At 69.4% G+C, this 57,671-nt stretch carries 45 protein-coding genes and 5 pseudogenes (1 of these 50 running past the window's edge); 38 read left to right on the top strand and 12 right to left on the bottom strand.

Annotated elements, in window-relative coordinates:
• From Ae717Ps2_RS29855 to Ae717Ps2_RS29825, 7 genes are all read left to right on the top strand, one after another.
• A protein-coding gene (locus tag Ae717Ps2_RS29855; RefSeq protein WP_143510635.1) for a hypothetical protein crosses the window boundary here: on the top strand, positions 1-40 show its 3' portion. Its footprint begins 401 nt before the window's first position; the window shows 40 of its 441 coding nt (coding positions 402-441); its start codon lies off the left edge, out of view; its stop codon occupies positions 38-40.
• Positions 40-498, top strand: a complete 459-nt coding sequence (locus Ae717Ps2_RS29850) for a hypothetical protein (protein WP_075334458.1) — start codon at positions 40-42, stop codon at positions 496-498. The genes Ae717Ps2_RS29855 and Ae717Ps2_RS29850 overlap by 1 nt, the downstream gene beginning before the upstream one ends.
• 61 nt (positions 499-559) lie before the next feature.
• Positions 560-1,501: a hypothetical protein gene (locus Ae717Ps2_RS29845; RefSeq protein ID WP_075334457.1), complete on the top strand. Its 942-nt coding sequence runs from the start codon at positions 560-562 to the stop codon at positions 1,499-1,501.
• Between the two features lie 44 nt (positions 1,502-1,545).
• On the top strand, positions 1,546-1,845 hold the full coding sequence (locus tag Ae717Ps2_RS29840; protein WP_143510633.1) for a hypothetical protein: 300 nt from the start codon (positions 1,546-1,548) through the stop codon (positions 1,843-1,845).
• An 89-nt stretch (positions 1,846-1,934) separates the two neighbouring features.
• Complete coding sequence (locus Ae717Ps2_RS29835; RefSeq protein ID WP_075334455.1) at positions 1,935-4,157, top strand: hypothetical protein; 2,223 nt, start codon at positions 1,935-1,937, stop codon at positions 4,155-4,157.
• 691 nt (positions 4,158-4,848) lie between these two features.
• Complete coding sequence (locus Ae717Ps2_RS29830) at positions 4,849-6,240, top strand: hypothetical protein (RefSeq protein WP_143510630.1); 1,392 nt, start codon at positions 4,849-4,851, stop codon at positions 6,238-6,240.
• Between the two features lie 347 nt (positions 6,241-6,587).
• Positions 6,588-7,442: a hypothetical protein gene (locus Ae717Ps2_RS29825; protein WP_075334453.1), complete on the top strand. Its 855-nt coding sequence runs from the start codon at positions 6,588-6,590 to the stop codon at positions 7,440-7,442.
• Between the two features lie 51 nt (positions 7,443-7,493).
• Here Ae717Ps2_RS29825 and Ae717Ps2_RS40615 read toward each other — a convergent pair.
• Positions 7,494-7,865, bottom strand: a pseudogene (locus Ae717Ps2_RS40615) (transposase); the annotation flags it as partial.
• On the opposite strand from Ae717Ps2_RS40615, the gene Ae717Ps2_RS35615 reads away from it, so the two are divergent.
• Positions 7,779-8,150: a transposase family protein gene (locus Ae717Ps2_RS35615; RefSeq protein WP_158071569.1), complete on the top strand. Its 372-nt coding sequence runs from the start codon at positions 7,779-7,781 to the stop codon at positions 8,148-8,150. The pseudogene Ae717Ps2_RS40615 and the gene Ae717Ps2_RS35615 sit on opposite strands and share 87 nt — an antisense overlap.
• 117 nt (positions 8,151-8,267) lie before the next feature.
• Here the strand turns inward: Ae717Ps2_RS35615 and Ae717Ps2_RS29810 are convergent, their stop codons facing one another.
• On the bottom strand, positions 8,268-8,729 hold the full coding sequence (locus Ae717Ps2_RS29810; protein WP_075334452.1) for a hypothetical protein: 462 nt from the start codon (positions 8,727-8,729) through the stop codon (positions 8,268-8,270).
• Positions 8,730-9,390: 661 nt separating this feature from the next.
• Here Ae717Ps2_RS29810 and mobF (Ae717Ps2_RS29805) point away from each other — a divergent pair.
• Positions 9,391-13,578: a MobF family relaxase gene (gene mobF, locus Ae717Ps2_RS29805; RefSeq protein WP_075334473.1), complete on the top strand. Its 4,188-nt coding sequence runs from the start codon at positions 9,391-9,393 to the stop codon at positions 13,576-13,578.
• Positions 13,579-13,627: 49 nt separating this feature from the next.
• The gene (locus Ae717Ps2_RS36615) at positions 13,628-14,263 is read left to right on the top strand and encodes a hypothetical protein (protein ID WP_143510655.1); all 636 of its coding nucleotides are present in this window, start codon (positions 13,628-13,630) and stop codon (positions 14,261-14,263) included.
• Between the two features lie 74 nt (positions 14,264-14,337).
• Here Ae717Ps2_RS36615 and Ae717Ps2_RS29800 read toward each other — a convergent pair whose 3' ends face one another.
• The 3 genes from Ae717Ps2_RS29800 to Ae717Ps2_RS36610 all read right to left on the bottom strand — a co-directional run bounded on the left by Ae717Ps2_RS29800 (position 14,338) and on the right by Ae717Ps2_RS36610 (position 16,787).
• On the bottom strand, positions 14,338-14,859 hold the full coding sequence (locus tag Ae717Ps2_RS29800) for a hypothetical protein (protein WP_369804889.1): 522 nt from the start codon (positions 14,857-14,859) through the stop codon (positions 14,338-14,340).
• A gap of 114 nt (positions 14,860-14,973) precedes the next feature.
• Positions 14,974-16,131 carry a DUF6545 domain-containing protein gene (locus Ae717Ps2_RS29795; protein WP_143510653.1) on the bottom strand — a complete coding sequence of 386 codons (1,158 nt, stop codon included), beginning with the start codon at positions 16,129-16,131 and terminating at the stop codon, positions 14,974-14,976.
• A 209-nt stretch (positions 16,132-16,340) separates the two neighbouring features.
• Positions 16,341-16,787 (bottom strand): hypothetical protein, encoded by a 447-nt coding sequence (locus Ae717Ps2_RS36610; RefSeq protein ID WP_075334481.1) that lies wholly within the window; start codon positions 16,785-16,787, stop codon positions 16,341-16,343.
• Positions 16,788-18,559: 1,772 nt separating this feature from the next.
• Between Ae717Ps2_RS36610 and Ae717Ps2_RS29785 the strand changes: the two genes are divergently transcribed.
• The 15 genes and pseudogenes from Ae717Ps2_RS29785 to Ae717Ps2_RS29720 all read left to right on the top strand — a co-directional run bounded on the left by Ae717Ps2_RS29785 (position 18,560) and on the right by Ae717Ps2_RS29720 (position 36,263).
• Positions 18,560-19,045 (top strand): hypothetical protein, encoded by a 486-nt coding sequence (locus Ae717Ps2_RS29785; RefSeq protein ID WP_158071572.1) that lies wholly within the window; start codon positions 18,560-18,562, stop codon positions 19,043-19,045.
• A 23-nt stretch (positions 19,046-19,068) separates the two neighbouring features.
• Positions 19,069-20,397 (top strand): MinD/ParA family protein, encoded by a 1,329-nt coding sequence (locus Ae717Ps2_RS29780; protein ID WP_233147836.1) that lies wholly within the window; start codon positions 19,069-19,071, stop codon positions 20,395-20,397.
• A 35-nt stretch (positions 20,398-20,432) separates the two neighbouring features.
• Positions 20,433-21,551, top strand: a complete 1,119-nt coding sequence (locus Ae717Ps2_RS35610; protein ID WP_143510649.1) for a glycoside hydrolase family 16 protein — start codon at positions 20,433-20,435, stop codon at positions 21,549-21,551.
• A gap of 1,903 nt (positions 21,552-23,454) precedes the next feature.
• Positions 23,455-23,736: pseudogene (locus Ae717Ps2_RS29770) on the top strand (transglycosylase family protein); the annotation flags it as partial.
• 8 nt (positions 23,737-23,744) lie between these two features.
• Positions 23,745-24,770 carry a hypothetical protein gene (locus Ae717Ps2_RS29765; RefSeq protein WP_083702635.1) on the top strand — a complete coding sequence of 342 codons (1,026 nt, stop codon included), beginning with the start codon at positions 23,745-23,747 and terminating at the stop codon, positions 24,768-24,770.
• Positions 24,771-24,807: 37 nt separating this feature from the next.
• Positions 24,808-25,164: a hypothetical protein gene (locus tag Ae717Ps2_RS29760; protein WP_083702634.1), complete on the top strand. Its 357-nt coding sequence runs from the start codon at positions 24,808-24,810 to the stop codon at positions 25,162-25,164.
• A complete protein-coding gene (locus Ae717Ps2_RS29755) occupies positions 25,161-26,000 on the top strand; it encodes a hypothetical protein (RefSeq protein ID WP_083702633.1) in 840 nt (279 codons plus the stop codon). The genes Ae717Ps2_RS29760 and Ae717Ps2_RS29755 overlap by 4 nt, the downstream gene beginning before the upstream one ends.
• The gene (locus Ae717Ps2_RS29750; protein ID WP_143510647.1) at positions 25,997-27,724 is read left to right on the top strand and encodes a type IV secretion system protein; all 1,728 of its coding nucleotides are present in this window, start codon (positions 25,997-25,999) and stop codon (positions 27,722-27,724) included. The genes Ae717Ps2_RS29755 and Ae717Ps2_RS29750 overlap by 4 nt, the downstream gene beginning before the upstream one ends.
• Complete coding sequence (locus tag Ae717Ps2_RS29745) at positions 27,724-29,277, top strand: SCO6880 family protein (RefSeq protein WP_075334467.1); 1,554 nt, start codon at positions 27,724-27,726, stop codon at positions 29,275-29,277. The genes Ae717Ps2_RS29750 and Ae717Ps2_RS29745 overlap by 1 nt, the downstream gene beginning before the upstream one ends.
• The gene (locus tag Ae717Ps2_RS29740; protein ID WP_233147835.1) at positions 29,274-31,025 is read left to right on the top strand and encodes an ATP-binding protein; all 1,752 of its coding nucleotides are present in this window, start codon (positions 29,274-29,276) and stop codon (positions 31,023-31,025) included. Before Ae717Ps2_RS29745 ends, Ae717Ps2_RS29740 begins: the two co-directional genes overlap by 4 nt.
• Positions 31,026-32,231 (top strand): C40 family peptidase, encoded by a 1,206-nt coding sequence (locus tag Ae717Ps2_RS29735; protein WP_233147834.1) that lies wholly within the window; start codon positions 31,026-31,028, stop codon positions 32,229-32,231.
• The gene (locus Ae717Ps2_RS29730) at positions 32,228-33,466 is read left to right on the top strand and encodes a hypothetical protein (RefSeq protein ID WP_075334466.1); all 1,239 of its coding nucleotides are present in this window, start codon (positions 32,228-32,230) and stop codon (positions 33,464-33,466) included. The genes Ae717Ps2_RS29735 and Ae717Ps2_RS29730 overlap by 4 nt, the downstream gene beginning before the upstream one ends.
• Positions 33,460-33,771: a hypothetical protein gene (locus tag Ae717Ps2_RS36605; protein WP_143510645.1), complete on the top strand. Its 312-nt coding sequence runs from the start codon at positions 33,460-33,462 to the stop codon at positions 33,769-33,771. Before Ae717Ps2_RS29730 ends, Ae717Ps2_RS36605 begins: the two co-directional genes overlap by 7 nt.
• Positions 33,768-35,723 (top strand): type IV secretory system conjugative DNA transfer family protein, encoded by a 1,956-nt coding sequence (locus Ae717Ps2_RS29725; protein WP_075334465.1) that lies wholly within the window; start codon positions 33,768-33,770, stop codon positions 35,721-35,723. Before Ae717Ps2_RS36605 ends, Ae717Ps2_RS29725 begins: the two co-directional genes overlap by 4 nt.
• Positions 35,724-35,807: 84 nt before the next feature.
• On the top strand, positions 35,808-36,263 hold the full coding sequence (locus Ae717Ps2_RS29720) for a hypothetical protein (protein WP_143510643.1): 456 nt from the start codon (positions 35,808-35,810) through the stop codon (positions 36,261-36,263).
• 12 nt (positions 36,264-36,275) lie between these two features.
• Here Ae717Ps2_RS29720 and Ae717Ps2_RS29715 read toward each other — a convergent pair whose 3' ends face one another.
• The 4 genes from Ae717Ps2_RS29715 to Ae717Ps2_RS29705 form a co-directional block, all read right to left on the bottom strand.
• Positions 36,276-36,776, bottom strand: a complete 501-nt coding sequence (locus Ae717Ps2_RS29715; protein ID WP_158071571.1) for a nuclear transport factor 2 family protein — start codon at positions 36,774-36,776, stop codon at positions 36,276-36,278.
• Between the two features lie 118 nt (positions 36,777-36,894).
• A complete protein-coding gene (locus tag Ae717Ps2_RS37555; protein ID WP_158071570.1) occupies positions 36,895-37,506 on the bottom strand; it encodes a hypothetical protein in 612 nt (203 codons plus the stop codon).
• 332 nt (positions 37,507-37,838) lie between these two features.
• Positions 37,839-38,756, bottom strand: a complete 918-nt coding sequence (locus Ae717Ps2_RS29710; protein WP_143510641.1) for a hypothetical protein — start codon at positions 38,754-38,756, stop codon at positions 37,839-37,841.
• 173 nt (positions 38,757-38,929) lie between these two features.
• The gene (locus Ae717Ps2_RS29705) at positions 38,930-40,261 is read right to left on the bottom strand and encodes a hypothetical protein (RefSeq protein ID WP_143510639.1); all 1,332 of its coding nucleotides are present in this window, start codon (positions 40,259-40,261) and stop codon (positions 38,930-38,932) included.
• Positions 40,262-40,558: 297 nt separating this feature from the next.
• Between Ae717Ps2_RS29705 and Ae717Ps2_RS40610 the strand changes: the two are divergent.
• Positions 40,559-40,693, top strand: a pseudogene (locus tag Ae717Ps2_RS40610) (IS256 family transposase); the annotation flags it as partial.
• 2,141 nt (positions 40,694-42,834) lie between these two features.
• Here the strand turns inward: Ae717Ps2_RS40610 and Ae717Ps2_RS29700 are convergent.
• Complete coding sequence (locus Ae717Ps2_RS29700) at positions 42,835-43,689, bottom strand: Scr1 family TA system antitoxin-like transcriptional regulator (RefSeq protein ID WP_083702630.1); 855 nt, start codon at positions 43,687-43,689, stop codon at positions 42,835-42,837.
• 567 nt (positions 43,690-44,256) lie between these two features.
• Between Ae717Ps2_RS29700 and Ae717Ps2_RS29695 the strand changes: the two genes are divergently transcribed.
• From Ae717Ps2_RS29695 to Ae717Ps2_RS29655, 9 genes are all read left to right on the top strand, one after another.
• On the top strand, positions 44,257-44,583 hold the full coding sequence (locus Ae717Ps2_RS29695; RefSeq protein ID WP_083702629.1) for a WhiB family transcriptional regulator: 327 nt from the start codon (positions 44,257-44,259) through the stop codon (positions 44,581-44,583).
• Positions 44,580-44,987, top strand: coding sequence for a hypothetical protein (locus Ae717Ps2_RS29690; protein ID WP_143510637.1), 408 nt, complete (start codon positions 44,580-44,582; stop codon positions 44,985-44,987). The genes Ae717Ps2_RS29695 and Ae717Ps2_RS29690 overlap by 4 nt, the downstream gene beginning before the upstream one ends.
• A 120-nt stretch (positions 44,988-45,107) precedes the next feature.
• Positions 45,108-45,548 (top strand): hypothetical protein, encoded by a 441-nt coding sequence (locus Ae717Ps2_RS29685; protein ID WP_143510635.1) that lies wholly within the window; start codon positions 45,108-45,110, stop codon positions 45,546-45,548.
• Positions 45,548-46,006 (top strand): hypothetical protein, encoded by a 459-nt coding sequence (locus Ae717Ps2_RS29680; RefSeq protein WP_075334458.1) that lies wholly within the window; start codon positions 45,548-45,550, stop codon positions 46,004-46,006. Before Ae717Ps2_RS29685 ends, Ae717Ps2_RS29680 begins: the two co-directional genes overlap by 1 nt.
• A 61-nt stretch (positions 46,007-46,067) precedes the next feature.
• Positions 46,068-47,009 (top strand): hypothetical protein, encoded by a 942-nt coding sequence (locus Ae717Ps2_RS29675; RefSeq protein ID WP_075334457.1) that lies wholly within the window; start codon positions 46,068-46,070, stop codon positions 47,007-47,009.
• A 44-nt stretch (positions 47,010-47,053) separates the two neighbouring features.
• Positions 47,054-47,353, top strand: a complete 300-nt coding sequence (locus Ae717Ps2_RS29670) for a hypothetical protein (RefSeq protein ID WP_143510633.1) — start codon at positions 47,054-47,056, stop codon at positions 47,351-47,353.
• 89 nt (positions 47,354-47,442) lie between these two features.
• The gene (locus Ae717Ps2_RS29665; RefSeq protein ID WP_075334455.1) at positions 47,443-49,665 is read left to right on the top strand and encodes a hypothetical protein; all 2,223 of its coding nucleotides are present in this window, start codon (positions 47,443-47,445) and stop codon (positions 49,663-49,665) included.
• Between the two features lie 691 nt (positions 49,666-50,356).
• Positions 50,357-51,748 (top strand): hypothetical protein, encoded by a 1,392-nt coding sequence (locus Ae717Ps2_RS29660; protein WP_143510630.1) that lies wholly within the window; start codon positions 50,357-50,359, stop codon positions 51,746-51,748.
• A 347-nt stretch (positions 51,749-52,095) separates the two neighbouring features.
• The gene (locus Ae717Ps2_RS29655; protein ID WP_075334453.1) at positions 52,096-52,950 is read left to right on the top strand and encodes a hypothetical protein; all 855 of its coding nucleotides are present in this window, start codon (positions 52,096-52,098) and stop codon (positions 52,948-52,950) included.
• Positions 52,951-53,001: 51 nt separating this feature from the next.
• On the opposite strand, the pseudogene Ae717Ps2_RS40605 reads toward Ae717Ps2_RS29655, so the two are convergent.
• Positions 53,002-53,373, bottom strand: a pseudogene (locus Ae717Ps2_RS40605) (transposase); the annotation flags it as partial.
• Here Ae717Ps2_RS40605 and Ae717Ps2_RS35600 point away from each other — a divergent pair.
• Entirely contained in the window at positions 53,287-53,658 is a 372-nt protein-coding gene (locus Ae717Ps2_RS35600; protein WP_158071569.1) for a transposase family protein, read from the top strand. The pseudogene Ae717Ps2_RS40605 and the gene Ae717Ps2_RS35600 sit on opposite strands and share 87 nt — an antisense overlap.
• Before the next feature lie 117 nt (positions 53,659-53,775).
• Here Ae717Ps2_RS35600 and Ae717Ps2_RS29640 read toward each other — a convergent pair whose 3' ends face one another.
• Positions 53,776-54,237, bottom strand: coding sequence for a hypothetical protein (locus Ae717Ps2_RS29640; RefSeq protein WP_075334452.1), 462 nt, complete (start codon positions 54,235-54,237; stop codon positions 53,776-53,778).
• Positions 54,238-54,898: 661 nt separating this feature from the next.
• Between Ae717Ps2_RS29640 and mobF (Ae717Ps2_RS29635) the strand changes: the two genes are divergently transcribed.
• Both mobF (Ae717Ps2_RS29635) and Ae717Ps2_RS40600 read left to right on the top strand, forming a co-directional pair.
• Positions 54,899-55,858 carry a MobF family relaxase gene (gene mobF, locus Ae717Ps2_RS29635; protein WP_075334451.1) on the top strand — a complete coding sequence of 320 codons (960 nt, stop codon included), beginning with the start codon at positions 54,899-54,901 and terminating at the stop codon, positions 55,856-55,858.
• Between the two features lie 105 nt (positions 55,859-55,963).
• Positions 55,964-57,671, top strand: a pseudogene (locus Ae717Ps2_RS40600) (ATP-dependent RecD-like DNA helicase); the annotation flags it as partial.

Genomic DNA, 57,671 nt, shown 5'->3' with positions numbered 1-57,671 from the left:
CATCGCTCTACTCGTCCTCGGCTTCCTGGGCGGTGGGTGATGTCGTGGTCGATGTTCATCCCGTCGTCGATGCCCGCGCTCGGCGCCCTCGCACTCATCCTCGCGGTGCTGCTGGTTTTCCTGGATGTGCCCGGTAAGGGCGTGGATTGGGAGAAGGTCGCCGCCGTCCTGGCGGTGGTCGGCGGGTTCGGTGTCGGCGGCGCCTCCGCCGGCTGGTTCGGCGCCCTGTTCCAGAACTTGTCCGGCGGGGCGCTGGCCGGTGCTGGGCAGGCCACCGCCCAGCTGGTCGGAGTCAGTGCGGTCGGTGCGGTCGCGGCCGCCGCCGGGCTGTGGGCCTACAGCCGTCTGCGGGGGTCGGGGATCACCGCCGCGACCCGGTCGAAGTCACTGATAGTCGTCGCCGCCCTGGCCCTGGTCGGGACCGTCCTGGCCGGTGTCCCGCGCCTGTACCCGGCAGCGGATGCGTTCATCGCCGCCCTCGCCGCATCCCTCACCTGATGACACCGCAAGTTCTAGCTGTGTGCCGATACGGCGCTAGAGAAGGAAGGAGGTGGGTCGGGTGGAGGCGTTTTTCCTGACCTGTGTCGTGGTGGCGTTCTTCGTGACCAAGGGCCGCACCGACACCGCCGCCTACACCGCGGGCAAAGAACCACCCGGCCTCGCGCGGGCCCGGATGCGCCACGACGCCGGCGGCGGCGCCCGCACCCCGTCGGGTCGTCCGGTCGGGCGGGGCGCGTTCGGGCTCCTGGTCGCCTCTCGTTGGACCGAGGCGTGTCGGGCCGCGCAGCACCGGGCCGAGCATCGTGCGGCGCGGCGGCGGGCCTGGTACGACGCCACCGCCCCCGGCCGGGATGAGCGGTGGCGCGCCACCCAGCGGCGGCGGCTGGAGCGGGCGGATCGAGCGCGGGCCCGCTGGGCCCAGGCCCGCGGCCTCACCACCGGTGTCGGCTCGAGTGGCCGGACTGATCGGGCGGGCAGGGCGGTGCCGGAGCCGTGGGGACGACGACGGCCCGGGACGGGCCCGGCGGCCGTCGCAGGTGGTGCAGCGGTGACCGCAACAGACGATCCCGGCCCGCCCACCTCGGCCGGGGACACACCGGTTCCCGGCCCGGCCCCGGACGGTGTCGACAACACCGGCACCGACACCGACGACACCGATCCGACCACCTCGCCGGGTCCGGCCGCGCCGATCCTGGCGACGACCAGCACGACTACTGCTTCTGGAGGTCACGGAATGTATGAGACCGCTGTCGCCCGGCTGACCGCCGCGGCGGAGGCCTGCGGCCTGTATCAGTCCCAGCTGTCGGGTTTCGTCGACCGGCTCGCCGGTCAGGGCTGGGGCGGCCAGGTCACCGGCCCGCTCACGGACTCGCTGACGGGGCTGGCCGCGGCTGAGGCGTCGTATCGGGACCTGGCCGGGCAGATGCGCGCCCAGGGCGACCAGGGCCGGGACGCCTACGAGGCGGCGCCCTATGTGCCGGGCCCACACGCCGTCCTCTAACCCGCTGACAAGCGCACACGCCAGAAGGAACGGAGCAGAAGCCCATGACGGCAGTACTGGATGGTGACGGGAACCACGAATACATCGCGGCGGCGTTGCGGGACGCCGCCACCGATCTGGAACAGCTCATCGCCGGCCACCGGGTGATCGCCGACGAGTTCGAATCCCACGGCTGGGTCGGCCTCGACGCCCTCGAGGTCGCAGGCACCCAGCTCGCCGCGGTCATCGACTCGTTGTCGACCGTGGCCGAGCGGGTCGGTGTGGGTGGGCAGATCGTCGCCGACGCCCACACCACCCACCACATGATCGGTCGGGCGTCGAAGACATCCCTCGGCCACACCTGACCTGGCGGGTGCTCCGGCCCCATCAGCCTCTCTCAACACCTGTCCTGGAACACCGTCCTGACCAGCGGAAAGATCAAGGAGGGATCCTCATGGCCCGGTCGTCGGTGGTGACGCGGCGGACGCGGTTCGAGCACGCCGCCCGGCTCGCCGCCGAGCGGGCGGCAGCCCGGGAGAAGGACCGCGGTGACGTCGCCGGCGAGACGGCGTCGTCAGGTGCCCATGCGGCGGCGTTCTGGTCGCGGTTGAAGGCCGCCGTCGTCCCGACCGGTGACCGGGGCGCCCCGCTGGAGGTCGGTGGTGATGATCGGTGCGAGAACGCGCGGCGGGTGTTGGTCGCGGATCGGAACAGTCGTCGGCGCTGGCCCTGGATCCCGGCCGCCGCTGGTGGTGGTGTCGGGATGGGCGGGCACTGGATCGGCGCCGCCGCCGCCGCGCTCGGCGCCACGACAGACCCGGGAGTGTTCGCCGGCCCGGCTGCCGCGCTCCCGGTCGCTGCGGCCGTGCTGGGCGCAGCCCGTTACCGATCCCATGTCGGTCGGTGGTGGCCTGAGTTGTGTGTGAGTGGTGCGGGTGCATCAGTTCTGGCCCACGCACTCGCCACGACGGGCCCGTCGCCGCTGCTCGGCGCCGCCGCAGTCCTCGGCACGACCGTGCTGGGCACCCGTTGGTGGCGGGCCCATCCGCTCGGCCCACAGGTCGTGCCGTTGACGTCATCCGAGCTGCCGGCGCTCGCCCCGCCGGACCCCGAACACGACCGGTACTGCCTGGCGTGGGCGCAGACCAACGGCTCCAAAACCGGGAAGGTCCCCGGGTCGAGGCTGACGAACCGTGTCGACGGGCCCTACACGACGACGTTCGACGTCGTCCTGGCTCGTGGTGTGCACACCGTCGCCGATCTGCTCACCCACCGGGTCCGCCTCGCCGGTGGCCTCGGGGAGCCCGCCGACCGAGTCCTGTTCGCCCCGGCCGCAGCCGGGGAGAGCGCCGCGCGGGCGCGGTTGACGGTCATCCACACCGACCCGGTCGCCGACACCCGCTATTTCACCGTGCCGCGCGTGCACGACGGACTCATCCAGGGTGTGGGGCGGTCGGTCGATGGGACCGGTGAGGTCGACGTCGTGATGTGGAACGACTCGGGGACGGTACCGACGATGATCGTCGGTTCCACCGGCGGCGGGAAGTCCGGGGCGACGAACATCCTGACCACCGCCGCACTGTCCACCGGCGTGCTCAACCTGCTCTACGCCGACCCGAAAGGGAACTCCTCCACCGCCCTCGCCACCCGCGCCCGGGTCGCGGTCATCGGCAAACACAACGTCCTCGCCCTGCCGAGGCTGATCGGCGTGATCCTGGCCGCCCGCGCCCGGATCGCCGCGCAGCTCGGCTCGGACCTGATCTTCCCCAGTGTCGAGATGCCGGGGTGGATGTTCCTGCACGACGAGTACTCCTTCGTCGCCCACGACCCGACCACCGCCGCGTTGTGGACCGAGACCGTGAACACCGTCCGCGCGCTCGGCGTGTGGGTGGTCGGCTGCAACCAGTCCCAAGGACAAGCCGCCTGGGGCGGTGACCACGCCCGGTCGGCGTTCGCCTCCCAGGTCATCGCGTTCCGCACCAACTCCAAATCCTCCTCGGACCTCGTACCCGGGCTGGTGTTCGACCCGAACGAGCTCCCCCTCGACGACGCCCGGCCACGACGCCCGGTCCCCGGGATGGCCGTCCACGCCCACCTGGACGCACCCGTCCGCTGGGACTGGCTCCCCAGCGACGCTGACGCCGCCCGGATGACCGCGACCGGCCGGCCGGCACCCGAGCTGACCGTGTCGACCGCGTTCGACCGGCACTTCACCCAACCCGACCTGCACCCACTCGACACCGCCGCGATCACCACCGTCCTCGGCCCCGCCATCAACGGGCGCTGGCAGATCGGCGGCCTCGGCGGCACCCACCACCTCACCGACGGCGGCGCTGCCGGAGCCGGAGCCGGGGCTGGGAGCGGGCGGGGCGGGCTTCGGCGCAGCCCGCAGCCGTCCTGGGGAACCCGCACCGCCACCGCCGACACCCCACCTGCACCTGCGCCGGCGGGTGCGGGTGGGGTGTCACCGGTGCAGGCCGAGGTCCTCGCCCTGATCGAGGGCGGCACGACCGCGACCGCCGAGCTGGTCGCGGCGGCGGCGGCGTCGAAGGCCGCGGTGCACGACGCCCTCGACACACTCATCGGGCAGGGACGGATCGCGCGTGTCGCCCGCGGCCGCTACCAGGCCACCACGGTGGCGGCCACGGCTGCACCCGCCGAGGCGTCCCCGACATGATGAACCGGATGAACCCGACACACAGACGGAGACCGGCGCAGCGGTGGGTCGGGGACCGTCGGGCGGCGACACTGCTGATGGCCGTGGCCGCGCTGGGCGTGGTCGTGCTAGGCGTTCCAAGACGCCGCTGGCGACTCTGGCGGTGGCGGGTTATCGATACCGGCGCAGCCGGTCGGGGTGCGCCGTGGCAAGCCGATCGACTGTGCGCGCAGGTCGAACCTCACGCAGGGCACCCAAAAATTCCACTATAGCTGGTTCTCGCCGGGTCGGTCGACGCCGCCCCATGCGGGCGGGCCTGCATCGACCCGATACTCTCTGTGTATGTGAGGCTACATAATTGAACGGGCGCAGCGCCCCCACCATTTCCAAGGAAAAAGGCGCTGCGCCAACCAACGCTCGGATGGCTATTCATCTCGCCGTCCGAGGGAAAGGGTAGCGCATGCTCGGCCCCCTCGGCCCCCTCGGCCCCCTCGGCCCTCTCGGCCCTCTCGGCCCTCTCGGCCCTCTCGGCCCCCTCGGCCCTCTCGGTTTCGGTCCGCAGTGGTCGGTGTCCGGTCTTGACCAGGGGATCTGGTCGCTGCCCGTGCCCGTTCCGGGGGAGTTGGCTGTTGCGGCGGTCGTGGTGGCCGGGGTCGGCTGGCGTTCTGTCTGTGAGCCGGCTGCTGCGGCGCCGGTGATGTGTACGGGTTGTGTGCGTCGTTCCGGACGGGCGCGGGACACGGTGCTGGACTCGGTCGTCTGCGACTACTGCTGGGCGGCGATCACCGGCGATGCTGACCCCGGAGCCGGTGACGACGAGGCCGCCGGGGTCCTGCCGCGGACTGCCCGGGACTGGGTGGGCGCGATCCGTGCTTCGGCCTGGTATCGGGAGCTGCGTGGTGATGTCCGTCCCCGTTTGGATCTTCTGCTCGACGAGCTCGCCCGCCGTGCGGACTGGGAAGATCACTACACGTGGCCGACCTGGGCGCAGTTGCAGGAGGTGTCGGGGTGGGCACGGTCCTCGGTCGCGTCCTGGCTCGCGAAGCTGCGTGAGGCGGGCTGGTTGCTGCTGGTCGAGTCCGGTTCGACCCCGCAGTACCGCGGGCCGCTCCAGACCGCGATCCACGGCCGGCGCGGGAACCGGGCAGCGGTCTACCAACTCCGCCTGCCCGACCACGCGGTCACCGAGTCGAACACCGCCAAGCACCGCGACCGCGACCGCCCGCTCACCGAGATCGGCGACATCCCCTCCGAAAGCTTCTCCTCGGGCCCGTCCGAGACCCCGTCGGGGTCGTTGCGCGGCGAAAGTTGGACCCCAACGGGGTTTACTCTTACCGAAGGTAAGAGTTCTGTTCACACGCGCGCGAAAACGATCATCCACAACCCGGCCGCCGGCCGTGCCGGGACCGCTACGCGGCCGTCGCGGCAGACCCGGACGGTCCGGCCCGAGCCGCCCCACCAGGCCCGCCGCTACGGGGACTGGTTCGATGACCGGGTGCCGCGCACCGGGGGGGAGATGCTCGCCGCCGCACGCCAGCTCCGCGACGACCCCCTGCTCCCGCGGTTGTCCCCGCGGGCGATCCGGGCACGGATGAAACCCTTCTGGCGGGCCGGATGGACCAACAACGACCTACGTCACGCCCTGGCACACCAGCCCACACCCGAGCCCACACCTGTTGGACCCACACGCCCGGTCGAGCGCTGCCCCGCCTCCCAGGTGCGCTGGCCTACGGCGTGGCTCCGCCACCGCCTCGCACCCTGGACCGGCCCGGGCGGGCCCCTCACCGCCCCACACCTCGACGCCGAACGCCGGGCCGGCCTCGCCGCCCGGCACGGCCACGCCGCCGCGCAGCGGCTGCCCTACGGCCACACCCAACTCACCGCCACCGCCCTCCAGGCCACCGACCAGCAACACACAGACGCCCACACGACCCTGGCCCGTAACCAGGCCCGCGACCACCACGCACTACTCACCGGACTCATCCCCGACCACGACCCCGACCACACCACCACCAGCACCCGGCAGAGCGCCCTCGCACACATCACCGCTCTACTCGCCGACCAGCGGTCCCGACGGCTCAGCTCGGCCGCGGCGTCATGCTGAACACCGACACCCACCCCCGGCCGCGCGTTATCGCCGCGCACGAACGGTGCTGCCGCGCCGCTTCCGGTCCTCGCCCGCTAGCGCGGGCTGCGGTCCGGGTCGACTTGCCCACGACGCAGCGGTCCCCCGGGTCGTGCCCGGCGTGGCGATCCGCCACCGGCCACCGGGGCCCGCGCCGGTGAACCGGTCGGTCACCCTGATGCCTACGATCACGACGACCCACGTGACGGCGAGGCCGCTCTGGTCGTGGCGAAGAACCGGGGGTGGCGCCGCACGCACTGTCGCTGTAGCCCACCAGCTGCGCTACAGCCGCTTCGCCGGCCCCGGCCGACGACGAGACCACCGGCATGAGCACCGAGAACAGGAAGGCCCCGATGCAGTCCGAGTCCGAGTCCGAGTCCGAGTCCGGGCCTGCGCCGGTGTCGTTCCCGTTCGGGCCGGGGTCGATGCGGCGGTTGGGGAACGGAAGGAAACGGGCTGCGGTGGTGCCGGCGGCCCAGGCGGTGTTGCTGGGCGCCGGGTCGTCGGTAGCGGCGCGCGCGTCGGCCGGGGATGCCCGCCTGCCGTTGCAGGTCATCGCCCGTCACGACCTCCCCGGTGGCCTTGACGGACTCCCCGAGCTGGCCGAGACAGCGGGTCTGACGCTCGCTGATCTCACGATCGAGCCGCAGTGGTCCGGTTACATCGAGGAAACGCGGGAGAACGTCCCAGGTGCAGCGGTGCTGCTGGTCGTGGAACCGACCGGACCGATGACCGGGACCCTGTCCGGTAGGAAGAAAAAGAAGCCGGACGGCCTGGGGGCCTTGGCGTGGTATCGGGTGGATCTGGACTTGCTGCCCCCGCCGGCTGCGCCGATCTACTCAGCTGATCAGAAAACCCTGGCCGCGCGGATCACGACCGTGCTCGATCACCTCGCTCCGGCAGCAGAAACCCGGGAGGCAGCCGAGGCCGTCGTCGAGGTGCTGCTGCAATCAGGGCGGGCCCACGGGAAGGTCACACCCGAGCTGCACGCCGAGCTCGGGCAGCCCCGCGTCAATGCGACGGTGGACTGGCTACGACGGAACAAGCTACTGGTCGGGCTGGCCCGGGAACGGGTGTGGAGCCCACGCCTGCTCGTCGGGTTACGCGTCCGGATACCGGTCTCACAGGCCGGCGACCGCACCCCTGAACCAGACCGACCGCCGCGGGCAGCGCGGCGATAACCCCGGCCCACCATGACGTCCCCCTGAGAGGGTGTTGTGAAACCTGGGCGGTCAGTCCTTGAGGTCTTCTGCTAGCCGGCGGGCTGCTTCGATCTCGACCGGGCTGGTCGGTGGGGCGAGTTCCTCACCAGCCAGCCGCGCGGCCATCAACCGGATCATCGCGAACTGGATCATTGCCTCGGCGTGAGCGGTCTTGCGTTCGTAGTCCCGTGCCAAGCGTCTGCACCTCGTCAACCAGCCAAAGGTTCTCTCCACCACCCACCGGTGGGGCAGCACCTGGAACCCTTTCACGGCCGCGTTCTGCGGAACGGCCACGATCTCCAGGTTCTCCTGCTTGTGCGCCCAGGCCACCAGAGCGGCGTCCACGGAGTTGACGTAGTCGCTGTCGACCCAGACCAGCCCGAGCTGTGGGAAGCGGGCCCGGACGCTGTCACCAGCCAGAACATCCAGGCGTGGGCGGACAAGGCCTACCAAGGCGCCGGGGGCACGGTCCGGACCCCCTACAAACGCCACCGGACCCGACCGCGCCTGTCACCCGGCCAGAAAGCGGTGAACCGTGCTCACGCCCGGATCCGGTGCCGGGTCGAGCAAGCCGTCGCCGAACTCAAACGCTGGCACGTGGTGGACCGGTTCCGCTGCTGTCCCCACCGCGCGCACACCATCACCGCCGCGATCACCGTCCTGAACCGCATCGAAACCCGCCGCTGACCAGCACAAACACGATGGAAAAGGCTCGTGGACTCCAGCGCGCTCTGTGGACGGAACTCGGCGGCGGCGGCATGCCGGCTCGTCGCACCTCGGAGGTGGTCGAGGTGTTGGAGATTGTCAGCCTTCCATCTCGCCGCGGCGGACGGCGCTGCTGGTGTGGCGGGCGATGTTGACGATGCCGTCACCGGTGAGGTCAGCGATGGCGCGACAGGTCAGACCGCGTTCGTAGAGGGCGACGATGCGCTGCCGCCGCTGGCGGCGCGATGTCGGCCGGGGCCAGGTCGCCGCATCCTTTTTGATCTTCGCGATCCGGTGACTGTTGTTGAGTTGCTGGACGAAACGGATCTTTTGTGCGCGGTTCCATTCGCCGAGTTCCTCGGAGCGCGCCCAGAGTGCCGCAACGTAGGAATGATCCAAACTGAAGAGCTCGCTGATCTCACGGGTACTTAAGCCATCCGCCCGTAGCGCGAGAACCTGGAGACGGACCCAGGTGTCGGCATCTGCCAGGCCATCGTCGAATCCGCCGGTGATCCCATCTCCCCACAGGTCGTCCTTGGTCCAGGAGTTGCCGGGGATCATATGGATCCACCTTCCCGCATTATAGGTGCCGCCATCTGGAGCATGCATTCGCATTCCGTTGTGTTTCGTCCACTCTCCAGCGGGTCGTCGCCAGTGTGTTGATGTGGATTCTCAATGGGTTTTTATGTCGTTTTTTCTGCTGGCCTGGCGAATGTTTCGGCGCGGATTTTATCGGGGAGTGTCTAGGTTGAACAGGGTGGTTTGGAGTGGGGGCGCGGAACGTGTTCGCCTCGTGACGAGTGCGCATTTTCGGCAGTTCGCGGGGGTGGCGGTGGCGGTGAGGTCGTTGGCCGCGGCGAGTCCGGCCCAGCCCTGGTTGCAGGCCGGTATAGGCAGGGTGAGGTCACCGAGCCAGCCTTTCCAGGCGATGTCGTGGGTGATCGGGGAGCGGCCGATCCGTAGTCGCCGGCCGGTGAATCGGGCGGCTTGCGCGGCCGCGAATGCGTCCGGGTCCACCTCCTCCACGCCCACCTCCCCGGCTCGCGGTGCCTCCTGTGTGCCGTCCCTCGTCGACTCCGATCCGGACCGGCCGCAGTCGCTCCGTGACGCCGCCGTGGGTCCGGCTGCCTGCGCACAGTGAAGCCCACCCCAAGATCAAAGTCAAGGACAGGACCTATGCATCATCTGATGATCTTCGGCTGGGTGGGGTAGGGTGGCCGGTGTGTTGCGGGTGATCGCGGTGGGTGCGGGTGCGGTGGAGTACCTGGTGCGTGGGTCGGGTTGCGCCGCGCACGAGTCCCGGGGGGAGACTGTGGACGGGCCTGGTTATTACGCGAAGGCGGTGGCTCAGGGGGAGTCGGCGGGTCGTTGGTTCGGTACGGGGATGGCTGGGCTTGGCCTGTCGTTCGCCTCGGGCGAGACGGTCGCGGCGGATGACGTTCGTGCGGTGTTCGGGCAGTTGCGGCATCCGGATTCGTCGGAGAGGGATCCGGTGTTCATTGGGTCTCGGCCTCGGAAGTATCTGTCGGCGGAGCAGCGTGTCGAGCGGGCTCTGGGTCGGGAGAAGGGCTCGCCAAGCGCGGAGCGGGTGGAGGAGGTCCGTCGGTCGGCGGAGTCGGATGGGCGCCGGTCGGTGGCGTATTACGACTGGGTGTTCGCGGCGCCGAAGTCGGTGAGTGTGTATTACGCGGCGTTGATCGCGGCGGGTGCGACCGAGGCTGCGGAGAAGGTTCGTGGGGCGCATGAGTCGGCGGTGGAGTCGGCGGTGTCGTTTGCGGATGCGCGGGTGGCGGTGACGAGGACGGGTCGTCATTCGGGTCCGCGGTCGGTGGCGGGTATGGGGGTGTTCGAGCAGGGTTCGGGGACGACGTGGTCGTTGTGGGCGCATTCGACGAATCGTGAGGATGAGCCGCATCTGCACACGCATGCGGCGTTGCTGAATCGCACCTCGACTTCTGGGGGGAAGGTCGGCGCGTTGGATGGGGCGTCTTTTCGTGGGCTGAAGCAGGCGGTGGACGCGGTCTATCAGCAGTCCTTGGAGCAGCGTTTGACGGCTGAGTTGGGTGTGGGGTGGCGGGATCGTCCGGATGGGTTCGCCCGGGAGATCGCGGGGATCGATCAGGCGTTGATGGATGCGGCGTCGACGCGGACGAAGCAGCTTGAGGACCGTGTCGCGGCGATGAAAGCGGAGCTGTCGGCGCGGGCTGGGGGTGGGGAGTTGTCGGCTGCGGTGTTGCATCGTGTGGCGCGGTTGGCGTCGTTGGAGACGCGTGCGCCGAAGTCAGCCGATGCGGGGCCGCGGGCGTTGGCGCGGTGGGCGCGCGCGCATGCTGATGCTGCGGTCGAGGTGTTGTCGGGAGCTGCGGAAGCTGCGGTGGGTGGCGGTGTCAGCGTCGATGAGCCGGTTGATCGGGATGCGGTGTTGTCGGCGGCGGTAGAGCGGGTGTCGGCGTTGTATGCGGTGTGGGACATCGGGAACCTGGCCCTGGCGGTCAAGGCGCAGGTCGGGGATCGGTGGGAGGTTCTCGGGTTGGCGGGGGCGTCGGAGTCTGAACGCGGTGCGGCGTTGTTCGATCTTGCTCGGGAGGCGGTGGGCCGACCGGATGTGGTGCAGGTGTCGATGACCGAGCCCGCGCCGATCCCGGATGGGTTGCGCCGGGAGCGGGGCGGGCGGGTGGACGCTGACGGGTCGAGGGTGGTCGGGGCCGGCGGGTATGTCCTGCGGGGGGCGCATCGTGAGCGTTACACCTCGGCGGCGCATCTCGGGCGTGAGGAGGCCGTGGTCGCGCGGGTGTCGGGGCCGCTGGATGTCGGTCTGGCACCTGGGAAGGCTGCGGGGGTGCGGGCGGAGCTGTCCGGGCACGGCCTGAGCGACGATCAGGTCCACGCCGCCTTGACGGTGCTGACCTCCCGGGTCGCAGGGGATGTCGTCGTCGGTCCGGCGGGTGCGGGGAAGTCGCGCACCATGTCGGCGCTGGCGCAGGTGTGGTCCCGTGAGGTCGGGGGGCGGGTGTGGGGGTTGACGACGTCGCAGATCGCGGCGAACAACCTCGCCGACGCTCACATCGACGCGATCAACACTGCGGTGTTCGCGGGGCGGTTCACCCCCGGAGAGGACGGGCAGGTCCGTGATCGGTTCTTCGTGGGAGATCTGGTGGTCGTCGATGAGGCGGGGATGACTTCCACCGTCGATCTGCACCTGATCACGAGCCTTGCTGCTGAGGCGGGTGCGAAGGTCGTGTTGACCGGGGACCCGGAGCAGTTGGGCGCGGTCGGTGCGGGCGGGTTGTTCTCCCATCTGGTGGGTACGGCGTCGTCGGTGGTCGAGTTGCAGACGGTGCACCGGTTCGCCCAGGACTGGGAGAGGGCGGCGTCACTGCAGGTTCGGGCGGGGGACACGGCGGCGGTCGCGGAGTATCTGTCCCGGGGTCGGTTGCACGCGGGCTCGGTGGAGGAGATGGAGACGGGTGCGTCGCGGTCGTGGCTGGCCGACACCGTCGCCGGCCGTTCGTCGTTGCTGATCGTGGCGGGCAATGAGCAGGCCGCGCAGCTCTCGAGGCGGTTGCGGGAGCAACTGATCGGCCTCGGTCGTGTCGACCCGGCCCCGGTCGGGCGGGTGCACGGTGTTGAACCGGGTGGTCAGGCAGTGTCGGTCGGTGATCGGGTCCAGGCTCGACTCAACGACCGCAGTGTGCGGGTGGACCTCCCGGCTGGTGCCCGTGGGGGGCATCGGTGTGCGCAGGTCACCAACCGGGAGGTCTACACCATCGTCGGTGAGACCCGGGATGGCAATGGTGATCACTTTCTGTTGGGGCGTGATGGGCAGGGTGTGACGGCGTTTTTCCCCGCTGCTTATGCCGCTCAGTATTTGCGGTTGGCTTATGCGGGGACGGTGCATGCGGCGCAGTCGTTGACGGTTGACACCGGGCATGCGGTGATCGGTGAGGGGATGGGCCGGGACGCGGTGTATCCGGCGATCACCCGGGGCCGGGTGGAGAATCATGTGTGGCTGGTCGCCGCCCGCCCGGCGGATGCTCATGATCCGCAGGCGCTAGCGGAGACGGCGAGGTCGCGGTTTTCGGCGGTGATTGAGTTCAGTGGGGCGCAGACCTCGGCGGTGGCTGCCCGTGCCGAGGCGCAGGATCAGGCGCGGTCGTTGGTGACGCTGGCCGGGGATTGGTTCGACCTGGCCCGGATGCAGCACCGTGAACGGGCCGGCCGGCTTCTGACGGGGGCGTTGGGTGCGGTGAACGCGGCCCGGGTCGAGGCTGAGGGCGGTCGCGGGTCGCTGCTGGCGGTCCTCGCGGAGTCGGAGTTGGCCGGGCATGACCCGTTCCGGCTCCTGTCCCAGGTTGCGGGCTCGCGGGAACTCGATAGCGCCGAGTCGGTGTCGGATGTGCTGCGCTGGCGGATCGCGGGTGCGGTGTCGAGGAGGGTGCCGGAGGACCCGGTCGGCGGCGCGGGCCGGTTCGAGTCGTGGACAGTGACCGGTAACAACGTTCATGATCAGCAGCGGAACCTGTTGGCTCCGTTGATCGTCGACCGGATCGCCCAGCTGGGCCGGCAGGCCGCTGAGCAGGCACCCGGGTGGGCGGTCGAAGCGCTCGGCGCGGTGCCCGGGCCCGGTACCGGCGAGTGGTCGGAGTGGGTGCGCCGCGCGGGTGTCGCGGCCGGGTACCGGGAATACAGCGGGATCGCTGATACCGCGGCCAGTCTGGGGCCGGCGCCGGCAGCTGATGACGTCTATGCCCGGGCGTGGTGGACCCGGGCGGTCGCCGCCCTCGGCGTGGATGCCGCGTTGGTGGAGCATCGGCGGCTACCGGACGCGGTGCTGGCGGAGAAGGTCCAGACCTGGGAACGCGTGCACGCCGGCGCCCCGATCTATGCCGCCGAGCAGTTGTGGGCGGCGCACGAGCGGCTGCACGACGCGCGGGTCAGCGCGCACCTCGCGGCCGCGGCACGGGACAACCCGACCGGTGGCGCGGCGGCGCGGGAGCTGGCCGAGATCAACGCCCGGACCGCGCAGACCCTGGCCGCGCTCGCTCACGACCAGGTCGAGACGTGGACGGCAGCACACGAGCGGCGCACCGGCTGGTACACCGGTGTCCGTGACCTCGCCGAGGACGCCCGGCACGCGGCAGAGGAGCTACACCGGCGGGGTCGCAGCCCGGTGGTTTCTGCGCCAGCTGAGGACGGGTCTCGGTTCAGCGCCACCGCGCAGGATCAGGAACAACAGCATGCCCGTCGTCGCTCCTCCGTGCCCGTCGACTCCGGTACTTCTCTCGTGACGCGGCAGACAGACGCTGGGGCTCGTGAACGGGTTCGGGCCGAAGAAACATCCCGTCAGCGCTATTTCGACCAGCGCGACTCGCCCAGCCTCGGTCAGCACCGCAGCCACGGCCTGAAATAGAAACCTTCTACGATTTTATGCGTTGCGGCGAGAGGGACGTGATATTTTCGTGGGCGATGAGGAAGAGCAGAGCACAGGTATGACCAGAGGAGAACCGACGACGTCCAAGGAACAGAAGTCGGCCGCCACTACGATCGACAACAACGCTGCCAGGACTGCACCAACGAAACGGAAACGGCGGTCGGGGGCCGCGGCGCAGCGGCCGGTACGGCCCCGCGAGAAACCGCCGGCGGCGGATGCGAGTGTGCCAGAAAAACTGCGTTATCTGCAGAGCAACAAGGTGCAGCGCAGCGGGGAGCGGTGGACGGCGAAGGCCGCGGTCGTGGAGATGACCGCAGCGGGTGCAGCGATCACCGAAGGATATTACTCCGAGATCCGGCTCGGCACTAAACCGAATCCGTCCGCACGCATGATCCAGGCTTTAGCTGATCTGTATAAGGTGAGTCCTGCATATTTTTTCAACGATCCTGCCGCGGTCGAACATGTCGTCTCACAGGTGGAGCTGGAGGTAGATTTACGTGAAGTTTGTGCCAGCCACGTCAGTGCCTGCGGCGGACAACTCAGCCGGAACCAGTACGCAGCGTTGAACCGTGCGGTGGCTCAAGCGCTCCTCCGAGCTGGCAACGGAGAAGATCCGAACGTAGAACACACTCCAGGCGAGGAACGTTTCAGCACAGACGAGTAGCAGGAACCACGGGGCCTGCCCCGTGGTTCCTGCGCGTCACGAGCGATGAGATTCGGTGCTGCGCCCCGAGCCTTCTACTGTGTTAATAGCGCGAACAATCCAGCGGCGAGCATTCCAGTCAACGCACCGACGATGACCTGTGCAGTCGTGTGATCCTGAAGATGCACACGGGACCACCCTACTGCGCCCACCAGTAGCGTCGCGAACCACCATTCAGGACCGCTTGCAATCGCCATGATCGCAACAGCGCTCATGGCCACAGCAGCGTGGATCGATACTTTCCATTTGAGCGTGATTGCGCTCGTCACGAACAGTGTGGCCAGGAACGTGATATCAAGAGCGATCAGGGGCCACGGCGCGCGGAATACGATGAGCAGAACTAGGCCGATCGCGCTGAATCCAATAACGGCGAGCAGCGGGACCAGTCGCCCCCGCCGGTTACGGACATGATGCCCATCCCACCGGCCTGTGCGGGCACCCCAGATGATCACTATCATCGGCAGGATGCTGCTTGTGAGCGCGATGAGCAGTCCCCATCCCAACGTAGGTAGCAGCGCTTTCGTGACGACCCAGGCGAGCCCCAACGGTAACACCATGATCACCACGGATGGGGCTAGAATCTCAGTCAGCACCCGAGCGACCCGGTCGATGACTGTGTGACTGCGGCGCGGTGCCTGATCAGGACATGTCATAGTTTGCGGAACGCTACTCTACATAGTTTGCTGATTTCCTGTCAGGTTCACTCGCGCACCTGACAAGGGCGAAGCGAGCATCCTTTGGAACTCTGGCGACGCCTGAAGAGCCCGGTGGACGCGTAGCAGTCGCTGCACTTGGACTTCTATGTCAATGGCAGGAATAGCGTCAGCCTCAGGAAGGTCCTCCTCCTCCTCCTCCTCCTCCTCCTCCTCCTCCTCCTCCTCCTGGAGCTGTTGTTGTTCGATGGACACTCCTTTCGCGAGGACGAAGGCGTCGCTGAGGGCGGACACGCCGAGATACCCGCGTCCGGCGGCAATCTCAACGGCAACTGCAACGTCTTTCTCGGCGTCAGTCACATGACGGGAAGCTCGAAGTTCGACGTCGCAGATTTCAATGACCCTTCCGCACAAGCGGGTCGTGGGGCTGACAGACGGATGGTGTCGTGCAGCAAAATACAGGTCCCTGAGGTCGCCTTGGGCGATCAGTTCCCACAGCGGCTTGAGCCGGCGGTATAGATATCGATGCCGATATTCTGTTCGCTTACGGCCGATGAATTCAACGAACTGGGGAGCCCAGAATCGCGAGAGCCAACCAAGGGCACCGAGGATCAGAGCACACAACGGAAGTATCGTGCTGATGACGAGTTCAAGTGAGTCCTTGTGGGCAGTGCCCCACTCTGGGAGCAGCCCGACGGCATGAGCCCCGACGCTCCACAAACGACCAGCCAGGTAGATCAGCACTATGACACATACAGTGCGATGAAGATGCAGGCTGACGCGGCGCCATGACTCAGGCTCCAGGCGGAGCTGTCTGGAGAGGAGTGCGGTGAGGCCGATTATCGCCCACCCGAACCCGACACTATACAGTGCGTAATACGTTATTACTGAAGGATGCAGGTGGGGAACCAAAAACACGGCCTCGTTGATACGAGTGACAGTGAAGCACCCCGCCATTCCGACCGCGGCGGCCGCCAGGAGCGCTCCTCGCCGCAGGATTAGCCGCCACGCAGATGCCAAGTCCATCTGGCTGAACGCTACTACGGCAGTAACACTCAGCCCCGCCACAAGAACCAAGACATTACCCAAGAGCTGGGAAATGTTGGGATAGATGGTGTCGATGAGCCCTCGACTGGGCGGGGCCATAACGGCCACCGCGAGACCCAGACTCGTCATGTAAAACAACATTGCTCGGAATTCGGGCGGCGTAGTCTTATCCGCTGCGCGTCTGTAATGTGCCCAGCGTATCGCTGCGACGCTGAAACAGACCGCGGGGAAAAGGTAGTACACGGTGGTGTTAGCAACTAGCGCAGGAGACATCTCTTGATCGCATTCTTCTACGTTGAAGCGAAGGGCGTGGCATCGAACTCGGTGTCGCCGAGGACTTATCCCGACCTCTCTGGGCTGGAATTTTTCCTAGCCGAGAAGCTGCGCAAGATGCGCAAGATAACTGCTCGATCCTGCTCCTCAATTTCAGTACTGCGGAAGAAGATCTCCTTGACCTGAGCGGCCCGAGCCTCCTCTAGGATTTCAAGCTGCTTTTTGATATCTCCCGCTTCTTCGCAGTCGAAGAAGTATCCTGCTGGGATTCCGAAGAACTTCGCCAAAGCGCCTAGAAGATCTAGGGTCGGGTTGGTGCGTCGCCGAGTGCGGAGCATCCACAGGTAGTGGCTTGTCACCTTATATCCGGCTCGCTCCACTCCGGCTGCGACCTCGGCGTTCGAATAGGGCCCGCGCCCGACGGGGTAAAGGTTGTCGAACAAATAGTTCAAACGGTCCGCAAACGAATCGCTCGGACCGCTTGCCAGTTTCCGAGTCTGGTTCTCTGGCATGTCCAACGACACTCCCTCGTAAATGTTGTGATGTAGCGAATCCACTTCAACTTATCGCTCTTCTCCTGTATTTTCAGCCGCCAAAGGTACCCCTGATTCTGAGGGCTACGGAGTCATTCACTGCGGCTGGCTTCTTGGGTCTTGACCTCGACGTTGCACTCTCGGCAGATAGTAATGATGCGAACGCCTCCGCTTCTCTTTCCGACCGGCACTCGTAAACGCTCCTCCCAAGATATACCGCTAGCGCTTCGGGTGCGATACTAGCCATGCTCCGAAAGAGTGGGGACTCCTCTGGATTCCGTGCCTCCGCATGATCAAATACCATGTGTCCAACTTCGTGCAAAATTATGTGAGTTGCGTGCGGAGCATCCAACGGAAACCCGATCTCGTCGTAGGTTCGCCGAGGGATGAATATTCCACACTCGCTTTCCTTGAGCTCCCTAAATAGGAAGGTCCGCACCCTTATGGGCCGCCCCCGATGCGCTTCCAGTCTTGTCAGATACTCCCGGATCGAGCCGTCAAACGGGCCGATAGATTCATTGAGAGCTGCGATCATACTGGAGCAGCGTTCAAGTACATCTACATCGGATAGATGCTCAGTTGCAGAGTTTGGCGCGTTCCGGGTGGCACCGTGTCGGCGAGAATTGATTCGCGCCTGACTCAGTCGGGGCCAGGGGCCTCTGTAACAACGAGGGACACTCCAGAATGCCATGTTCATATCGTGAACCTCTTTTCTTGAAGAGGACGAGGGGAAGGTTATTTCGTCAGACTCCAAGAGAGTGGCGAGCCATCTCTCATCATGGGCGCGTAGCGCCATGAGGCGCCGAAAGCAACTTTCGACTAGGCTCCATCGTTCCGCCGGGGCGGTCAGGGAATCTGCGGGGATGCCAATCCCCACCGCGACCCGTACGGCCTGTTCGTTGGTCAGCACGAGATTGCTTCCCGCCGCCGCCTGGTCAAGCACTCTGCGAGCCTCGGGGTCCGGCCACAGAGAGTCGTCGGCCAGCCCTCGCGATCTGCGATCCAACCTCAGGACGGTCGACGACAGGAAGCGAAGTCTTCCAGATAGCGTGCCGCCTGGTGGTTGCGTCATCGCACGCGACCCTCGCAGCTGCCGAGCAGCAGTGCTGAGCCCGGTCGGGCGAAGACGATTCCCATCATGTCACTCCCGCGACTCTAACTATAGTTACAAATCTAGCAGTGCTGGCCCTCGCTGGTCAAGGCTAGATCCTACGTCTAGGCAGTTCACCTAGGATTTCTGTAGCTACTTGCGATATGTCCGTTGAGCCTTGCACGTCCGGCGGAGCCCTGTCTATAGTTTGCATCCTCACGCGAGAGAGGTGCGCGATGACCGCTTCGAGTCGGGCAGTACCCCGCTCTCTGTTTGTTTCCGGCTGCGGCGGGCCGGCCTGATGCCTCGACGAGCTCGGCTTGCTGCGGAGGAGCGGTCGGCGCCGTGGGAGTCTGCGCCAGGCCTCGTCGCTGATGTCTGCACTAGCGCAGCCACGACAGGGCTCGAGGCGGCTCTTCCCGCCGACGGGGCGGCCTCTGTACACGTCATCGCCCCCCGGCGCCGACCAGCTCTCCCGACGTCGGCGGGGCAAGAAACGCTTTCCGCGATGCCAGCTACCGATGTCGAGGTCGCGAAACCGCGCATCACGTTCGACGAGGCGCTCCCGCAGCCAGAGCCGCAGGCCCGCCCGACACTCACTCAGGTACCCGCAGAGTCGTCGTTTCTGCGGGCGGTGCGCTCGTGGGAGCCGGTCTCGGATGTGGAGGCGGCGGCGTTCGCCGGCCGGTTCGCGTGTGACTTCCAGTCCTTCGATCAGGACGCGCCGTGGCGGCGGACGGAGGTGCTGCGTGAGGTTCTCGCGGATGCGCAGGCCAGCACGTGGGGCTGGTCGGGTTCGGGCCGGCAGCGGGCGGATTCCCCGTTGCCGGGGCGGATCTACCGCCGCTCGGCGACGGTGGTGTTCGTCGAGGTCGTTGTCCGTGTGACGTCGTATGTCCGTGCTGGAGCAGTAGCCGGGGCCGATGGCCATCCCGAGAACGACGGTGAGCGCGGTGAGGTGGTGGAGCCGGCGGGGATGATCGGGCGCTCGTGTGCGCCGCCGGAGGCGGACTCGGCGTGGGCTGCGGCCCAGGCGTGGTGGGTGCGGATGACGGTGCCGGTCACCCGCGCTGGTGAGGACGGTCGTCTGGTCGTCGATCCCGGTCTGCTGTCCGGACCTGCTGGTGAACAGGCAGGTGAGCGCTGATGTCATCGAGCAACCATGTACCGGTGCCGGAGCAGACCTCGGAGAAGACGTCGGCGGGTGAGACGCCGTCGTGGCTGGCTGATGGTGCTGCGGCGTGGGCTGCTCCCGGCTCCCCGGGTACGGCAGAGTCGCCGGTTCCTGTGGTCCCGGTCGAGCGGCCGGTTCCGGACGAGTCTCCGGAGCAGCTGTTGGCTGCCGGTTCCGGCGCTGGCCTGCAGCCGGGTCGGCCGGTAGCCGCGCCGCAGGCGCCGCCGGTGTCGGCGGCGCTCTGGAGCGTCGACGCCGCCGACGCCCCCGGTGTCGCTGCCGGTCTGGACGCGGGTTTCTCTGATGGTGGTGTGTTCGCTGATGTGGTGCGGCCGAAGCTGGCGGCGCCGACACACGGCTGGCGCGCCGCGGTCCACGCGCTGTCGGGCGGCCGCTGGAATCCGGGTTTGTCCGCTACCGAGCTGCGCCTGAAAGACCAGGTCCGGCGGGTCACGACACCACTGTCGGGGCCGTTCAGCGTCGCGGTCGGGTCGATCAAGGGTGGTGTCGGGAAGACGACGGTGACCTCGCTGCTCGGGTTGGCGATGGCCGAGTACCGCGGTGACCGGGTCATCGCGATCGATGCCAATCCCGATGCCGGCACGTTGGGCGACCGTCTGGTCGGGGAGGTGCAGGCTGGGCGGCGGACGGTGCGGGACTTGCTCCACGATCTGGATCGGGTCCAGTCGTCGACGCAGTTGTCGGGTTACACCCACCTCGCCGGTCGCCTGCGTGTGCTGACCTCGGAGCAGGAGCCGGCGTTGTCGGAGATGTTCTCCGCCCGCGACTACGAGGCCGTACTGCGACTGTTGTCGGTCTATCACGAGTTGCTGCTCACCGACTGCGGCACCGGCCTGGTGCATTCGGCGATGCAGGGAACGCTGCGGCACGCTGATGCGCTGGTCGTGGTGGGCGCGCCGACCAAGGACGGGGCGTCACGCGCGGCGCGGACACTGCAGTGGCTGGCCACCCACCAGGACTCTTCCGGCCGGTTTCCGTATCGGGACCTGGTCGCTGACGCCGTCGTGGTCCTGTCCTGTGACCGGGCGTCGCGGTATGTCGATGACAGCGTCATCGTCGACTACTTCGCCTCGCGGGTGCGGGCGGTGGTGGAGCTTCCCGCCGACCCGCACTTGGCGACCGGGGACATCATCGACCTGGCCGCCCTCGCCCCGGCCACCCGCGATGCGGTTCTTGAACTGGCTGCGGTGGTCGCCGACGGCTTCCAGGCCCGGACCTCGGGTTTGGCGGCGCACGGCTTCCGCGACACCCACCCCCGCGACATCCACACCGGTCACGCCGATCCTCAGGCCGGTCTGCGGTGATCGGGCCCGGCCCGACCAGCGCCGCTGTCGCGGCGGTGACATCACTGGGCGTCGCGTTCGCTCCAGCCGCTCCCGTACCTGCGCAGGCGCGGGTCGAGTGCGGATGGCGGATCACCGCGACCCATGTCCTGGCCGAACTCGACGGTGATGAGTCCGAGCGGGCGCAGGCGTGGCGGGCCGCGCTCACCGAGATCGGCGCGGACCGCCCCGGGTTCGTCCCCACCACCTGCTACACCACCCCGGGCCCCAGCGACACCCGCGACCGCAGCGACAGCGGCGACAGCGGGGCGTCCGGCGCCGCCGGTAACACCGGGAACCGGTCAAACGATCATGAAAACGGATCCAGTGCCGCCCCCGACACTGGATCGCCCGGACCGCCGACCGGGCCGACGTCCGGGACACCCGCATCAGGTGACACTGCTGGTGAGGTGTTCGGGTGGGGTGTCCCGGACGTCGTCGACGACTTCACCGGCACTACCCTGGGTGCGGGGTGGAATGCCTATGACGGCCCGGGTCATGCCGGGAACGGCACCCGTTCCCCCGACGCCGCCACCGTCGCCGACGGTGTGCTGACGATCGACGGCACCGGGGACGGCACGACTGCCGGGCTGGCGTGGACGGCGCACTCCCAGAAGTACGGGCGCTGGGAGGTCCGGATGCGCGCCCCGACCGGGTCGCCGTCCTACAACGCGCTGGCGCTGTTGTGGCCGACGCAGGAGAACTTCCCCGTCGGTGGGGAGATCGACTTCGCCGAGATCATGAACCCGGCCCGCGACACGATCGAACTCTTTCTGCACTACGGCGCGGACAACTCCCAGGTCCACGGCGAACTGACCATCGACGCCACCGCATGGCACAACTACGCCGTGGAGTGGACCCCGCACGGTGTGACCGCGTTCGTCGACGGCCGCGAGTGGTGGAAGACCACCGACACCTCCATCCTGCCGCCGGGTCCGATGCATCTGTGTCTGCAGCTGGACTGGTTCCCCCGCGGCGATGACGAGACCGGGCGGATGCAGGTCGACTGGGTCAAACAGTGGGGCCTCGCCGCCGGCGAAGGCCCGTCGACCGACACCGCCGGCAGCGAAGGGTCGACCGACGCCGACTCCTCCACCACGGTCACCGACGAGATCAACAACGTGGGCCGGTCCTAGACGTCCACACCCGCAGCACTACTCCCACCGCGCTCAGTGTGTCCGCTCCCCTGCTGACCTGGAGTTCTGCCTCGTGTCACCGCTTCCCCGCCCGTCCCACCGCCACTCGTCCCACCGACGGTCCTCTCGTGCTGTGCGGCCGTCGTGGGCCGACCACGCCCCGCGACGCCGCCTGGTAGACCGCCTGCCCAGCCCTCTACGGGCCCAGGTGTCGACCGTGGTGGTGCGCCGCTCGGCGGTCGCGGTGCTGACCGCGACCGCGCTCCTCGGCGGCGGCGCCTACACCGCCCTGACCACCGATCCGGAGCGGCGATCGGTGACAGCGCTCGGGCTGACCGCCGCCGGAACTTGCGATAACCGCACAGCCGCCCGTCAGCACGCCGCCGCGACCGACACCCGCGCCCAGGCACGGGCGCTGCTCACCGACCTCACGCTCTCCGACGACCCGGCCGACCACGCCCTGGCCGACCAGATCACCGATCTCGGGTTCCGCCCCGCAACCCAGCCGGCCGGGTGGCGCCAGCACGCCGTGGACCTCTCCGACCACCTCCACCACCTGGACAGTGCCGACCCACACAGCGCTGACCCGCAGCTCAGCGAGGTCGGGGTGCGGCTGGCCGCGGCCGGGCTCGGCCCCACACCCGCCGACCTGATCAACCCGCCACCCGCAACCGACCTCATCAACGACACCGCAGCCGGGGCCGCGGTCGCCCTCGGCGCTATCGACCAGGCCCTAGCCGCCGCCACCACACCACCACCCGCAGCAGCAACGCCGCCGGCGGAGCGGTCGCCCTCTGCGGCGCCGCCGATCCCGGCGGCCTGCACCGACCACCACCCGGCCACGCCTACGGCGTCGCCGGAACAACCACCCGCGGGGGAAAAGACCACCGCCGAGCTGCCTGCAGCAGCCCCACCGACCGCCGCCACCAGCAGCAGCAAGGACCAGGCCGTCGACACCACGACCGATCCCGCCCCGGACAGCACCGAGCCGGGCAGCGCGCCGGTCGGGCCCCGAACCTCCCCGCCGCCCGCGACACCGCCTGCGACACCGTCTTTGGCGCCGACTGCGGCGTCGAATCGTGTGGTCACCGATGCCCAGACCGGCCCAGAGAAGACACCGTCGGCCGAGGACGTGACCAACGACGCTGCGGCGGCGCGGGCGGCGATCGGGATGGTCAGCGACCTGATGGCCGCGATCGCCGCTGACGGCGGCGCCGACGCCACCCGGATCGGGTCGAGAGTCCTCGATGCTCTGGACACCGATCGTCTCGCCGCGCTCGGCGCCGACCCTGCCGACCTGGACACCCTCGACCGCCTCCGCACCACCACCACCACCAGCGGTCGGAGCGACCAGCCCACGACGGCGTCCCCGCCCCCGCCCCCGGCTTCGACACCGAAGCCGACCCAGGCGCAGGCGCAGGCGCGGACATCGGCGGGCGAGACCGAGGTCCGTCCCGGCGCAGCGATCACCCGCACCCAGCCCACTCAGCCCAACCGCACCAGCACCACCACCACCGCGTCCGGCGATGAGAGCAGCGACGAGAGCGGCGCTGGTCGGCGCACCAGTACGAGCACACCCGAGACCCAGACCCGTAGCCCGGGGTCGGTGGCGGCGGGCATCGAGAAGCTGAGAACGCAGGCCCGCGCCGCAGCCGAGGTCGACCCGGCCGCCCAAGACCTACTTGACGCCCTCGACCGCAGCACCGCCACCGGCAGCACCGAGGACAGCACGGATACCGTGGCCGGCGCCGAGCGTGCCACCGGCAGCGAGCCGCCCCAGAACCGGTCCGGGAGCAACGCGCCCACCAGGAACGACACCACCGACGACGACACCACTAACGACGGTGCTGATGGTGCTGGCGGGTTCGCCCGCGGAGCTGGTGAGCAGCCGCGTGAGCCCGCGATGAGGGCCGAGCCGCCGCCGGCGACCGGAGATGCAGAAACGGGTCCGGCGACGGACTCGACCTTCGACACGCTAGCCCAGTGCGAGTCCGGCGGGGACTGGAGCACGAACACCGGTAACGGCTACGGCGGCGGTCTGCAGTTCAGCCCGTCCACATGGCGGGCGTTCGGTGGGCAAGGAGCTGCGCACGAGGCCAGTCGGGCCGAGCAGATCGAGGTCGCGAAACGGGTCCAGGCCGTGCAGGGCTGGGCGGCGTGGCCGGCCTGCTCACAGCGACTCGGGCTCCGATGATGACCGCCACCGGGGACCCTTCCCGGGCCCGGCCGGGGTGTGGCCTGTTCGCGCTCAACCACCGCCTCGGCGCCGCCGCCCGCGACCACGCCCCCCATCTGGGCGTGGTCGATGTCGAGGCCATCGTCGATGTCACCTCCGCAACTGCGGCAGCGGCCGCGGGCGGGCACGGCCCCGACCCCGCAGACACCGCCTCGGCGCTCGGCGCCGTGGCCGAGACCACCCAGGGCCGGGCCGCCACGGTGTTCCCCGAGACCCGGCCGGTGTCGTGGGCGGCGTTCGGGGCACTGATCCCGGTCCTGGCCGGGTCCGCCGGGGCCGGCGCGTCGTGTGTCGCGACGGCGATCACCGACGCGTTGCAGGCCGACCGACGCTGCGCGCTGCTCGTCGACGCTGACGACCCGGCCCGGTCCGGGTTGGCGTGTGCCTCCACCTGGGACGGGCCATGGCTACGACCGGTCAACGAGCAGGTGTCGGTGCGCTACAGCTGGCGTGACGACGCCCTCCTCGCCCGCCTGGAGACCCCGCTTCCGACGATCACGCCGGGGATGGTGCCCGTCCCCCCGGACTGGCTGCCCGACCCGCCGCCGACACCGCTGCACACCACGGTGGTCGACCTCGGCCACGGCGGGTGGCGGGCCGCCGCGACCCCCGTCTACGGCGCCGGCGGCTGGCTACGTCGCGGCCTGCCCGCCCAGCGCCCGATCCTGGTCGTGCGCGCGACCCGCCCGTCACTGCGCCAGGCCGAGGAACTCCTCGCCCGCCTCGAGCCCTGGGTGCAGCGCGGGGTCGCGACCCCGGTCTTCCAGCTGGTCGTCAACAACGCCCGCAAATGGCCGTCCGGTGTCATCGGCGCCGCCGGACCCCGGATCGAAGCGCTCCTCGACGACGCGGTGTTCGTCCCGCACGAACGCAGCTGGGAGATCGCCGGAGTCACCGACGACCCCAGCCCACCCAAAGCCGTCGACGCGCTCCGCCCACTCCTCGCCTCCTGGGGCCTGATCACCTCCCCCCGCCACCGCTGACCAGCCTCGTCACCGAATTTTCGGAGCCAACTCCACGATGTCGCTTCCCACCCTGCTCATCGACACCCTGCTCGGCCACCCGTTGCTCGGCGGCACCCTCTTCGGGCAGGGGCCTGGGTCAGCACCCGTCCAGGCGATCCCGAATCCGCCGCCGCAGGCCCCACCCGGGGCCGGCGCGATCCAGAACGTCGTGAGCTACGTGCGGTGGGTCGCCGGGATCGCCGTGCTCGGCCTGTTCTTCGGCGGGATCGTCGCCGCCACCGCCGGACGGATGTGGGACCACCACGGATCCGGCCGCCTCGGCGCCCGCATGATCGTCGGCAGCCTCGCTCTCGCCGTGCTGTTCGGCCTCGGCTACACCCTGATCTCCCAGTTCGCCGGCGCCACCGCATGACGGGCCACCCGACGAACACCGGCCCGGCACCCGAGCGCGGCGGGAACCGCCGGCGGGCGCTGCTGACCCTCGCCGGCGCCGCCCTGCTGGTACTGGCCCTTCTGGTCGGCGTGGTCGTGTCAGTGACCAGCATGTTCACCAGCGACAGTCCGACACCGTCGGATCCCGGTTCGTCGGCATCGGGTGTTGTACCCGAGACGGGTGCGGGCAACGGCCCGGCAGCGGAGAAGGCGCTGGCGCACGCCCAGATGTTGATCTTTCCCGAGGCAGCGTCCAAACCGCACGCGCTGAGCACCCGGACCGCCGGTGACCCGATCACCGTTCCCGAACCGGCCCGGGTTGTCGGCGAACGGGTCGCGGGAGGCTTCCCCGACTCCCCGGAAGGCGCAATCGCCCAGCTCATCGAGCTCACCCGGACCGGGATGGCCGGAGCCGATCCCCAGACCTGGGCCCAGGCGTACTCCGCGGTCGCCGAACCCGGCGCCGCACCGGCCGAGGGCACGAAGGTCTACGACGATCTGGGCGGGTTCCGACGCTCCGCCAAGGTGCGCCCCACCGGCACTCTGAGCCAGATGACCGTGTCCTGGGCCCCGACATCGGCCCTGGTCAAAGGCAGCACCGACGACGGAAGCTACGTGGTCGGCTGTGTGCTGGGCGAGTTCGTCGTCGAAGCCAGAGGTCGAGTGGTCACCGCCGGCTACGGCAACTGCCTGCCGATGCGCCGTGTCGACAACGAATGGCGGGTCGCCTCAGGGACGACAGCGTTTCCCGCTCCGTCCCCGTGGCCCGGTAGCGATGAAGCTGTCGCCGCTGGATACCGGGAGCTGCAGCGGTGACCGCGCACATTCGGCCCACGCAACCACCGGAACCACCACCAGACAACGGCAACATCCTGAACTGGCGGGACCTCGGCTCCGGTCTCATCGAGGACGGTCTGAACTGGGCCGGCGAGCAGGCCAGCCAGGTTGCCCGAGACGCGTTCAGTTCTGCGATGCAGTGGGTGTGGGATGCGGCGATCTGGCTGCTCAAGGGCGGGTTCAGCCTCGCGGACACGGTGTCACGGGTCGAACCGGGCACCCTCACCGGCAACACCGCCGACAACCCCGATCCCCTACCGGCACCGGACGGCCCGGCGGCTACGCCGGCACCGCCGCCGGAGACGGCCGCGGGCGCGGTGGACCTGGGCTTGTTGTGGTCGACGATGATCTGGCTGGCCACGCTGATCGCGCTCGGGTTGTTCTTCTTCCAACTCGCCTCGGTCGCGTTACGAGGCGGGCGCGGCATGGTGCGGGCGGTGACCGGGCCGGCCCAGTTCGGGATCGCCCTGGCCGTGACCACCGGCGCAGTCGCGATCCTGTTGACCGGCGCGGACGGGCTGACCATCTTCTTCCTGTCCTTCCTCGGCGAGCAGGGCAGCTTCACCGCGATCCTCGCCCACCCCGCCGTCGTCAACCGGTTCGGCGCCAACCCCGACCTCGGCGCGGAGGTCACCGACGGGGTCCGGGCGATGATCCTGGGGATCGCCGCCCTGTTCGGGGTCGTCCCGGCCGCGGTCGGGTTCGCCCTGGCCATGATCTTCCGCGCTGCGGCGATCATGGTGCTGATCGCGACCATCCCGATCGCCGCGGCGTGCCTGATCGCCGACACGACCGCCCCGATGTTCTGGAAAGTGACGCGCTGGCTCCTCGCGGCGGTCCTGATGAAACCCGCCCTCGCGCTGGTCCTGGTGATCGGTGTCGCGGTCATCTCCCGCGCCGAAGGTGTAGCCGGGCTGCTGGGCGGGACCGCGGTGCTGCTGATCAGCCTGTTCTGCCCGACCGTGCTCTACCGGGTGCTGCCGTTCGTCGAGCCCGGCACCAACGCCGGGATGGCACTGCGGTCACTGGGCTCCCGCAGCGGAGGCGGTGGTGAGCCCGGCGCAGACAACGGCACCACCGAGGCGATCAACACCGCCCGGATGACAGGGAAGACCTCCGACCTGGCCGGCAGCAGCGCGAGCAACGGCGCCGTGGGTGGGGAACTCGGCGGCAGCACCGCCGCCCCCCGCACCGCTCCCGCCGCCGGCGGCGGGAGCGTCACAGCCGCCGGTGGCGCCACCGGCGGCGCTGCTGGTGGTGGGGTGGGTGCGGCGGTGGGCGCGGTGGGGGGTGCCGCCGCGGCGGCGGTGGTCGGCGGCTACCTGGCCACCAAAGCCGCAGGTCACGCCGCAGCCGGCTACGCCTCGTCGCAGATGGCCCAGACCGGCATCGGGCACCCCGGACCCGCCCCCACCGCCGCAGCGAGCGGCGGGCAGATCAGCTCCGCCGCCGGTAGCGCCTACACCGCGACGGCGGGCCACATCACCCAGCCCGCCGGCGCCCCCGATCACCCCGACGACCCCGATGACCCCGGCAGCTCCGACGGTGACGGTGGCGGTGGTCCGGGGCCGCCACCGGTCGATCCCGGCCCACCCGGCGGCGGCCCCACCGGCCCGGCATCGCCCAGCCCCGGCGCCGATCCTGACCCGCCAGGCAGCACCGACACCGGGCGAGGCGGCACCGACCGTGAGGACGGCCGGTGATGGCGACCAGCCCGGACCCGGGCCCGCGGGTCTATCGCGGGCTCAACCACCGCGAAGGGATCGGCTGGATCGCCGGGATGACCCCGGTCCAGGCGTTCGGCCTGATCGGGGTGTGCGCACCCGCGCTGATCGCGATGTCACGCAACCAGTGGTCGGCCGCCCTGTCCTGGGCGGTGGTCGCCGCGATCGTCGCCGTACTGATCGTCGTCCCGATCCGGGGCCGGCCCGCGTTCCGCTGGTGCGCTGACCTGGTCATGTTCCAGACAGGAGTGTTCATGGGATGGTCGCTGTGGCAGTCCCGCGCCGCCGCCGGACTGGCCGGTGACCCCGGCGAGCCCGACCTGCCCGGGGTGTTGGCGCGGCTGGAGTTCCCCGACGGCCCGGAGTTGCGCGGCACCCGGATCTGCCTGATCCACGACACCGCCGAAGGCCGGTGGGGTGCCACCGCCACGCTGACCCACTCCGGGGTCGGGATGCTGTCCGACGACCAGTGCGAACGCCTCGCCGCGCGGCTCGGGTCGATGCTGGTCGGGCTCGGGCACCGCGAGGTCGTCGACCGCGTCTCCCTGTGCGTGCGCACCGTCCCCGATGACGGCACCGAGTACACGGTGTGGCGGGAACGCCACCAACGCCGCGACGCGCCCGCCCTGGCCCGGCGGGTGACCGCGGAGATCGACTCCGACGTCGCCTCGGTCAGCGTGCGGACCGAGTTGTTCGTGACCGTGTCCGGGACCGAGGACGCGCTACGCCGCCCCGCCAAAGCCGCCGGCGGCGGAATCGCCGGCCGCGCCTACGCCCTCTACCGTGTGCTGGAAGGTGTCGCCGACGGGCTACGCGGACTCGGCGTCACCTCGGTGACCTGGCTGTCGTCCACCGGGGTCGCCGAAGCGATCAAAACCGGGTTCAACCCCGCCGCCGCCGCCGGGCTGTCGCACCGGCACCTGACCAACCCCGCCCCGGACCCCGACGGCGGTCAACCCGGCAGCAGCACTGTCGGGCTGCCGATCTCCCAGGCCGGACCCGCACTCTCCCCCACCCCGGCCGCGCGGGCGTATCACCACGACGGCTACTCCTCGGTCGCCTACGCCGTGCAACCACCCGAGTCCGGCACCATCTTCGGAGCGCTCGGCCCGCTGCTGGCGGTGCGGACCGCTGGTGAGCGGCGCACCCTGGCGGTGCACTACGAGATCCTCTCGGCCGCCGCCGGCGCCCGGGTCGTGAAATCCGACCGGTTCCGCAACAACGTGCTGGTCGACGCCAAAGCCGCCCGCGGGTTCACCACCACCGCCATCGACACCCGGCGCCAACGCGGCGCCCGCGACCAGGAAGCCGCCGTCGCCGCCGGGCACGCCGTCATCCGCTACACCGTCGCCGCCGCGATCACCGTCCCCGCCGGCTGGAACGTCGAGGACCACGCCGCCCGCCTGGAAAACGACGCCTCAGGCCGGTTCCGGCTGCTGCGCCTCGAACTCGCCCAGGACTCCGCGTTCGTCGCCGCCGCCCTCCCGGTCGGCATCGGCCTGCCCCGCCAGAAAAGAACCTTCGACACATGAGCCCACCACCGCATCGCTTCAGTACCCGCCGGCTCAGTACCCGACGGCGCCGCGTCGAGCCGCGCAGCCTCGGTGAGCTGCTGAGCCAGTTCACCGACCTCAACGGCATCCCCACCACCACACCTGACCTCGGACCCGCACACGAGCACGAGCACGAGCACGAGACGAGTACCCGGCGCGGGCGCCCAGCGCGGCTCAACCAGGCCAGCGCCCCCCGCCAAGGGCCCCGCGAACCCGGCCGGGGCTGGGCAGCGGTCGACGCCGCCCGCCGGGCTCCGGTCTACCGGGTCACCACCGCCGAGATCGGCGGGCTGTTCCCACTCCTGGCCGCCAACGGCGTTCCCGCGATCGGCGCCCGGCTGGGCTACGACACCCAATCCGGCGGCGCCTTCTACACCCACCCGACCGAGTGGGTGCTGCGCGGGATGGTCACCAACCCGAACCTGGTCGTGTTCGGCGAACCCGGCCGCGGCAAATCCTCCACCGTCGTGGCGCTCATGCTGCGCATGATGCTGTTCGGCGTCCGCTCGCTGATCTCCGGTGACGTGAAGGGCGAATACACGCCGCTGCTCCGCGCGCTGGGGATCACCCCGATCGCGCTCGGCCGCGGCAGCCCGCACCGACTCAACGCCCTCGACCTCGGCCCCATCCGCACCCACTGGACCCGCTGGAACGTCGAACGCCAACGCGAGGAACTCACCGGGATCACCGCCCGCTGGACCCGGCTACTCACCGCCCTGGCCGAAGCCCAAGGCTACCCACCCACCGTCACCGACGAACTCGTCCTAGCCACCGTCCTACGCCGCCTCGTCGGCGCCACCGACGGCAACACCGAACTGCGGCCCATCACGATCCCGCAGGTCGTCGCCCACCTCGCCGACCCCGACGACCATCTGTGGCAGGCCACCCGCTTCGCCTCCCAGCGCCAGTTCCTCGACCACACCCGCCCCATCACCGACGCCCTGTCCAACCTCGTCGTCGGCCCACTGGCCGGGCTGTTCGACGAGCCCACCAACTTCGACCTCGACTGGGACGCACCCATCCAGTCGATGGACCTCTCGCTGCTGCGCAGCAGGGGTGACCAGGCGATCGCGGTCGCGCTGACCTGCCTCGGCTCCTGGTCGTCGATGATCACCGACCTCCAAGACGACGGCGACGTGCGCATCGTCGTGCGCGACGAGGTCTGGCGCCAGATGCGCCTCGGGCTGCGCGCGGTCCACGCCGTCGACTCCGACCTGCGGCTGTCCCGCGCCGAACGCAAGATCCAGCTCCTGGTGATGCACAAACCCTCCGACCTGCTCTCGGTCGGCGCGGCAGGCTCCCAGGAGGTCTCCATCGCCAAGGACCTCCTCGCCCTGTGCTCGACCCGGATCCTGCTCGGCCAATCCACCCGGGTCGGCGACGAACTCGCCGATGAACTCGGCCTGTCCGACCGCGAGCAGGCCGTGATCACCGGCTGGGCCATGGAAGGCCCCGGCCGGGCGCTGTGGAAACTCGAGAACCGGCCCGGCATGAAAATCCAGACAGTGCTCTCGGCGACCGAACGAGCCATCTTCGACACCAACGCCGGCCTGCGCACCGACCGCACCGGATCCAGCAATCCCGGCAAGGTCGAGACCCTGACCAGCGTCAACACCACCAGCAACCCGGCCGCCACCACCACGCACGCACACAACGCCGGGCACCTGACCGGATCCGCTGGCGTCAATGGAACATTGACAAATGATGCGTTGACGGAGGAGCAGTAGGTGACCCGCCCGGTACTGATCGCCGGCGGACTCGGCCTGTCAGTAGTCCTCCTGATGACCGCTGTGATCGGCGGACTCGCCGCGATCACCGTGCTCGGGATCACCGCCGGGCGGTTCGCCTGCGGCCCGGACGGCGGCCTCGGCGGCGGTCCGCAGACCGTCGACGGTGTCGACTGGTCGGCCGAGCAGACCGACAACGCCGCCACCATCGTCGCCCGCATCGTGGAACGGGGGCTGCCTCGGCGGGCGGCGGTCATCGCGATCTCGACGGTGATCGTCGAATCCCGGCTGGTCAACGTGCACCACGGCGACCGCGACTCACTCGGGCTCTACCAACAACGCCCATCCCAAGGCTGGGGCCCACCCGCGACGGTGTTGAACCCGGTCGCGGCCACCGACACCTTCCTCAACCGCCTCACCGCACTCCCCGGATGGCACACCATGGCGCCCGGCACCGCAGCCCAAGCGGTGCAACGCTCCGCGTTCCCCGACCGCTACGCACCACAAGAAGCACCGGCCGCAGCCCTGGTCGAACAACTCTGGCGCGGCCCCGACAACACCCCGGCCGTCGACAACCCAGCCGACAACCCTGTAGCGGTATCACCGGGCACCGACAGTTCCCGCGCCGAGAACACCGCACCCGCCACGCAACTCGCCGCGAGCGTGTATGCCTGCCCGGATCCAGGTGGCGCCGGGGTCCCGGGCCCACCGGGGAACATCGACCCGCGGAAACTTCCGCCCGGGTTCACCCCACCCACCGACCCGACCGCCCGGGCCGCCGTCACCTACGCCCTGGCCCAGCTCGGGAAACCCTACGTGTGGGGCGGGCAAGGACCAGCCGGGTTCGACTGCTCCGGACTCATGCTCGCCTCCTGGGCCACCGCCGGCGTCGCCCTGCCCGCCGGGACGGTCACCCAGAAACACGCCGGACAGCCGGTACCCATCCACGACATCGCACCCGGAGACCTCGTCTTCATCCCCGGCTCACTCGGCAGCACCGACAACCCACGCCACAACGGCATGTACGTCGGACACGGCATGATCGTCAACGCCTACGACACCACCCGCGGCGTCATCCTCCAACCACTCACCGAATGGGAAAGTGATATCACCCACATACGGCGGGTTCATGTGCCGACACCGACGCCGACGGGTCCCCCCGCCGCGGCGACGGCCGCCGCAGCAGGAACGGCGGGAGCGTCATGACCCGAGCGCATCGAACCGCCGGGATCACCGCAGCCGGCGGTGCCGCCCTCGCCGCTGCCCTGGGCCTCGTCACGGGTGAGGCCGCCGCCGCGGCACCGGTGATGAGCGCGCCGGCCGCGGCCGTCACGGCGACCCCACCCGACGACCATAACGACAACCAGAACCGGGATCAGGTCGATTCACCGGTCGGGCGGTGGGAGACCCAAGACCGCCCGCAGCTCCTGCACGCATTCGCCGAACACGTCTACGGCCGCCCGCTGCCCGCCCCCGACGACATGACCTTCGACGTCACCGACCTCACCACCGGGGGCGGCGCCGTGGACGTGTCCGGGAAGAAGATCGTCATCGGTGTCCACGGGCCGGGCGGACAGGCCCGGTTCACCCTGCGCTTGTTCACACCGGCTGGGCGAGAGGTCCACGGGACTTTCTTGCTCATCGACCACCGCGGCACCGTAGGCGACACCGGCTCCACCAGCGGATACGCACCCATCACCCAGATCGTCGGCGCCGGATATGCGCTCGCCGCCCTCGACGCGAACGAGGCCGCACCCGATGACCCCGACCGCTACCGCGACGGTGTCATCAACGCCTTCCACGACCCGAACCAGGAGCTGCCCGAGAATGCGGGGCGCACGATCGCCGCCTGGGCGTGGGCCGCCTCCCGAGCCCTGGACTACCTGCACACCGACGACGCCACCCGGGCCGGTGTCGATCCGGGCCGGGTCGCGGTGATCGGGCACTCCCGCGGCGGGAAAGCCGCCCTGTGGGCCGGCGCCCAGGACACCCGGTTCCCGGTCGTGATCTCCAACAACTCCGGCACGGGCGGGGCGAAACCCGCCGACACCGGACGCGGCGAAACGATCGAGGCGATGACGGCGGCGTTCCCGCACTGGTTCCCGCCGGTCTACCGCGACCACGCCGACCGACCCGAGGACCTGCCGGTCGACCAACACCAGCTCCTCGCGCTGATCGCCCCGGGCCGGGTGGTCGTCGCCTCCGCGACCGACGACGACACCGCCGACCCGCAGGGCGAACACGCCGCCTACACCGACGCCCAACACGCCTGGGCCCACTACGGGCTACACGGCACCGGCCTGCCCGACACCACCTGGCCGCCACCCACCGACCAGGCGTTCCGCGGCCCGGGCATGTCCTACCACCTCCGCAGCGGCGGACACGGCCTCACCGAAACCGACTGGACCTTCTACCTGGACGGGAACCTGTTCACATGGTGACCTTCAACCATGCCCGACCGAACGAACCCAACCATGATCAACTGCTTGGAGTTCCTCATCCCGCCGCCGACCACGTCACCAGAGAACGGCCTGCACTGGGACGACGCCACCAGCAGCTACCGCTGCCCGACATGCTCACAGCAACCACGAGCGCTGATACTCGACACGACCGAGGCCGCCGTCTGCAACGACTGCGCGGCCTACTGGCCGATCCCGCCCGCGGCATAAGACTGCCGGACCAGCACGATCTCGGCGGAGCCGAGACCTGCACCGCCCACGCGACCGTGGGTGCGGTGACGCCGTGAACACCGCGCCGGCGGCGTCGTGGCGCGAGGATTACGCCCACCTGTTCATCACGGTGGTCCTCGGTGTCTGTTCTGTGGTGTGTGTCGAGGTCGCCGCTCTGGCCACCGGGGTGGTGTCGGGGGCGCCGCGGTGGCTGCTGATCGGGACCGGTGACGTGCTCGACGTCGTCGCCGCCCCGTTGGGCATCCCCGCCCCGGCCGGGTCGACCACGGCGTATCTGTTCGCGGTCCCGGGCCTGTTCCGCAACTGTCTCCTCACCACCGCGGTCGCGCTCACCACCGGAGTCGCCGCCGCCGGCTGGGCCGTGACCCGCCGCCGCGCACGCGGCACCCGTAGCACCGTCCGGCACCGGCGGCAGCGTCGGTGGGGCGGCCCGGTGACCGACCCGATCCGCACCGCCGCCGCCCGGCTCACCCCCACACCCCCCGGACACGCCGCCGCCGCGCAGATCCGCGCCGAACTGTCGGTGACGGCGTGCCGGGAATCCGCCACCCGGACCCGACCGAGCATGACCGCCGCGCAGATCCGGGCCGCAGCACCCGGCGAAGTCGGGATCCCGCTACCGATCTGCGCGGCGTGCGGGCAACTGTGGGCGCCGTTCACGAACCCGACCGGGGTGATCGCCACCACCCAGACCGGGAAGACCCGGTGCTGGCTGTGCGGGATCTGCATCGACGCACCCGGCGCTCTGCTGTGCTCCACCACCAAACCCGACCTGCTCGAGTTGTCCGCGCTCTCCCGCGCCCGCCGCCCCGGAGCCGGACCGGTATGGGTGTTCGACCTGACCGGCACCACCACCTGGCCCGCGACCCTGCCCTGGTCACCGCTGCACGGCTGCCGCGACCAACAACAAGCCTGGGCCACAGCGAAACGCCTCGTCGAAGCCGCCGCCACCACCATCGAGACCGGCGGCGGCCGGGGCGCCGGGAACGACCGCGTGTTCCGCCAACGCGCCATCGGTGTCGTCGGCGCCTACCTCCTCGCCGCCGCCCACACCACCACCACGGCGGCCGACGGTGGTGGTGGTGGTGGTGGGAGTGCGTTGAGTCGGATCGCCGACTGGGCCACCGACCGCACCACCGCCCACGAAGCCGTCAACATCCTCACCAGCCACAGCGACTACGCCCACCTCGGCGCCGCGCTGCACGCCGAACTGTCCATGGTCGCCGAAACCGCCGACGCCGTCTGGATGTCCGTGCGCCGCGCCCTGGAACCGTTCTCCGACCCACGAGTTCGGCGGCTGTGCGACATCGACCCCGACACCTCCTACGACCTGGAAGCGTTCATCACCGCCGGCGGCGCCCTGTACCTGATCGCCGAGGACAACGACGCCGCAGCGATCCCGATCCTCACCACCATCGTCGACGAATGGATCACCACCGCCCGACGGCTCGCCCTCACCCAACCCGGACGCCGGCTCGACCCACCCGCCACGATCGTCCTCGACGAACTCCCCTCCGCCACACCCGTGCCCGACCTCCCCACCATGCAAGCCGACTCCGCCGGACGCGGTGTCCTCATCCACTGGGCCGCGCAATCACTGTCCCAACTCGACGCCGTCTACGGCACCCGCGCCCGCGACCTCATCGAGAACTCCACCGTCTTCGCCGTATGGGGCGGCATCAAAGACAACGACACCCTCACCTGGCTGTCAAAAATCATCGGCGACCGCACCACCCACCGCGACACCCACCCCACCGGCGGGCTCCTCCCCCCAACCCACGGCGGGAGCCGCACCACCGAACGCGTCCCGATCTACCCACCCGCAGCGATCCGCACCCTGCCCCGCGGCGAGGTGTTGATCCTCTACCGGCACCTACCCGTCATCCGGGCCACCACCACCGACGCCTACCACCGCCCCGACGGCGACCAACTCCGCGCCGACGTCGCCACCATCGCCTCCGGGAACATCCCGATCACCGACACCGGATACCTCAATCACCAACAGTGAGCGGCCAACGGTCGGTCACATAGGATGTCGGTCATGATGCCCATGTCATCGACGTCGATCGGGTCGCCGCGGCGGGCTCGTGAGGTGCTGGTCATCACCCGCCAGGATTTTGACCTGCCCGGCAAGGACCTTTCCCGGGCAGCGGCGGTGCTCACCGATCACTTCACCGGGCTGCTACACCGCGGTGTTCTGTCCCGCGCGGTCGCCGAGGTGATCCTCAACCCATCCCGCTGGAGCCACAACCGTCATGTCCTCACCGTGCAGGTCGACGTCGCTGCACGCGACAACGTCGCCGGGCTCGCGACCGCGCTCAACACCCTCCGCGACGGATTCCGGTTGCTCCCGATCGCGCTGCCCGACCAGTTCACCACCACCGAGATCGAGCGCCTCACCAGCATGGTCATCGGCGGCGACGACCTCCAGTTCACTACCCACGACGACCGCCACCCCAGCCACCCCAGCCCCATCAGCGGCGCCCGCCGAGCGCGCCGGTTCCCCACTACCGGAGCGGCCACGCCGCGCTCACCTCGCCCGAGGTGAGCGGGAACGCCTTTACGGATGTCCTGGGGCCTGCGAGGGAGTGGTTCCGGGGACCATCGGGTTACCGTTCGCGGTATCACCGGGGATGGCCTGGATGACATCCCAATGCTCGACGATCTTCCCGCCCTCGACACGGAAGAAGTCCGCGATCGCAGACCGTTTCCCGTCCTTCTCCGTCGACTCCGCGTGGACCACGACGATGTCGCCCTCAGCGACCACCTGCCCGATCCGGAACGTCACCCCGCTGTCCTTGACATAGGGGCCCATCGTGTCCACGAACGCCGCCCGACCGTTCGGGACCTGCGGATTGTGCTGGATGTAGTTCTCCGCGACATAGGTCTGCGCCGCCCCCGCGACATCACGGTGAACGAACGCCTGAGTGTAGAAATCGGTGACCAACTTCGCCTTGTCCACCGGAACCGGAGTCGTCGTCGGCACCGCAGCCGGCGCCGGGGTCGGCGGCACCGCCGGATGCCCACCACCGCCGGCGCCGCACCCGGCCAGCAGCACCACCGCGGACACCGCGGACACCGCGAGCCCCACCGACCGCCCCGAACGTGTCCTGACCTGCCCCGTCATCGTTGCGTTACTCACCCGGACTGCTTACCGCATCCCACATCGAGCCGATGTGTCAGCCGAGGCCCGCTGACCCGACCTGAGGAACACCTTCACCCGCCCGAGGACCAGCCGCCGCCTGCGCGGTGCCGGCGGGGCGGCGATGTTCGAGGTCGGCGGCGCGGGCGCGGTCAAACCACCGTTGCCAGTCCTCAACCCGCAGACGTCGCCCACGATCCGCTCCCGGAGCAGGAGAATGCTCCTGCCGAGCGCAGAACCCGCCTTGCGCTGCCTCGGGTGCCTCGAACGCGGCGTAAGCGTGCGGCACCCACCGGGTATGCCACTCCGCAACCTGGAAACCCGACCCGGCCGGGCCATAAGCCTGCCGATAAGCGCCATGCAGCCACGACAACGTCTCACGGCCCCACGAGTGCACCGGCCAGCACGGCGGGACCTGCCGCACCGACGGCTCCACCGTCGGGGTCAGCACGTCCCGCACCCACACACCGAGCTCATCCCACGCCGCCGCAGCGGCGGACGGATCGAGTTCCGCCCACGCCACCGGCCGAAACCCGCCCAGCCCAGCCTCGACCTCACCCGCCCCAACAGCAGCTTCGAGCTTCTCGATCCGCGGCAACTGCGCCGACAACAACGCCGACACCCGCCCCAAATCAGCACCCAACGACACCAAAACGTCCTGATCGCCCCGACTACCACCCACACCACCGGGACCACCTGAGGCACACGAGTCAGACGCCGGATGGTGCGACGACATGCAGAACAGACCTTCCCAGGAAACGCAGCAGCTCAGGAGATCGCGGGGACCGCGACGGTTTCGGAGAACCCACGCTGGTCATTGCTGAAGCCCGAGCTCTTCGGACGCGGAGCAGGGGCGATCCCGAAGTACTCGTTGACCAGTATCGGTGCCGCGGTCGCAGCCGGGGTACGATCCGCACCCGTGCGGGCGTCAAGAACAAGGCCAGCATCCGAACCCCAGGTATAGCCGTAAACAGCGCCATGCTAGACCGCAGTCACCATCGGCGGTACCCGAGTACTGCCAGGCTCGTCGACGATCCGCCACAGTTCGGCACCAGTCCTGTCGAAGCCCAGCACCGCATAAGGCTTGGCATTCTGGGAAACCTGACACACCGTCACGCTGTCGCCGTCATCGAGACAACGCCAGCCGGCCAACCGCCCGGACAATGAGCTCACGACCTCGGAGCCGGTCACAGCATCAAACACTGCGCTGCCCCGCTGCGGGGTCCCGACCAGCACCTGCCGGTCACCGATCCGGTTAACAGCCCCGGACTCGACCCCCTCCCACCGCTGGGTGCCATCGACGGCTGACAAACCCCGCACATCCGTATCAGGCCCCGAACCGTGTTTCACAACGACGGTGTCGCCGACGATCATCAGGCCGACCATCGCGGGAACAGTCCAGACGACTACACCAGAAACGAGATCGATCCCAGCGACGAAGCCCCCGGCGGTGCTGGTCGCCGAGACCAACACCAACGAGTCGTGGACACCGAGGACCGAGCTCCACCCGATCCCCGGACCAGAACCGGGAGTGAGTGCCGGGACCGGGACAGTCACTGAGAGACGTTTCGTCGCGGTCGCCGAATCCACGGCGACCAGCTCGACACCGTGCCCAGTCGGCGACGTGCCCGCAGCCGGGACCTCCACTGGGAACGCCGCCAGAACAATGCGCCCAAGCGCAGTGTCGGCCACAACCGGGTTCCCGAGCACATCGACCGCCAGATCGCCGCCGCGGCGATCGCCCAGACCGCCGCCGAGAGGATTGTCCGGCCGGACACCCGGGTGGACGGTGTGAGTGAGGAAATCGACACGGGTCAGCCCCTCAGCGTCCGCCCGCCAGCCCGCCACACCGTCGAGAACATGCACCATCGGGACCGGCGCGTCCTCCACACGGCTCATCCACACCGTCGGAGCACCGAAATCGCTCGGAGGGTCGAACGCCCGCGGCATCGGCACACCAACCGGACCAGTACCGACAGGAAGCGGACCATCGGACACGACACACCCAGCCAGCACCAGCACCACAGCACCGAAGACCGCTGCCGACCACGAACGCCTACAGCCCCGCTTCATCACGCAAGCTTCCCCGGCGCCCCCGGGAACGGCCTCACACCCGCCAAAGACTGGCCCGCCTCCCGACGCCAGCCACTCTTCCCCGAAGCCGCAGCACGCTCAGACGGAGGCAAGACACCCCGGACACGCAGGTTCCGCTTGGCCTTGGTCGCAGTTCGGTTCCCGTCGATCAATCGGTCCACCTCGGACAACGACGGCTCTTCTCCCCGTGTCCACGCCTCGGACAGGAGGATCTCGGCCTGGGTTAGCTTCGTCGTGCCCGTGTCCTCTACGACTAGTGCGGGCTCAACCGGCTCAACCACCGGAATCACCGCCGTCATCTCGTCAGCGACTTCACCATCATTATCGGTCGCAGCTTCAGGAGCAACACGTTCCGCTGTAGCCCGGCCAACGGGGTCCGGCCCAGCAACGACTTCGGCAGCGACACCGTCGGCCGGCCCGGCGGCTGCGGTGGACCCGTGACCCGTGCTGGCCCCGACAGCCGGGGGAGCCGCCGCTTCGGGCATCTCGGCCGTCAACGGCAGGTCGGCCTCGATCGCGAGTCGTCGGCGCCGGAGCCGATAGGTGCCGGCCCGGTACACAACACGGGCACCACCATCGGTGTCGATCACGGTGGCTGCGTCCCGGACCGCAGCATGCTGAGCCCGGTCCAACTTCGCCGCGGCCCGCGCCGCCAACCGCGCCGAGCGACGCTCCGCCCGCGACCGCGGCGCCCCAGCAAGAGTCAACTGGTGGGCGACAATCCCCGCTACCGACACGACCGCCATCACCGCACCGGTCTCCCATCCCCCGCCGGCCTTGTGCAGACCGTGGAGCAGGTTCATCCCGGCCGCGCCGAGGGAGAACACGACCACTCCGGCCTGCAACCCGGCCACGGGTCGCTCCGGATACCGACGTCGCGCGGTGACCACCGCCATCGCGAACGCCCACATCCCCAGCTCCGTGATACCCGCCAGCAAAAACCCGCCAGCCCCGAAAATCCTAGCCCCATAAGCAGCCATTGCCGGAGCAGCCAAAGCGAAAGACAACACCGCGATCGGGTAAATCAACAACTCGATCACATGCGCATCCACCCACCCCGCCACACGCGCCAGCGCCGCCCGCCGCGCCTCGCCCCGGGCCCGGCGCTGCTCCGCGCTGAACTGTGACGCAGCCATACGGGCATTACGGCGACGTTCCGTTCGGGCATCGTCTGCGACGATCCGCCGCTGCTGCGCCGCGGCCGCCGCGTCCTGAGTCAACTGCGCGTCCAGAACGCGATCTGCACGTCGCTCCCGGGCATGCTGCGCCCAGCGATCCGTAGCACCAGCAGGCAAATCTCGAACAGTCATCACAGGCCCTCATCCTCGACGCGGCGTGCTGCTACCCGCTCACGATACTCACGCACCTACGGCGCCCGCGACAGCCCCACCTGATCAGCATTATCCCACCCACACCTGAACCGCCGACCGAGACATCCCCGCCAACTCCACCAACCGCTCAAATGTCACCGCTCGGAATGGCATCCACCAGGGTGGTGTGCGACCGGCCCGGTGACAGTCAGAGCCTGGAGCAGGGCAGCCCCGCATGATTTTTTTGAAGACCTTTCACGACAATCAATAAAGACCACGCGATGACCCCGGTCGAGTATTGACCCGACCCGTTTCCCGCACGAGCAGCTGGCCCAGGCGAGTCCGGATCTGCTCCGTCAGATGTTGACCACGTTCATCAACACCCTCATGTCCGCCGCGGCCGATGCGGCGCGCGCCGCCGCTTACGGCGAATCGGAGCTCGGGGAGCTCGGTGGAGCTCGGAGCTCGGGGAGCTCGGTGGAGCTCGGAGCTCGGGGAGCTCGGTGGAGCTCGGAGCTCGGGGAGCTCGGTGGAGCTCGGAGCTCGGGGAGCTCGGTGGAGCTCGGAGCTCGGGGAGCTCGGTGGAGCTCGGAGCTCGGGGAGCTCGGTGGAGCTCGGAGCTCGGGGAGCTCGGTGGAGCTCGGAGCTCGGGGAGCTCGGTGGAGCTCGGAGCTCGGGGAGCTCGGTGGAGCTCGGAGCTCGGGGAGCTCGGTGGAGCTCGGAGCTCGGGGAGCTCGGTGGAGCTCGGAGCTCGGGGAGCTCGGTGGAGCTCGGAGCTCGGGGAGCTCGGTGGAGCTCGGAGCTCGGGGAGCTCGGTGGAGCTCGGAGCTCGGGGAGCTCGGTGGAGCTCGGAGCTCGGGGAGCTCGGTGGAGCTCGGAGCTCGGGGAGCTCGGTGGAGCTCGGAGCTCGGGGAGCTCGGTGGAGCTCGGAGCTCGGGGAGCTCGGTGGAGCTCGGAGCTCGGGGAGCTCGGTGGAGCTCGGAGCTCGGGGAGCTCGGTGGAGCTCGGAGCTCGGGGAGCTCGGTGGAGCTCGGAGCTCGGGGAGCTCGGTGGAGCTCGGAGCTCGGGGAGCTCGGTGGAGCTCGGAGCTCGGGGAGCTCGGTGGAGCTCGGAGCTCGGGGAGCTCGGTGGAGCTCGGAGCTCGGGGAGCTCGGTGGAGCTCGGAGCTCGGGGAGCTCGGTGGAGCTCGGAGCTCGGGGAGCTCGGTGGAGCTCGGAGCTCGGGGAGCTCGGTGGAGCTCGGAGCTCGGGGAGCTCGGTGGAGCTCGGAGCTCGGGGAGCTCGGTGGAGCTCGGAGCTCGGGGAGCTCGGTGGAGCTCGGAGCTCGGGGAGCTCGGTGGAGCTCGGAGCTCGGGGAGCTCGGTGGAGCTCGGAGCTCGGGGAGCTCGGTGGAGCTCGGAGCTCGGGGAGCTCGGTGGAGCTCGGAGCTCGGGGAGCTCGGTGGAGCTCGGAGCTCGGGGAGCTCGGTGGAGCTCGGAGCTCGGGGAGCTCGGTGGAGCTCGGAGCTCGGGGAGCTCGGTGGAGCTCGGAGCTCGGGGAGCTCGGTGGAGCTCGGAGCTCGGGGAGCTCGGTGGAGCTCGGAGCTCGGGGAGCTCGGTGGAGCTCGGAGCTCGGGGAGCTCGGTGGAGCTCGGAGCTCGGGGAGCTCGGTGGAGCTCGGAGCTCGGGGAGCTCGGTGGAGCTCGGAGCTCGGGGAGCTCGGTGGAGCTCGGAGCTCGGGGAGCTCGGTGGAGCTCGGAGCTCGGGGAGCTCGGTGGAGCTCGGAGCTCGGGGAGCTCGGTGGAGCTCGGAGCTCGGGGAGCTCGGTGGAGCTCGGAGCTCGGGGAGCTCGGTGGAGCTCGGAGCTCGGGGAGCTCGGTGGAGCTCGGAGCTCGGGGAGCTCGGTGGAGGGAGCTCGGAGCTCGGGGAGCTCGGTGGAGCTCGGAGCTCGGGGAGCTCGGTGGAGCTCGGAGCTCGGGGAGCTCGGTGGAGCTCGGAGCTCGGGGAGCTCGGTGGAGCTCGGAGCTCGGGGAGCTCGGTGGAGCTCGGAGCTCGGGGAGCTCGGTGGAGCTCGGAGCTCGGGGAGCTCGGTGGAGCTCGGAGCTCGGGGAGCTCGGTGGAGCTCGGAGCTCGGGGAGCTCGGTGGAGCTCGGAGCTCGGGGAGCTCGGTGGAGCTCGGAGCTCGGGGAGCTCGGTGGAGCTCGGAGCTCGGGGAGCTCGGTGGAGCTCGGAGCTCGGGGAGCTCGGTGGAGCTCGGAGCTCGGGGAGCTCGGTGGAGCTCGGAGCTCGGGGAGCTCGGTGGAGCTCGGAGCTCGGGGAGCTCGGTGGAGCTCGGAGCTCGGGGAGCTCGGTGGAGCTCGGAGCTCGGGGAGCTCGGTGGAGCTCGGAGCTCGGGGAGCTCGGTGGAGCTCGGAGCTCGGGACATCACGTTCTGTGTTTGTCCAGTGATTGGACAAACTACTGGACAAAGGCTGGACAAGCGGTAGACCTTAGGCGTCCTACGCGTGCGCGTGCACGCCCACGCGTAGGACACACGCTAGCACGCTCGACCTGCTGTTCAGCTAGACAAGCGGACATTCACTCACCGTCACGAACCTCAGGGAGGGCCAACCTCGACCGCTAGCCGACGAGCGATGTCCTCGACGGCAGTGATTGCCCGCTCGCCCCGCAAGCTGTTCCGTTGGTAGCAGGTGAAGTCATCCTTCAGGCGCTGCACTACTGACGGGTCGCTCTCCGGTGAGCGGTCACCGAGCGAAAGCGCCAGTCCGCCGGGACTCATGTGTGATCCGAAGTAGATACCCCCCGCAGATCCGTGATTCGCACCCACCTCGACGTTTGACGGAAGAACAGAAAGATCGATCCTGTTTCGTCGAACGAGAGATGCAATTCTGTCTAGCTGGTCGACCATCACGTACGGATTCCCAAATCGGGCGCCTAGGACCCGCGCGCTCACGACTACTTTTAAAACTACCCCGGGCGTGTAGAGAATATCCTGTCGCGAGATAAGTTCAGCCACCTGCCTGTCCAGATCACGATCCGAATCGCCCGCGGACATCAGAAGCACGCTGCGTGCGTAGGCTCCAGTTTGCAGTAGATCTGGAACGCTAGTGAACTGCCATACGCAGATCTCAGAGGCAGATCCTTCCAGTGTCGCGAGGACTCCCTTCCTCCCCCCTCTTGTTGCGCCTGCGCTTCTGACGCCATATTCCATCTTCACTAATTCACCGAAGAGGGATTCTATCTGGCCGCGATCAGCCTGTGACGCACCGGTCGCCTGAAGCCATTTCTGAAGCAGCTCGGGCGAAATCTTCGCTTTCCCTGCCTCGATTCGGACGACTCCAGACTGGCTATGGCCGATTGCTGCGGCGAGGCTTCGACCGGACAGCCCAGACGTAAGGCGTTGCCGTCGCAGCAAGTCGCCCAAATGGTTTCGCGTTACAGGGCGCGCCATTGAAAATGCCTACCTCGCTTACTTGGTTGAGTTCGCCTGTTTTCTCATTTGGGTCAGCCGAGCAGATCGCCACTTCCGTACCGAGGTCCTGCGTGTCTGATCCTGTCACCTACACCGGGGTGCTCCCTGTCGCGGCCTCGACCGAGGGCTATCTCGCTCATCTTCTTGCTGGCGAACGAGCCCGTCGCGGGACTCGTCGTGGACACGACGTGACCTGCACCCGTGCCCATCCCGGACGCCTCGACCGATTCGCCGAGTTCATCGATCACGACCACGCTGTGCTCGTCGGCGCCGGATCTCCTTCGTGCCGCGACCCCGCTGGTCCCCGGCCCCCACTGGGTTCAACGGCGTGGGGCCTCGTCCTCGTCGCGGCGTGCTGTTGCCGATTCGCCAGTGGGATCACTCGCGCTTCGGCCTCCAGCAGCACTGCCCACAGGGAGCTTGACTCCCTCGCGAGACTCAGCCAAGATGAGTCATGAGTCATGAGTCAGTGAGGGTCGAGAGTCAATAAGGTTCAGGCGGCCTCGGCGGGTAGCGCCCCACCGAGGCCTGCGAGTCACCACCTGCATGAAGGAGGAGACCCACGTGGTCGAGCGTAGTCCTGTCTTTGATGACGATCCGGGACCTGTAGTCCCGGTCCCGCCGGAGTTGTCGTCGCACCCGGGGCGGCACTGTGTCGGTGTCGCCCCGGAGGTGTTCTTCCCGGTCTCTGAGCTGGGCGTGTTGCAGGCCCGGCTTGTGTGCACCGGCTGCCCGGTCCGTGTCCTGTGTCGGGATTGGGCGAGCGCGACAGGCCAGGACGGCATATGGGGCGGCACCACCGCCACCGAGCGTGATACGACCCGGCACGCGGAGATCCGTGTCGCGGCGGCACGGCCGGCGGTGGCGGCATGACCGCACCTACCACCGCGACGGCTACCGAAAGGGCTGCTGCCGGCCCGGTGTCGCGGGCGCGGATCGCGCACACCATCCTGCGGCGAGTCGAGACCCAACGAGCCCAGTTCCTCACCGCTTACGGCCGCGCCACCACACCCATCGATCGAGCCACGGCGGCGCTGGCCGCGGTCCGCGCCGCGCTCCCGGCCGCAGTCACCCGCCCGCTGGCCGAATCGACCGAGATCAGGCGACGCCTGGAACAGATCACCGACGACCTCACCGACCTACTCGGCGAACTACACACCGCGCAGGAACGTGCGGCGGAGACTGCGATCCGTGCGAAGCAGCGCACCGCTGCCCGCAGCCAGGCTCGCCGCGAGCAGCGACACGCCGCCGCCACCGCCGCAGGTGGTGAGTCGTGATGCATGTCCGCGCCCGATGTGCGCTCTGCGGTCGGTCGTTCGAGATGCCGCGTGATGGCGGCACGCCGCCGCGGACCTGTGGCCGTTGCCGTCACTGGCAGAAGGTGGGGGGTGGTCGTCGTGCCTCAGCCGATCTCTGACCAGCAGGACGAGGCCCCAGCGGCCCGGCCCGGCCTCTACGTCGTCGACGCGCCCGCTCCCGGAAGGTCGAACCCGGACGGTCCAAGGGCCGTCGACGAGCCGGCCGCGGCAGTGGCGCCGTTGGCGCCATGGGACCAGCGCCTCATCGACGTAGTCCGTGATGTGGTGGAGGCCCGGCCGCGGTGGAACCAGACTCCGCCCTCGTATGCCCAGACCTGGGCGTACTCGCGTACCGGGGACTGGACCACATCGCAAAATCCACTGGTCCACGGCGTGCACGCGGCGCTGACGCTGGCCGCCCTGGCCGTGGTGTTCCCGCTGGACTGGCTGTGCAACGTGATCCGGGACAAACCATCCGGCTTCGTGATCACGATCATCGTCATCGCTCTACTCGTCCTCGGCTTCCTGGGCGGTGGGTGATGTCGTGGTCGATGTTCATCCCGTCGTCGATGCCCGCGCTCGGCGCCCTCGCACTCATCCTCGCGGTGCTGCTGGTTTTCCTGGATGTGCCCGGTAAGGGCGTGGATTGGGAGAAGGTCGCCGCCGTCCTGGCGGTGGTCGGCGGGTTCGGTGTCGGCGGCGCCTCCGCCGGCTGGTTCGGCGCCCTGTTCCAGAACTTGTCCGGCGGGGCGCTGGCCGGTGCTGGGCAGGCCACCGCCCAGCTGGTCGGAGTCAGTGCGGTCGGTGCGGTCGCGGCCGCCGCCGGGCTGTGGGCCTACAGCCGTCTGCGGGGGTCGGGGATCACCGCCGCGACCCGGTCGAAGTCACTGATAGTCGTCGCCGCCCTGGCCCTGGTCGGGACCGTCCTGGCCGGTGTCCCGCGCCTGTACCCGGCAGCGGATGCGTTCATCGCCGCCCTCGCCGCATCCCTCACCTGATGACACCGCAAGTTCTAGCTGTGTGCCGATACGGCGCTAGAGAAGGAAGGAGGTGGGTCGGGTGGAGGCGTTTTTCCTGACCTGTGTCGTGGTGGCGTTCTTCGTGACCAAGGGCCGCACCGACACCGCCGCCTACACCGCGGGCAAAGAACCACCCGGCCTCGCGCGGGCCCGGATGCGCCACGACGCCGGCGGCGGCGCCCGCACCCCGTCGGGTCGTCCGGTCGGGCGGGGCGCGTTCGGGCTCCTGGTCGCCTCTCGTTGGACCGAGGCGTGTCGGGCCGCGCAGCACCGGGCCGAGCATCGTGCGGCGCGGCGGCGGGCCTGGTACGACGCCACCGCCCCCGGCCGGGATGAGCGGTGGCGCGCCACCCAGCGGCGGCGGCTGGAGCGGGCGGATCGAGCGCGGGCCCGCTGGGCCCAGGCCCGCGGCCTCACCACCGGTGTCGGCTCGAGTGGCCGGACTGATCGGGCGGGCAGGGCGGTGCCGGAGCCGTGGGGACGACGACGGCCCGGGACGGGCCCGGCGGCCGTCGCAGGTGGTGCAGCGGTGACCGCAACAGACGATCCCGGCCCGCCCACCTCGGCCGGGGACACACCGGTTCCCGGCCCGGCCCCGGACGGTGTCGACAACACCGGCACCGACACCGACGACACCGATCCGACCACCTCGCCGGGTCCGGCCGCGCCGATCCTGGCGACGACCAGCACGACTACTGCTTCTGGAGGTCACGGAATGTATGAGACCGCTGTCGCCCGGCTGACCGCCGCGGCGGAGGCCTGCGGCCTGTATCAGTCCCAGCTGTCGGGTTTCGTCGACCGGCTCGCCGGTCAGGGCTGGGGCGGCCAGGTCACCGGCCCGCTCACGGACTCGCTGACGGGGCTGGCCGCGGCTGAGGCGTCGTATCGGGACCTGGCCGGGCAGATGCGCGCCCAGGGCGACCAGGGCCGGGACGCCTACGAGGCGGCGCCCTATGTGCCGGGCCCACACGCCGTCCTCTAACCCGCTGACAAGCGCACACGCCAGAAGGAACGGAGCAGAAGCCCATGACGGCAGTACTGGATGGTGACGGGAACCACGAATACATCGCGGCGGCGTTGCGGGACGCCGCCACCGATCTGGAACAGCTCATCGCCGGCCACCGGGTGATCGCCGACGAGTTCGAATCCCACGGCTGGGTCGGCCTCGACGCCCTCGAGGTCGCAGGCACCCAGCTCGCCGCGGTCATCGACTCGTTGTCGACCGTGGCCGAGCGGGTCGGTGTGGGTGGGCAGATCGTCGCCGACGCCCACACCACCCACCACATGATCGGTCGGGCGTCGAAGACATCCCTCGGCCACACCTGACCTGGCGGGTGCTCCGGCCCCATCAGCCTCTCTCAACACCTGTCCTGGAACACCGTCCTGACCAGCGGAAAGATCAAGGAGGGATCCTCATGGCCCGGTCGTCGGTGGTGACGCGGCGGACGCGGTTCGAGCACGCCGCCCGGCTCGCCGCCGAGCGGGCGGCAGCCCGGGAGAAGGACCGCGGTGACGTCGCCGGCGAGACGGCGTCGTCAGGTGCCCATGCGGCGGCGTTCTGGTCGCGGTTGAAGGCCGCCGTCGTCCCGACCGGTGACCGGGGCGCCCCGCTGGAGGTCGGTGGTGATGATCGGTGCGAGAACGCGCGGCGGGTGTTGGTCGCGGATCGGAACAGTCGTCGGCGCTGGCCCTGGATCCCGGCCGCCGCTGGTGGTGGTGTCGGGATGGGCGGGCACTGGATCGGCGCCGCCGCCGCCGCGCTCGGCGCCACGACAGACCCGGGAGTGTTCGCCGGCCCGGCTGCCGCGCTCCCGGTCGCTGCGGCCGTGCTGGGCGCAGCCCGTTACCGATCCCATGTCGGTCGGTGGTGGCCTGAGTTGTGTGTGAGTGGTGCGGGTGCATCAGTTCTGGCCCACGCACTCGCCACGACGGGCCCGTCGCCGCTGCTCGGCGCCGCCGCAGTCCTCGGCACGACCGTGCTGGGCACCCGTTGGTGGCGGGCCCATCCGCTCGGCCCACAGGTCGTGCCGTTGACGTCATCCGAGCTGCCGGCGCTCGCCCCGCCGGACCCCGAACACGACCGGTACTGCCTGGCGTGGGCGCAGACCAACGGCTCCAAAACCGGGAAGGTCCCCGGGTCGAGGCTGACGAACCGTGTCGACGGGCCCTACACGACGACGTTCGACGTCGTCCTGGCTCGTGGTGTGCACACCGTCGCCGATCTGCTCACCCACCGGGTCCGCCTCGCCGGTGGCCTCGGGGAGCCCGCCGACCGAGTCCTGTTCGCCCCGGCCGCAGCCGGGGAGAGCGCCGCGCGGGCGCGGTTGACGGTCATCCACACCGACCCGGTCGCCGACACCCGCTATTTCACCGTGCCGCGCGTGCACGACGGACTCATCCAGGGTGTGGGGCGGTCGGTCGATGGGACCGGTGAGGTCGACGTCGTGATGTGGAACGACTCGGGGACGGTACCGACGATGATCGTCGGTTCCACCGGCGGCGGGAAGTCCGGGGCGACGAACATCCTGACCACCGCCGCACTGTCCACCGGCGTGCTCAACCTGCTCTACGCCGACCCGAAAGGGAACTCCTCCACCGCCCTCGCCACCCGCGCCCGGGTCGCGGTCATCGGCAAACACAACGTCCTCGCCCTGCCGAGGCTGATCGGCGTGATCCTGGCCGCCCGCGCCCGGATCGCCGCGCAGCTCGGCTCGGACCTGATCTTCCCCAGTGTCGAGATGCCGGGGTGGATGTTCCTGCACGACGAGTACTCCTTCGTCGCCCACGACCCGACCACCGCCGCGTTGTGGACCGAGACCGTGAACACCGTCCGCGCGCTCGGCGTGTGGGTGGTCGGCTGCAACCAGTCCCAAGGACAAGCCGCCTGGGGCGGTGACCACGCCCGGTCGGCGTTCGCCTCCCAGGTCATCGCGTTCCGCACCAACTCCAAATCCTCCTCGGACCTCGTACCCGGGCTGGTGTTCGACCCGAACGAGCTCCCCCTCGACGACGCCCGGCCACGACGCCCGGTCCCCGGGATGGCCGTCCACGCCCACCTGGACGCACCCGTCCGCTGGGACTGGCTCCCCAGCGACGCTGACGCCGCCCGGATGACCGCGACCGGCCGGCCGGCACCCGAGCTGACCGTGTCGACCGCGTTCGACCGGCACTTCACCCAACCCGACCTGCACCCACTCGACACCGCCGCGATCACCACCGTCCTCGGCCCCGCCATCAACGGGCGCTGGCAGATCGGCGGCCTCGGCGGCACCCACCACCTCACCGACGGCGGCGCTGCCGGAGCCGGAGCCGGGGCTGGGAGCGGGCGGGGCGGGCTTCGGCGCAGCCCGCAGCCGTCCTGGGGAACCCGCACCGCCACCGCCGACACCCCACCTGCACCTGCGCCGGCGGGTGCGGGTGGGGTGTCACCGGTGCAGGCCGAGGTCCTCGCCCTGATCGAGGGCGGCACGACCGCGACCGCCGAGCTGGTCGCGGCGGCGGCGGCGTCGAAGGCCGCGGTGCACGACGCCCTCGACACACTCATCGGGCAGGGACGGATCGCGCGTGTCGCCCGCGGCCGCTACCAGGCCACCACGGTGGCGGCCACGGCTGCACCCGCCGAGGCGTCCCCGACATGATGAACCGGATGAACCCGACACACAGACGGAGACCGGCGCAGCGGTGGGTCGGGGACCGTCGGGCGGCGACACTGCTGATGGCCGTGGCCGCGCTGGGCGTGGTCGTGCTAGGCGTTCCAAGACGCCGCTGGCGACTCTGGCGGTGGCGGGTTATCGATACCGGCGCAGCCGGTCGGGGTGCGCCGTGGCAAGCCGATCGACTGTGCGCGCAGGTCGAACCTCACGCAGGGCACCCAAAAATTCCACTATAGCTGGTTCTCGCCGGGTCGGTCGACGCCGCCCCATGCGGGCGGGCCTGCATCGACCCGATACTCTCTGTGTATGTGAGGCTACATAATTGAACGGGCGCAGCGCCCCCACCATTTCCAAGGAAAAAGGCGCTGCGCCAACCAACGCTCGGATGGCTATTCATCTCGCCGTCCGAGGGAAAGGGTAGCGCATGCTCGGCCCCCTCGGCCCCCTCGGCCCCCTCGGCCCTCTCGGCCCTCTCGGCCCTCTCGGCCCTCTCGGCCCCCTCGGCCCTCTCGGTTTCGGTCCGCAGTGGTCGGTGTCCGGTCTTGACCAGGGGATCTGGTCGCTGCCCGTGCCCGTTCCGGGGGAGTTGGCTGTTGCGGCGGTCGTGGTGGCCGGGGTCGGCTGGCGTTCTGTCTGTGAGCCGGCTGCTGCGGCGCCGGTGATGTGTACGGGTTGTGTGCGTCGTTCCGGACGGGCGCGGGACACGGTGCTGGACTCGGTCGTCTGCGACTACTGCTGGGCGGCGATCACCGGCGATGCTGACCCCGGAGCCGGTGACGACGAGGCCGCCGGGGTCCTGCCGCGGACTGCCCGGGACTGGGTGGGCGCGATCCGTGCTTCGGCCTGGTATCGGGAGCTGCGTGGTGATGTCCGTCCCCGTTTGGATCTTCTGCTCGACGAGCTCGCCCGCCGTGCGGACTGGGAAGATCACTACACGTGGCCGACCTGGGCGCAGTTGCAGGAGGTGTCGGGGTGGGCACGGTCCTCGGTCGCGTCCTGGCTCGCGAAGCTGCGTGAGGCGGGCTGGTTGCTGCTGGTCGAGTCCGGTTCGACCCCGCAGTACCGCGGGCCGCTCCAGACCGCGATCCACGGCCGGCGCGGGAACCGGGCAGCGGTCTACCAACTCCGCCTGCCCGACCACGCGGTCACCGAGTCGAACACCGCCAAGCACCGCGACCGCGACCGCCCGCTCACCGAGATCGGCGACATCCCCTCCGAAAGCTTCTCCTCGGGCCCGTCCGAGACCCCGTCGGGGTCGTTGCGCGGCGAAAGTTGGACCCCAACGGGGTTTACTCTTACCGAAGGTAAGAGTTCTGTTCACACGCGCGCGAAAACGATCATCCACAACCCGGCCGCCGGCCGTGCCGGGACCGCTACGCGGCCGTCGCGGCAGACCCGGACGGTCCGGCCCGAGCCGCCCCACCAGGCCCGCCGCTACGGGGACTGGTTCGATGACCGGGTGCCGCGCACCGGGGGGGAGATGCTCGCCGCCGCACGCCAGCTCCGCGACGACCCCCTGCTCCCGCGGTTGTCCCCGCGGGCGATCCGGGCACGGATGAAACCCTTCTGGCGGGCCGGATGGACCAACAACGACCTACGTCACGCCCTGGCACACCAGCCCACACCCGAGCCCACACCTGTTGGACCCACACGCCCGGTCGAGCGCTGCCCCGCCTCCCAGGTGCGCTGGCCTACGGCGTGGCTCCGCCACCGCCTCGCACCCTGGACCGGCCCGGGCGGGCCCCTCACCGCCCCACACCTCGACGCCGAACGCCGGGCCGGCCTCGCCGCCCGGCACGGCCACGCCGCCGCGCAGCGGCTGCCCTACGGCCACACCCAACTCACCGCCACCGCCCTCCAGGCCACCGACCAGCAACACACAGACGCCCACACGACCCTGGCCCGTAACCAGGCCCGCGACCACCACGCACTACTCACCGGACTCATCCCCGACCACGACCCCGACCACACCACCACCAGCACCCGGCAGAGCGCCCTCGCACACATCACCGCTCTACTCGCCGACCAGCGGTCCCGACGGCTCAGCTCGGCCGCGGCGTCATGCTGAACACCGACACCCACCCCCGGCCGCGCGTTATCGCCGCGCACGAACGGTGCTGCCGCGCCGCTTCCGGTCCTCGCCCGCTAGCGCGGGCTGCGGTCCGGGTCGACTTGCCCACGACGCAGCGGTCCCCCGGGTCGTGCCCGGCGTGGCGATCCGCCACCGGCCACCGGGGCCCGCGCCGGTGAACCGGTCGGTCACCCTGATGCCTACGATCACGACGACCCACGTGACGGCGAGGCCGCTCTGGTCGTGGCGAAGAACCGGGGGTGGCGCCGCACGCACTGTCGCTGTAGCCCACCAGCTGCGCTACAGCCGCTTCGCCGGCCCCGGCCGACGACGAGACCACCGGCATGAGCACCGAGAACAGGAAGGCCCCGATGCAGTCCGAGTCCGAGTCCGAGTCCGAGTCCGGGCCTGCGCCGGTGTCGTTCCCGTTCGGGCCGGGGTCGATGCGGCGGTTGGGGAACGGAAGGAAACGGGCTGCGGTGGTGCCGGCGGCCCAGGCGGTGTTGCTGGGCGCCGGGTCGTCGGTAGCGGCGCGCGCGTCGGCCGGGGATGCCCGCCTGCCGTTGCAGGTCATCGCCCGTCACGACCTCCCCGGTGGCCTTGACGGACTCCCCGAGCTGGCCGAGACAGCGGGTCTGACGCTCGCTGATCTCACGATCGAGCCGCAGTGGTCCGGTTACATCGAGGAAACGCGGGAGAACGTCCCAGGTGCAGCGGTGCTGCTGGTCGTGGAACCGACCGGACCGATGACCGGGACCCTGTCCGGTAGGAAGAAAAAGAAGCCGGACGGCCTGGGGGCCTTGGCGTGGTATCGGGTGGATCTGGACTTGCTGCCCCCGCCGGCTGCGCCGATCTACTCAGCTGATCAGAAAACCCTGGCCGCGCGGATCACGACCGTGCTCGATCACCTCGCTCCGGCAGCAGAAACCCGGGAGGCAGCCGAGGCCGTCGTCGAGGTGCTGCTGCAATCAGGGCGGGCCCACGGGAAGGTCACACCCGAGCTGCACGCCGAGCTCGGGCAGCCCCGCGTCAATGCGACGGTGGACTGGCTACGACGGAACAAGCTACTGGTCGGGCTGGCCCGGGAACGGGTGTGGAGCCCACGCCTGCTCGTCGGGTTACGCGTCCGGATACCGGTCTCACAGGCCGGCGACCGCACCCCTGAACCAGACCGACCGCCGCGGGCAGCGCGGCGATAACCCCGGCCCACCATGACGTCCCCCTGAGAGGGTGTTGTGAAACCTGGGCGGTCAGTCCTTGAGGTCTTCTGCTAGCCGGCGGGCTGCTTCGATCTCGACCGGGCTGGTCGGTGGGGCGAGTTCCTCACCAGCCAGCCGCGCGGCCATCAACCGGATCATCGCGAACTGGATCATTGCCTCGGCGTGAGCGGTCTTGCGTTCGTAGTCCCGTGCCAAGCGTCTGCACCTCGTCAACCAGCCAAAGGTTCTCTCCACCACCCACCGGTGGGGCAGCACCTGGAACCCTTTCACGGCCGCGTTCTGCGGAACGGCCACGATCTCCAGGTTCTCCTGCTTGTGCGCCCAGGCCACCAGAGCGGCGTCCACGGAGTTGACGTAGTCGCTGTCGACCCAGACCAGCCCGAGCTGTGGGAAGCGGGCCCGGACGCTGTCACCAGCCAGAACATCCAGGCGTGGGCGGACAAGGCCTACCAAGGCGCCGGGGGCACGGTCCGGACCCCCTACAAACGCCACCGGACCCGACCGCGCCTGTCACCCGGCCAGAAAGCGGTGAACCGTGCTCACGCCCGGATCCGGTGCCGGGTCGAGCAAGCCGTCGCCGAACTCAAACGCTGGCACGTGGTGGACCGGTTCCGCTGCTGTCCCCACCGCGCGCACACCATCACCGCCGCGATCACCGTCCTGAACCGCATCGAAACCCGCCGCTGACCAGCACAAACACGATGGAAAAGGCTCGTGGACTCCAGCGCGCTCTGTGGACGGAACTCGGCGGCGGCGGCATGCCGGCTCGTCGCACCTCGGAGGTGGTCGAGGTGTTGGAGATTGTCAGCCTTCCATCTCGCCGCGGCGGACGGCGCTGCTGGTGTGGCGGGCGATGTTGACGATGCCGTCACCGGTGAGGTCAGCGATGGCGCGACAGGTCAGACCGCGTTCGTAGAGGGCGACGATGCGCTGCCGCCGCTGGCGGCGCGATGTCGGCCGGGGCCAGGTCGCCGCATCCTTTTTGATCTTCGCGATCCGGTGACTGTTGTTGAGTTGCTGGACGAAACGGATCTTTTGTGCGCGGTTCCATTCGCCGAGTTCCTCGGAGCGCGCCCAGAGTGCCGCAACGTAGGAATGATCCAAACTGAAGAGCTCGCTGATCTCACGGGTACTTAAGCCATCCGCCCGTAGCGCGAGAACCTGGAGACGGACCCAGGTGTCGGCATCTGCCAGGCCATCGTCGAATCCGCCGGTGATCCCATCTCCCCACAGGTCGTCCTTGGTCCAGGAGTTGCCGGGGATCATATGGATCCACCTTCCCGCATTATAGGTGCGCCATCTGGAGCATGCATTCGCATTCCGTTGTGTTTCGTCCACTCTCCAGCGGGTCGTCGCCAGTGTGTTGATGTGGATTCTCAATGGGTTTTTATGTCGTTTTTTCTGCTGGCCTGGCGAATGTTTCGGCGCGGATTTTATCGGGGAGTGTCTAGGTTGAACAGGGTGGTTTGGAGTGGGGGCGCGGAACGTGTTCGCCTCGTGACGAGTGCGCATTTTCGGCAGTTCGCGGGGGTGGCGGTGGCGGTGAGGTCGTTGGCCGCGGCGAGTCCGGCCCAGCCCTGGTTGCAGGCCGGTATAGGCAGGGTGAGGTCACCGAGCCAGCCTTTCCAGGCGATGTCGTGGGTGATCGGGGAGCGGCCGATCCGTAGTCCGCCGGCCGGTGAATCGGGCGGCTTGCGCGGCCGCGAATGCGTCCGGGTCCACCTCCTCCACGCCCACCTCCCCGGCTCGCGGTGCCTCCTGTGTGCCGTCCCTCGTCGACTCCGATCCGGACCGGCCGCAGTCGCTCCGTGACGCCGCCGTGGGTCCGGCTGCCTGCGCACAGTGAAGCCCACCCCAAGATCAAAGTCAAGGACAGGACCTATGCATCATCTGATGATCTTCGGCTGGGTGGGGTAGGGTGGCCGGTGTGTTGCGGGTGATCGCGGTGGGTGCGGGTGCGGTGGAGTACCTGGTGCGTGGGTCGGGTTGCGCCGCGCACGAGTCCCGGGGGGAGACTGTGGACGGGCCTGGTTATTACGCGAAGGCGGTGGCTCAGGGGGAGTCGGCGGGTCGTTGGTTCGGTACGGGGATGGCTGGGCTTGGCCTGTCGTTCGCCTCGGGCGAGACGGTCGCGGCGGATGACGTTCGTGCGGTGTTCGGGCAGTTGCGGCATCCGGATTCGTCGGAGAGGGATCCGGTGTTCATTGGGTCTCGGCCTCGGAAGTATCTGTCGGCGGAGCAGCGTGTCGAGCGGGCTCTGGGTCGGGAGAAGGGCTCGCCAAGCGCGGAGCGGGTGGAGGAGGTCCGTCGGTCGGCGGAGTCGGATGGGCGCCGGTCGGTGGCGTATTACGACTGGGTGTTCGCGGCGCCGAAGTCGGTGAGTGTGTATTACGCGGCGTTGATCGCGGCGGGTGCGACCGAGGCTGCGGAGAAGGTTCGTGGGGCGCATGAGTCGGCGGTGGAGTCGGCGGTGTCGTTTGCGGATGCGCGGGTGGCGGTGACGAGGACGGGTCGTCATTCGGGTCCGCGGTCGGTGGCGGGTATGGGGGTGTTCGAGCAGGGTTCGGGGACGACGTGGTCGTTGTGGGCGCATTCGACGAATCGTGAGGATGAGCCGCATCTGCACACGCATGCGGCGTTGCTGAATCGCACCTCGACTTCTGGGGGGAAGGTCGGCGCGTTGGATGGGGCGTCTTTTCGTGGGCTGAAGCAGGCGGTGGACGCGGTCTATCAGCAGTCCTTGGAGCAGCGTTTGACGGCTGAGTTGGGTGTGGGGTGGCGGGATCGTCCGGATGGGTTCGCCCGGGAGATCGCGGGGATCGATCAGGCGTTGATGGATGCGGCGTCGACGCGACGAAGCAGCTTGAGGACCGTGTCGCGGCGATGAAAGCGGAGCTGTCGGCGCGGGCTGGGGGTGGGGAGTTGTCGGCTGCGGTGTTGCATCGTGTGGCGCGGTTGGCGTCGTTGGAGACGCGTGCGCCGAAGTCAGCCGATGCGGGGCCGCGGGCGTTGGCGCGGTGGGCGCGCGCGCATGCTGATGCTGCGGTCGAGGTGTTGTCGGGAGCTGCGGAAGCTGCGGTGGGTGGCCGGTGTCAGCGTCGATGAGCCGGTTGATCGGGATGCGGTGTTGTCGGCGGCGGTAGAGCGGGTGTCGGCGTTGGTATGCGGTGTGGGACATCGGGAACCTGGCCCTGGCGGTCAAGGCGCAGGTCGGGATCGGTGGGAGGTTCTCGGGTTGGCGGGGGCGTCGGAGTCTGAACGCGGTGCGGCGTTGTTCGATCTTGCTCGGGAGGCGGTGGGCCGACCGGATGTGGTGCAGGTGTCGATGACCGAGCCCGCGCCGATCCCGGATGGGTTGCGCCGGGAGCGGGGCGGGCGGTGGACGCTGACGGGTCGAGGGTGGTCGGGGCCGGCGGGTATGTCCTGCGGGGGGCGCATCGTGAGCGTTACACCTCGGCGGCGCATCTCGGGCGTGAGGAGGCCGTGGTCGCGCGGGTGTCGGGGCCGCTGGATGTCGGTCTGGCACCTGGGAAGGCTGCGGGGTCGGGCGGAGCTGTCCGGGCACGGCCTGAGCGACGATCAGGTCCACGCCGCCTTGACGGTGCTGACCTCCCGGGTCGCAGGGGATGTCGTCGTCGGTCCGGCGGGTGCGGGGAAGTCGCGCACCATGTCGGCGCTGGCGCAGGTGTGGTCCCGTGAGGTCGGGGGCGGGTGTGGGGGTTGACGACGTCGCAGATCGCGGCGAACAACCTCGCCGACGCTCACATCGACGCGATCAACACTGCGGTGTTTCGCGGGGCGGTTCACCCCCGGAGAGGACGGGCAGGTCCGTGATCGGTTCTTCGTGGGAGATCTGGTGGTCGTCGATGAGGCGGGGATGACTTCCACCGTCGATCTGCACCTGATCACGAGCCTTGCTGCTGAGGCGGGTGCGAAGGTCGTGTTGACCGGGGACCCGGAGCAGTTGGGCGCGGTCGGTGCGGGCGGGTTGTTCTCCCACTGGTGGGTACGGCGTCGTCGGTGGTCGAGTTGCAGACGGTGCACCGGTTCGCCCAGGACTGGGAGAGGGCGGCGTCACTGCAGGTTCGGGCGGGGGACACGGCGGCGGTCGCGGAGTATCTGTCCCGGGGTCGGTTGCACGCGGGCTCGGTGGAGGAGATGGAGACGGGTGCGTCGCGGTCGTGGCTGGCCGACACCGTCGCCGGCCGTTCGTCGTTGCTGATCGTGGCGGGCAATGAGCAGGCCGCGCAGCTCTCGAGGCGGTTGCGGGAGCAACTGATCGGCCTCGGTCGTGTCGACCCGGCCCCGGTCGGGCGGGTGCACGGTGTTGAACCGGGTGGTCAGGCAGTGTCGGTCGGTGATCGGGTCCAGGCTCGACTCAACGACCGCAGTGTGCGGGTGGACCTCCCGGCTGGTGCCCGTGGGGGGCATCGGTGTGCGCAGGTCACCAACCGGGAGGTCTACACCATCGTCGGTGAGACCCGGGATGGCAATGGTGATCACTTTCTGTTGGGGCGTGATGGGCAGGGTGTGACGGCGTTTTTCCCCGCTGCTTATGCCGCTCAGTATTTGCGGTTGGCTTATGCGGGGACGGTGCATGCGGCGCAGTCGTTGACGGTTGACACCGGGCATGCGGTGATCGGTGAGGGGATGGGCCGGGACGCGGTGTATCCGGCGATCACCCGGGGCCGGGTGGAGAA

Source organism: Pseudonocardia sp. Ae717_Ps2 (assembly GCF_001932475.1).
In the GTDB taxonomy this organism is placed as follows: Bacteria; Actinomycetota; Actinomycetes; order Mycobacteriales; family Pseudonocardiaceae; genus Pseudonocardia.
This window is presented reverse-complemented; position numbering and strand designations above follow the sequence as displayed.

Coding starts and splice junctions, on each gene's coding strand:
- Ae717Ps2_RS29850 (WP_075334458.1), top strand. CDS start 40: ATGTCGTGGTCGATGTTCATCCCGTCGTCGATGCCCGCGCTCGGCGCC.
- Ae717Ps2_RS29840 (WP_143510633.1), top strand. CDS start 1,546: ATGACGGCAGTACTGGATGGTGACGGGAACCACGAATACATCGCGGCG.
- Ae717Ps2_RS29835 (WP_075334455.1), top strand. CDS start 1,935: ATGGCCCGGTCGTCGGTGGTGACGCGGCGGACGCGGTTCGAGCACGCC.
- Ae717Ps2_RS29825 (WP_075334453.1), top strand. CDS start 6,588: ATGAGCACCGAGAACAGGAAGGCCCCGATGCAGTCCGAGTCCGAGTCC.
- Ae717Ps2_RS29810 (WP_075334452.1), bottom strand. CDS start 8,729: ATGATCCCCGGCAACTCCTGGACCAAGGACGACCTGTGGGGAGATGGG.
- Ae717Ps2_RS29800 (WP_369804889.1), bottom strand. CDS start 14,859: ATGGTGTTACCGTTGGGGCTCGCCTGGGTCGTCACGAAAGCGCTGCTA.
- Ae717Ps2_RS29795 (WP_143510653.1), bottom strand. CDS start 16,131: ATGACGAGTCTGGGTCTCGCGGTGGCCGTTATGGCCCCGCCCAGTCGA.
- Ae717Ps2_RS36610 (WP_075334481.1), bottom strand. CDS start 16,787: ATGCCAGAGAACCAGACTCGGAAACTGGCAAGCGGTCCGAGCGATTCG.
- Ae717Ps2_RS29765 (WP_083702635.1), top strand. CDS start 23,745: ATGACCGCCACCGGGGACCCTTCCCGGGCCCGGCCGGGGTGTGGCCTG.
- Ae717Ps2_RS29760 (WP_083702634.1), top strand. CDS start 24,808: ATGTCGCTTCCCACCCTGCTCATCGACACCCTGCTCGGCCACCCGTTG.
- Ae717Ps2_RS29755 (WP_083702633.1), top strand. CDS start 25,161: ATGACGGGCCACCCGACGAACACCGGCCCGGCACCCGAGCGCGGCGGG.
- Ae717Ps2_RS29745 (WP_075334467.1), top strand. CDS start 27,724: ATGGCGACCAGCCCGGACCCGGGCCCGCGGGTCTATCGCGGGCTCAAC.
- Ae717Ps2_RS29740 (WP_233147835.1), top strand. CDS start 29,274: ATGAGCCCACCACCGCATCGCTTCAGTACCCGCCGGCTCAGTACCCGA.
- Ae717Ps2_RS29730 (WP_075334466.1), top strand. CDS start 32,228: ATGACCCGAGCGCATCGAACCGCCGGGATCACCGCAGCCGGCGGTGCC.
- Ae717Ps2_RS36605 (WP_143510645.1), top strand. CDS start 33,460: ATGGTGACCTTCAACCATGCCCGACCGAACGAACCCAACCATGATCAA.
- Ae717Ps2_RS29710 (WP_143510641.1), bottom strand. CDS start 38,756: ATGAGCCGTGTGGAGGACGCGCCGGTCCCGATGGTGCATGTTCTCGAC.
- Ae717Ps2_RS29705 (WP_143510639.1), bottom strand. CDS start 40,261: ATGACTGTTCGAGATTTGCCTGCTGGTGCTACGGATCGCTGGGCGCAG.
- Ae717Ps2_RS29700 (WP_083702630.1), bottom strand. CDS start 43,689: ATGGCGCGCCCTGTAACGCGAAACCATTTGGGCGACTTGCTGCGACGG.
- Ae717Ps2_RS29695 (WP_083702629.1), top strand. CDS start 44,257: ATGAAGGAGGAGACCCACGTGGTCGAGCGTAGTCCTGTCTTTGATGAC.
- Ae717Ps2_RS29690 (WP_143510637.1), top strand. CDS start 44,580: ATGACCGCACCTACCACCGCGACGGCTACCGAAAGGGCTGCTGCCGGC.
- Ae717Ps2_RS29680 (WP_075334458.1), top strand. CDS start 45,548: ATGTCGTGGTCGATGTTCATCCCGTCGTCGATGCCCGCGCTCGGCGCC.
- Ae717Ps2_RS29670 (WP_143510633.1), top strand. CDS start 47,054: ATGACGGCAGTACTGGATGGTGACGGGAACCACGAATACATCGCGGCG.
- Ae717Ps2_RS29665 (WP_075334455.1), top strand. CDS start 47,443: ATGGCCCGGTCGTCGGTGGTGACGCGGCGGACGCGGTTCGAGCACGCC.
- Ae717Ps2_RS29655 (WP_075334453.1), top strand. CDS start 52,096: ATGAGCACCGAGAACAGGAAGGCCCCGATGCAGTCCGAGTCCGAGTCC.
- Ae717Ps2_RS29640 (WP_075334452.1), bottom strand. CDS start 54,237: ATGATCCCCGGCAACTCCTGGACCAAGGACGACCTGTGGGGAGATGGG.